At 45.1% G+C, this 44,321-nt stretch carries 37 protein-coding genes and 2 pseudogenes; 23 read left to right on the top strand and 16 right to left on the bottom strand.

The features are described 5' to 3' along the window. The 3 genes from H5073_RS13755 to H5073_RS13745 form a co-directional block, all read left to right on the top strand. A partial coding sequence (locus H5073_RS13755; RefSeq protein WP_182680137.1) for an MFS transporter occupies positions 1-1,051 on the top strand: 1,051 nt, incomplete at its 5' end. Between the two features lie 94 nt (positions 1,052-1,145). Then, a complete protein-coding gene (locus H5073_RS13750) occupies positions 1,146-3,653 on the top strand; it encodes a glycoside hydrolase family 15 protein (protein ID WP_182680136.1) in 2,508 nt (835 codons plus the stop codon). A 178-nt stretch (positions 3,654-3,831) separates the two neighbouring features. Then, on the top strand, positions 3,832-4,188 hold the full coding sequence (locus H5073_RS13745; protein WP_182680135.1) for a glutathione S-transferase N-terminal domain-containing protein: 357 nt from the start codon (positions 3,832-3,834) through the stop codon (positions 4,186-4,188). A gap of 64 nt (positions 4,189-4,252) precedes the next feature. Here the strand turns inward: H5073_RS13745 and H5073_RS13740 are convergent, their stop codons facing one another. From H5073_RS13740 to ppsA, 4 genes are all read right to left on the bottom strand, one after another. Beyond that, on the bottom strand, positions 4,253-4,663 hold the full coding sequence (locus H5073_RS13740; RefSeq protein WP_182680134.1) for a MarR family winged helix-turn-helix transcriptional regulator: 411 nt from the start codon (positions 4,661-4,663) through the stop codon (positions 4,253-4,255). A 63-nt stretch (positions 4,664-4,726) separates the two neighbouring features. Continuing rightward, positions 4,727-5,224, bottom strand: coding sequence for a DUF1285 domain-containing protein (locus H5073_RS13735; RefSeq protein WP_182680133.1), 498 nt, complete (start codon positions 5,222-5,224; stop codon positions 4,727-4,729). Beyond that, positions 5,224-8,277, bottom strand: coding sequence for an FAD-binding and (Fe-S)-binding domain-containing protein (locus tag H5073_RS13730; protein ID WP_182680132.1), 3,054 nt, complete (start codon positions 8,275-8,277; stop codon positions 5,224-5,226). Before H5073_RS13730 ends, H5073_RS13735 begins: the two co-directional genes overlap by 1 nt. A gap of 136 nt (positions 8,278-8,413) precedes the next feature. Beyond that, a complete protein-coding gene (gene ppsA, locus H5073_RS13725; protein WP_182680131.1) occupies positions 8,414-10,783 on the bottom strand; it encodes a phosphoenolpyruvate synthase in 2,370 nt (789 codons plus the stop codon). Between the two features lie 124 nt (positions 10,784-10,907). Between ppsA and H5073_RS13720 the strand changes: the two genes are divergently transcribed. Then, on the top strand, positions 10,908-11,720 hold the full coding sequence (locus H5073_RS13720; RefSeq protein WP_182680130.1) for a pyruvate, water dikinase regulatory protein: 813 nt from the start codon (positions 10,908-10,910) through the stop codon (positions 11,718-11,720). Positions 11,721-11,913: 193 nt separating this feature from the next. After that, positions 11,914-12,978: a 3-deoxy-7-phosphoheptulonate synthase gene (locus tag H5073_RS13715; RefSeq protein WP_182680129.1), complete on the top strand. Its 1,065-nt coding sequence runs from the start codon at positions 11,914-11,916 to the stop codon at positions 12,976-12,978. Between the two features lie 240 nt (positions 12,979-13,218). Here the strand turns inward: H5073_RS13715 and H5073_RS13710 are convergent, their stop codons facing one another. Both H5073_RS13710 and H5073_RS13705 read right to left on the bottom strand, forming a co-directional pair. After that, positions 13,219-13,818, bottom strand: a complete 600-nt coding sequence (locus H5073_RS13710) for a hypothetical protein (protein ID WP_182680128.1) — start codon at positions 13,816-13,818, stop codon at positions 13,219-13,221. 88 nt (positions 13,819-13,906) lie between these two features. Next, positions 13,907-14,281 carry a hypothetical protein gene (locus tag H5073_RS13705; RefSeq protein ID WP_182680127.1) on the bottom strand — a complete coding sequence of 125 codons (375 nt, stop codon included), beginning with the start codon at positions 14,279-14,281 and terminating at the stop codon, positions 13,907-13,909. Between the two features lie 73 nt (positions 14,282-14,354). Between H5073_RS13705 and H5073_RS13700 the strand changes: the two genes are divergently transcribed. After that, positions 14,355-15,074 (top strand): SIMPL domain-containing protein, encoded by a 720-nt coding sequence (locus H5073_RS13700; protein ID WP_182680126.1) that lies wholly within the window; start codon positions 14,355-14,357, stop codon positions 15,072-15,074. A gap of 23 nt (positions 15,075-15,097) precedes the next feature. Here H5073_RS13700 and H5073_RS13695 read toward each other — a convergent pair whose 3' ends face one another. Beyond that, positions 15,098-16,390: an HD domain-containing phosphohydrolase gene (locus H5073_RS13695; protein ID WP_182680125.1), complete on the bottom strand. Its 1,293-nt coding sequence runs from the start codon at positions 16,388-16,390 to the stop codon at positions 15,098-15,100. A gap of 169 nt (positions 16,391-16,559) precedes the next feature. Between H5073_RS13695 and H5073_RS13690 the strand changes: the two genes are divergently transcribed. The 9 genes from H5073_RS13690 to H5073_RS13650 all read left to right on the top strand — a co-directional run bounded on the left by H5073_RS13690 (position 16,560) and on the right by H5073_RS13650 (position 24,708). Then, positions 16,560-17,144: a histidine phosphatase family protein gene (locus H5073_RS13690; protein WP_182680124.1), complete on the top strand. Its 585-nt coding sequence runs from the start codon at positions 16,560-16,562 to the stop codon at positions 17,142-17,144. Positions 17,145-17,190: 46 nt separating this feature from the next. Further along, positions 17,191-17,517, top strand: a complete 327-nt coding sequence (locus tag H5073_RS13685) for a Rho-binding antiterminator (protein ID WP_182680123.1) — start codon at positions 17,191-17,193, stop codon at positions 17,515-17,517. A 290-nt stretch (positions 17,518-17,807) separates the two neighbouring features. Further along, positions 17,808-18,245, top strand: coding sequence for an acyl-CoA thioesterase (locus H5073_RS13680; RefSeq protein WP_182680122.1), 438 nt, complete (start codon positions 17,808-17,810; stop codon positions 18,243-18,245). A gap of 197 nt (positions 18,246-18,442) precedes the next feature. Next, on the top strand, positions 18,443-19,102 hold the full coding sequence (locus H5073_RS13675) for a response regulator transcription factor (protein WP_182680121.1): 660 nt from the start codon (positions 18,443-18,445) through the stop codon (positions 19,100-19,102). 14 nt (positions 19,103-19,116) lie between these two features. Beyond that, on the top strand, positions 19,117-19,743 hold the full coding sequence (locus H5073_RS13670; RefSeq protein ID WP_182680120.1) for a DUF938 domain-containing protein: 627 nt from the start codon (positions 19,117-19,119) through the stop codon (positions 19,741-19,743). A 5-nt stretch (positions 19,744-19,748) separates the two neighbouring features. Next, complete coding sequence (locus H5073_RS13665; protein ID WP_182680119.1) at positions 19,749-20,612, top strand: D-hexose-6-phosphate mutarotase; 864 nt, start codon at positions 19,749-19,751, stop codon at positions 20,610-20,612. Positions 20,613-20,647: 35 nt separating this feature from the next. Continuing rightward, a complete protein-coding gene (locus H5073_RS13660) occupies positions 20,648-24,163 on the top strand; it encodes a YdbH domain-containing protein (protein ID WP_182680118.1) in 3,516 nt (1,171 codons plus the stop codon). 9 nt (positions 24,164-24,172) lie between these two features. Beyond that, positions 24,173-24,373, top strand: coding sequence for a YnbE family lipoprotein (locus H5073_RS13655; RefSeq protein WP_182680117.1), 201 nt, complete (start codon positions 24,173-24,175; stop codon positions 24,371-24,373). A 14-nt stretch (positions 24,374-24,387) separates the two neighbouring features. After that, a complete protein-coding gene (locus tag H5073_RS13650) occupies positions 24,388-24,708 on the top strand; it encodes a YdbL family protein (RefSeq protein ID WP_182680116.1) in 321 nt (106 codons plus the stop codon). Positions 24,709-24,834: 126 nt separating this feature from the next. Here H5073_RS13650 and H5073_RS13645 read toward each other — a convergent pair whose 3' ends face one another. Beyond that, entirely contained in the window at positions 24,835-26,706 is a 1,872-nt protein-coding gene (locus H5073_RS13645) for a methyl-accepting chemotaxis protein (RefSeq protein WP_182680115.1), read from the bottom strand. Between the two features lie 1,323 nt (positions 26,707-28,029). Here H5073_RS13645 and H5073_RS13640 point away from each other — a divergent pair. After that, on the top strand, positions 28,030-29,799 hold the full coding sequence (locus H5073_RS13640; RefSeq protein ID WP_182680138.1) for a DEAD/DEAH box helicase: 1,770 nt from the start codon (positions 28,030-28,032) through the stop codon (positions 29,797-29,799). A gap of 262 nt (positions 29,800-30,061) precedes the next feature. Further along, on the top strand, positions 30,062-30,322 hold the full coding sequence (locus tag H5073_RS13635; protein WP_011496527.1) for a GrxA family glutaredoxin: 261 nt from the start codon (positions 30,062-30,064) through the stop codon (positions 30,320-30,322). A 129-nt stretch (positions 30,323-30,451) separates the two neighbouring features. Here H5073_RS13635 and H5073_RS13630 read toward each other — a convergent pair whose 3' ends face one another. Continuing rightward, a complete protein-coding gene (locus H5073_RS13630; protein ID WP_182680114.1) occupies positions 30,452-31,057 on the bottom strand; it encodes a peroxiredoxin in 606 nt (201 codons plus the stop codon). Between the two features lie 274 nt (positions 31,058-31,331). Between H5073_RS13630 and H5073_RS13625 the strand changes: the two genes are divergently transcribed. Then, the gene (locus H5073_RS13625; RefSeq protein ID WP_182680113.1) at positions 31,332-32,651 is read left to right on the top strand and encodes a Na+/H+ antiporter family protein; all 1,320 of its coding nucleotides are present in this window, start codon (positions 31,332-31,334) and stop codon (positions 32,649-32,651) included. A 162-nt stretch (positions 32,652-32,813) separates the two neighbouring features. Here the strand turns inward: H5073_RS13625 and upp are convergent, their stop codons facing one another. Further along, entirely contained in the window at positions 32,814-33,440 is a 627-nt protein-coding gene (gene upp / locus H5073_RS13620; protein WP_182680112.1) for a uracil phosphoribosyltransferase, read from the bottom strand. 240 nt (positions 33,441-33,680) lie between these two features. Here upp and purM point away from each other — a divergent pair, with 240 nt between their 5' ends. Both purM and purN read left to right on the top strand, forming a co-directional pair. Then, entirely contained in the window at positions 33,681-34,718 is a 1,038-nt protein-coding gene (gene purM / locus H5073_RS13615; RefSeq protein WP_182680111.1) for a phosphoribosylformylglycinamidine cyclo-ligase, read from the top strand. Continuing rightward, entirely contained in the window at positions 34,719-35,360 is a 642-nt protein-coding gene (gene purN, locus H5073_RS13610) for a phosphoribosylglycinamide formyltransferase (RefSeq protein ID WP_182680110.1), read from the top strand. It begins immediately after the preceding gene. Between the two features lie 89 nt (positions 35,361-35,449). Here purN and cysB read toward each other — a convergent pair whose 3' ends face one another. Then, positions 35,450-36,424, bottom strand: coding sequence for an HTH-type transcriptional regulator CysB (gene cysB / locus H5073_RS13605; RefSeq protein ID WP_182680109.1), 975 nt, complete (start codon positions 36,422-36,424; stop codon positions 35,450-35,452). Between the two features lie 372 nt (positions 36,425-36,796). On the opposite strand from cysB, the gene H5073_RS13600 reads away from it, so the two are divergent. Beyond that, positions 36,797-37,579 (top strand): hypothetical protein, encoded by a 783-nt coding sequence (locus H5073_RS13600; RefSeq protein WP_182680108.1) that lies wholly within the window; start codon positions 36,797-36,799, stop codon positions 37,577-37,579. Between the two features lie 171 nt (positions 37,580-37,750). Here H5073_RS13600 and H5073_RS13595 read toward each other — a convergent pair whose 3' ends face one another. The 3 genes from H5073_RS13595 to H5073_RS13585 all read right to left on the bottom strand — a co-directional run bounded on the left by H5073_RS13595 (position 37,751) and on the right by H5073_RS13585 (position 40,837). Further along, positions 37,751-38,236 (bottom strand): CreA family protein, encoded by a 486-nt coding sequence (locus tag H5073_RS13595; protein ID WP_182680107.1) that lies wholly within the window; start codon positions 38,234-38,236, stop codon positions 37,751-37,753. A gap of 85 nt (positions 38,237-38,321) precedes the next feature. Continuing rightward, the gene (gene yegD / locus H5073_RS13590) at positions 38,322-39,692 is read right to left on the bottom strand and encodes a molecular chaperone (protein ID WP_182680106.1); all 1,371 of its coding nucleotides are present in this window, start codon (positions 39,690-39,692) and stop codon (positions 38,322-38,324) included. 164 nt (positions 39,693-39,856) lie between these two features. After that, positions 39,857-40,837, bottom strand: a complete 981-nt coding sequence (locus H5073_RS13585; RefSeq protein WP_182680105.1) for a rhodanese-related sulfurtransferase — start codon at positions 40,835-40,837, stop codon at positions 39,857-39,859. A 253-nt stretch (positions 40,838-41,090) separates the two neighbouring features. Here H5073_RS13585 and H5073_RS13580 point away from each other — a divergent pair, with 253 nt between their 5' ends. Next, positions 41,091-41,819, top strand: coding sequence for a glutathione S-transferase (locus tag H5073_RS13580; RefSeq protein ID WP_182680104.1), 729 nt, complete (start codon positions 41,091-41,093; stop codon positions 41,817-41,819). A gap of 329 nt (positions 41,820-42,148) precedes the next feature. Here H5073_RS13580 and H5073_RS13575 read toward each other — a convergent pair whose 3' ends face one another. Beyond that, entirely contained in the window at positions 42,149-42,613 is a 465-nt protein-coding gene (locus tag H5073_RS13575; protein WP_182680103.1) for a TonB C-terminal domain-containing protein, read from the bottom strand. A 393-nt stretch (positions 42,614-43,006) separates the two neighbouring features. Here H5073_RS13575 and H5073_RS13570 point away from each other — a divergent pair. Further along, positions 43,007-43,766, top strand: a pseudogene (locus H5073_RS13570) (IS4 family transposase); the annotation flags it as partial. A gap of 252 nt (positions 43,767-44,018) precedes the next feature. Here H5073_RS13570 and H5073_RS13565 read toward each other — a convergent pair. Then, positions 44,019-44,321, bottom strand: a pseudogene (locus tag H5073_RS13565) (transposase); the annotation flags it as partial.

Here is a 44,321-nt window from a genome sequence, read left to right as displayed (position 1 = left end):
AGCCGGTGAAATCGCCGATTCAGTGCGTTACGCCTTCTATTTTGGCGCCGTGGTGCTGTTTATTGCTGTCAGTTGGACTGTGGTTAGCAGCAAAGAATACTCCCCCGCTGAGCTTGAAGCCTTCCACCAAGCCGAACAAGCCGTTAACCCAGCACTTGATAAAGTTAACCCAAGTCACATGGGTGAAGGCTTTGGCCGCAGAAGCGCGGCGCAGTATCAATTTGGCGCGCTCATTTTCGCCATAATTGGTGGGCTATTTACCGCTGCGGTTTACTTGTACCAGCTAGATAAGCAATTGTATATTTTGAGCATTGGGATCTTGGCCTTTGCGCCAATGCAATATTACTGCGCCTTTGCTCTTCAAAAGACTTCAGCGGCATCAAAGAACATAGCCGCTCATGGAAAAACCACCTTGCCCACTGGCATGCTGTTTAATGTTGTCGATGACATGTTTGCCATGCCAGAAGCCATGAAACAGCTGGCGCTGGTGCAGTTTTTTGCATGGTTTGCGCTGTTTGCCATGTGGATCTACACCACAGCGGCCGTCACCTCTTATCATTACGGCAGTGCTGATGTGCTATCTAAGCAGTTTAACGATGGTGCCGATTGGGTCGGGATTTTATTCGCCTCTTACAATGGTTTTGCCGCCCTTGCTGCTATCTGCATCCCCTTCCTCGCTAAGTGGCTGGGCGTCAGATTAACTCACACTGTGAATATGTTCTTAGGCGGTAGCGGGCTGATAAGTTTCTACTTTATCAGTGACCCAAGCCTATTATGGCTGCCTATGATAGGGGTGGGTTTTGCTTGGGCCTCTATTTTATCTGTGCCTTATGCACTCTTATCTGGCGCGCTGCCACCGCAAAAAATGGGCGTGTACATGGGGATATTTAACTTCTTTATCGTTATTCCTCAGCTGTTAGCCGCCAGCATCTTGGGCTTGTTGCTGAAAACCTTCTTTAACGGTGAGCCCATCTACGCTTTAGTGCTAGGCGGAGTATTTATGATGCTGTCAGGTATTGCAGTGCTGTTTGTCGAACAAGATAACTCATGATAAAAACACTTATACATCAGCCTCCTACATACAAGCTGATTAAAATAAAAATTTAGAATAAAAATAGTTCACGTCACAAAATTTGGGGAAAGTCATGACTGAGTTAACCATTACCACTAAAAAATGCCAACTTGCAGCGCTAATTACTACAGCGCTTATCAGCACAAGTATCGCCTTAAGCGGCTGCACACCGGATGCATCTTCAGCCTTAAGTGAAAACTCAGCCTTAAGTCAAACCTGGGCCCCAGGGGCGCCTGGCGCTGATCCCACTTGGGCCTTTGCGGGTAAAACCGGCATTGGCACTGCCTATGAGCCCTATGTAGACGGCAAATACCAAGCACAAGCCACAAATCCTGTCAGTAAAGTTTGGTTTTCTGTGGCCCAAGGCATTTTAACCGAAACCATGTATGGCCTTATTCACAATGCCCAGTTAAAAGAACTGCAGTTTGTGATGACAGGCAAAGGCTTTATCGATACCGAAAAAGACCACACAACAAGCCAGATTGAATATTTACACCAAGATGAGCAAGGCCGGCCGCAATCCCTTGCCTATAAAATAACCAACAAAGATATAGAAGGTAAATATCAGATAGAAAAACACATTTTCACTAATCCTGATAACGATAGCCTAATGATGAAGGTGATATTTACCGCCTTTGAAGCAGGCATTACCCCGCACCTTTATGTGAATCCTCATATCGACAACAGCGGCGCCAATGACAGCGCGACAATAGAAAATGGTGCCCTTATCGCCCAAACCCTAGCCGTTGACTCAACTGTGATGACAGTGAAAACCAGCACTGAGTTTGTTAGCGCAAGCGCAGGCTTTGTTGGGGTGTCTGATGGTTTAACAGATTTAATGGATAACGCTAAGCTTGATTGGCGCTACACCAATACTGGCAAGCAAGCGGGTAACGTGGCCCTAACGGCCCAGTATCCTGAGCTCACAATGAATACCCCGCTGGAATTTGATCTGGTGATTGGTTTTGGCGCCGATAAAGCCGCAAGCCTTGCTAGCGCAAACGCTAGTTTAGCCCAAGGCTCAGACGCTGTGCTCAGTGCCTATTTAGGCGATGACAGTCACCTTGGCTGGAAAGATTATTTAGCAAGCCTTACCCCACTCGATGCCATGAGTCGCAGCACTACAGATAATGGCAAACTCTTGTACGCCAGCGCATTAGTGCTTAAGGCCCAAGAAGATAAGACCCATGGTGGGGCACTTATTGCCTCGCTCTCAAATCCATGGGGTGACAGTGTTTCGGCTAAAGTTGGCAGCACAGGTTACAAGGCCGTGTGGCCGCGAGACTTTTACCAATGCGCCATGGCCTTTTTAGCTATGGGTGACAGCCAAACCCCAAAAGTGGCGTTCGAATACCTTAAAAAAGTCCAAGTAACCAAAGACACAAAAGGCTATAGCGGCACGCCGGGCTGGTTTTTGCAAAAAACTCATGTGGACGGTGAAATTGAATGGGTGGGTGTGCAGTTAGATCAAACCGCTATGCCCATCATGCTCGGCTGGAAACTCTGGCAGGCTGGGGTATTCACAGACGCCGAAATAAGCCATTGGTATCACAGCATGCTAAAACCTGCGGCAGATTTTTTGGTTAATGGCGGCAAGGTCAAACTTGACTGGAACGACACCCACATTAGCTCCCCTAGCACTCAGCAAGAGCGCTGGGAGGAGCAGCTTGGCTTTTCGCCATCAACCACTGCGGCGGTAATTTCAGGTCTGGTGGCAGCAAGTGATATTGGCGCCCTAGCCAAAGATGAACAGGCGCAGCAATACCTTGAATTTGCTAAAAAGCTTGAAGCGAAACTTGAAACTCAGATGGTGACCCATAAGGGTTTATTGGGGCAAAAGCCTGGGATTGATGCAAGTACCGACAATAGCCGCTCTGAAATAGACAAACCCGCACCTTATTATGTGCGGATAAGTCCTCAAGGTGATCCAAATACGGCAACCAAACTCTTAGATAACAATGGCAAGCCAGGTTTAGATCAAAGACTGATTTTGGATGCGGGGTTCTTAGAATTAGTCCGCTACGGCGTGCGTGATGCAAAGGACCCCATCATAGCCAATAGCCTTGCCTTAGTGGATTCTGAACATGAAGATAACTTAAGGCTTAAATATTTATTTAACGCTAAAGATGGCAGCACAGTGCCCGGCTATCGCCGCTATGGTAATGACGGTTATGGTGAAGACACCCAAACAGGCCTCAGCTACGCAGAAAACGGCAATACTGCAGAGCAGCGCGGCAGAGTCTGGCCTTTTTTCACTGGCGAGCGCGGCCATTACGAGCTGGCATTAGCGTTATCGGGCACCTTAGTTGATGGCAAACTGGATGCTCAGCGTAAACAGGCTTTGATTAACACTTATGTTCAAGGCATGGAAACCTTCGCCAATGAGGGCTTGATGCTACCCGAGCAAGTGTGGGATGGCGTAGGCAATAGCACACGTTATGGCTACCGTTTAGGCCAAGGGACTAACTCGGCAACCCCCCTTGCTTGGACTCACGCAGAATACGTGAAACTAGTGCGCTCCATGACAGATGAAGCCCTGTGGGATCATTATCCCAAAGTCAGCGCGGCCTTTAGCAAATAACCCCAACGCCTTCACTCGCATCGAAGACTAAGAGTGAGAGCCAGGACCTGCAGTGGTCATCGCCGCCAACATTTGAACCCAGAGGTTGGCGGCTTTATCTTTATAATACGATTAAATTCGGGTACAGTGCGCCCTAGAAATACATGACTCATTTAAGACAAGAAATAGAGGTAAAGCTATGTTTGTGATCCGCTGGATTTTAGGTCGTATCATTTTGTTATTAAATGCTATTTTTGCACCAACACCACGTAAACGCTCTGCTGATGAAATGGCGAAAATTAGCCAGCAAGTTCAAGGTCTAGCCCTGTATCAATATGCTGCTTGCCCTTTTTGCGTCAAAGTGCGCCGCGCGATGAGACGTCAAAACTTACCTATCCAAACTGTGGATGCCAAACAAGCTGAGCATAAGCAAGTGCTGGTCAATCATGGCGGTAAGTTGCAAGTGCCTTGTTTGCGTATTGAAAAAAATGGCCAAGTAGAGTGGCTTTATGAATCATCGAGCATCATCAACTACCTTAATGATGAATTTGCTTAACGCTCTCTTCATAAACAACAACGCCGCAATGATGCGGCGTTGTTGTTTAACTCAAGCACGAAGATTATGGGTTCATCTTATTCAATAGCGCCATCAACTGCTGTTGTTCCGCGGGACTTAACTGACTTAAGTGCCGTTCATCGACACGCATCGCCTCTTGGATCAAATCACTTTCTAGCGCTTTGCCTGCATCGGTAAGAAAAATTTGAAAGGCACGGCGATTATCTTCTTCCTGATGGCGGGTAATAAATCCCAGCACTTGCAGCTGATCCAAAAGCCTGGTCATAGTGTAATTGGCCACATCGCAATGCTTAGATAGCTCTGTCTGACTCAAGCCCTCTTCTTGCCACAAAGTAAACAGCACAGGCCACAACTTAGTATCCAGCTGATAGCGCTTTAAGCGGATATCAAGATCGTTTTGGATCCCATGGTTTAGGTGGGTTATAAGGTAAGTCAGACTTTCGTTGCGTTTCATTCCACCTCCAACACTCATCACTATAGCCTCTGCACTCGCCATCCCATGACGCTTACTGTATCCCTAACTTTCAAGGAGAATAAACTCATTGATATAGCGATAATAGCAGGCTCGGCCTAGACGCGCCGTTAAACCTCGCCCTAAGGCTAGATAAATGCCGTCATCATTAACCTCAATATCAGTATTAATGACTGAATACTCAACCCCTATACTGCTGATAAAATTTATATTGTTGTCACTGCTGCCAGCCAACAATTGATAATCCACCATCACCAAAGGTGTTGCTGCAACACTCACCCTTAATTTCTCAACCGGGGTAATTAGGTAGTGCTGCTCATCGATGCAGTACAAGATACTGGCGAACAGTTTGGCAAACTTTGCTGGCAAAGGGCTGGCTAAATACAGCCAATTTCCCTCAGCGTCGATATCAAACAACGGCGCCTTGGTGATGTCATCACACAAGGGCACATTTTCTGGTAAAAACTGCCTTAATGCCTGCTCCCCTTGGTTTGATATAAGGGGGGAATTATCAGGTGCATTAGCAGATTTTGGTCCAGTCATTACTGCCCCCTTGCCTGCTGAATTAGCTCAAGCAAAGCCTCAACAGGGTGCTTAGGCGCAAACTCAGCAAAGCGCTTTACTTGGCTGCGACAGGAAAACCCTGACACTAGCACTGTGGTCTTGTCGGTCACTTTCTCAAGACTTGGCTGCCAAGACATAGCAAACAATTGCTTGGAATTCTCTAAATTCACTTTTTCATGGCCATAGGTGCCAGCCATGCCGCAACAGCCCAAGGCCACTGACTCACAATTGGCGCCAAAATGTTTAAAAATAGTGCTCCACTCTTTGCCAGTATTAGGTTTAGCGGTGGATTCAGTGCAGTGGCTAAACCAAGTAAAATGCTTACTCGATGCCGGTAAACAGGGCACTTGCGCTATCGCTTCTATCAACCATTCATTGGCTAGTTTGACCTCAAAATGGCCTCGTTTTTGACCTAATATTTCAGCGTACTCATCACGGTAACATAGCACTAACGCAGGATCTAACCCCACCATAGGCATGCCTAACACGTGCAAATGGTTAAGAAAATCGGCACTGGACTGGGCCATTTTGGCAAATTTATCCAAAAAGCCTTTAATGTGCGCAGGCTTGCCATTCGGTTTAAAGGGCAGTAACACAGGCTTTAAGCCCATGGATTCAATAAGGCGAATAAAGTTATGCACTAATTTGGCATTATAAAAGCTGTTAAAAGGATCTTGCACCACCAGCACGTATTGACTGCGTGCATCCTCTGGGATGGCCTGCAGTGCTTCTAGATCATAACCTCGGCTGCTGTGGCCGTGAAGACGTTGTTTTAGGGTTGGTACAGATAATGCCGGTGAATCCACATAACCTAGGGTTTTCTCAATAGCCCATTGGCTTAATCTATGCTGAGACGCTAAGTTGATAAGCTTTGGCATGCTTGCCATTAACGGCAATACATCTTCAATCCCTGCCACTAAATAATCTTTGGTTGGGCGTAAATAGCGTTTGTAATAGATATCGAAAAACTGCGCCCTAAATTTTGGCACATCCACTTTAACTGGGCACTGGCTAGAACAAGACTTACAGGCTAAACAGCCTAGTAAAGATTCCATCACTTCATGGGAGTAATCGTATTCTTGCTGACTCTTGATGGTATTTTGCGCTCGCTGCAGCCAGCCTAGAGGCTTAGATTTGGCTAAGGCGTTAACATCTACACCTTCAGCTTCCAGCAGTCTTAGCCATTCGCGCATTAAGCTAGTGCGTCCTTTGGGGGAATGGATACGCTCACCTGTGACTTTAAACGAAGGGCACATGGGCGAGTAACTGCTGTAGTTAAAGCACAAGCCATTGCCGTTACAGTTCATCACATCGGGGAAGGCGTCACGCACTTGAATAGGGATTTGTCGGTCAAAGCTGCCGCGCTTGGCGCTGTCCACATTAAACATTAGTGGGCCAGCCTCTTTTGGCGCCACCAGCTTACCTGGATTTAAACGATTATGTGGGTCGAACAGGCCTTTAATTTGCTCAAGCACCCCATAAAGCTCGTCACCAAAGACCGCTGGGCCGTATTCACCGCGTACCCCTTTGCCGTGCTCGCCCCACATCAGGCCGCCGTATTTAAGGGTTAGCGCCGCCACTTGATCAGAAATCGTTTTTAGCAGTTTCTCATCATGTTCATCGCACATATCAAGGGCAGGACGCACGTGCAGCACGCCCGCATCCACATGACCAAACATGCCGTATTGCAATTGATACCCATCAAGCAGCGCCCGAAATTCCATGATAAAATCGGCTAAGTTCTCAGGCGGCACAGCAGTATCTTCAGCAAAGGCGATAGGTTTACGGCTGCCTTTAGTGGCGCCTAACAGCCCCACGGCTTTTTTACGCATAGCATAAATTTGCTCGATACTGGGCTTATCGGCGGTGATTTGAAACCCCACAATGCCGCAAGCTTCTGTTTCAAGCTGCTGCTTGAGCGCCTCTTCAAGGCTTGCCACTTTATCGGCAACCGTTTGCTCGTCACCGGCAAACTCCACCATATTAAGCCCTTCAATCACCTTGTTAGGCACGGCTTGAATGTGTTCACTTACCGAATGCCAAATAATGTCTTCGCGGGCAAGGTTGAGCACTTTTGAATCGACGGTTTCAACCACGGTTGCCTGGGCCGTTACCAAGGCCGGCGCATGACGCAGGGCCGACTCGAAAGAGTCGTATTTAATGTTCACCATCACCCGAGAGTTAGGCAGCGGCGTGAGTGAAACTTTGGCTTCGGTAATAAAGGCCAAGGTGCCTTCTGAGCCGGTTAAAATGCGCGATAAATCAAACTGAGTTAATGCATCATTCCACACATGCTTGAGATCGTAACCGGTTAAGAAACGGTTTAATTTGGGAAATTGGCGTTCAATCAACTCCCGCTTATCGCGGCACACTTTGGCAATAATATTGCTTATTTCAAGCCCAAGTGGATTGCTATTAGCATTGTTGTTATCAAGTTCTGCTAGGCTTACTGGCGCTGTGGTTAACACACTGCCATCGATTAACACGCTGATGAGCCCAAGCACATGATCAGAAGTCTTACCGTATACTAAGGAGCCTGCGCCTGAGGCGTCGGTATTGATCATCCCACCTAAAGTGGCGCGATTTGAGGTGGATAAATCTGGGCTAAAAAAGAAGCCGTGGGGGCGCAATGCATCGTTGAAGGCATCTTTGACCACCCCAGTTTGCACTCTTGCCCAACCTTCTTCGGCATTAATTTCTAACACTTTATTAAAATAGCGCGATAAATCAACAATTAAGCCATGGGTTAATGATTGGCCATTGGTGCCAGTACCGCCACCTCTGGGGCTGAAGGTGACGCCGCGGAAATCAGGTTTCGCAGCTAAAGTCAGTAGCAAGCTTAAATCGGCCTGATCTTTAGGGTAAATCACCCCTTGGGGCAAAAACTGATAAACAGAATTGTCGGTTGCCTGCACTAAACGTGCGCTGTAGCGCTTGTCTATGTCTCCTTCAAATTCACTTAATTCAAGCGCATCTAAAAAGGCTAAATAAACAGGTTCTAGTGTTTGTTGATGTGACAGCTGAGGCAACATAATCGATTTCTGTAAATGGTTGTAGTGCCAACATTATAAACAAAAAAAGCCACAATAGAGTGGCTTTTTTTAGCATGAAGGTTAACGGATGTAACACTGATCTCAGTTAACCCTCACTAAAAGAGAAAGACTCCCTTTATGCGTGCTCTTTAGCTAGGTATAACCAGGTATCGATCACTGTATCTGGGTTTAATGATACTGTGTCTATACCCTGCTCCACCAGCCATGCCGCGAAGTCGGCGTGATCCGATGGACCTTGGCCACAAATGCCCACATAGGCACCTTTGGCTTTAGCCGCTTTGATGGCCATGGCCAATAAGGCTTTAACCGCATCGTTACGTTCATCAAATAAATGACTGATGATGCCAGAATCTCTGTCAAGACCCAACGTCAGCTGAGTTAAATCGTTTGAGCCGATAGAGAAGCCATCGAAGTGCTCAAGGAACTGATCCGCAAGCAAGGCATTGGATGGCAATTCACACATCATGATGACCCGAAGACCATCTTTACCACGCTCTAAGCCTTCAACGTTAAGTAAGTCGATAACTTGCGCCGCTTCGCTCACGGTACGTACGAAGGGGATCATGATCTCAACGTTAGTTAAGCCCATCTTGTTACGTACCCGCTTGATGGCTTCACACTCTAAAGCAAAACAATCACGGAATGACTCAGAAATATAGCGACTAGCACCACGGAAACCCAGCATTGGGTTTTCTTCTTCTGGCTCATAACGATCACCGCCGACCAAATTTGCGTACTCGTTTGACTTAAAGTCAGACATACGTACGATCACTTTTTTCGGGTAGAAAGCCGAAGCGATAGTGGCAATACCTTCAACCAAACGGGCAATGTAGTACTCAACCGGTGAGTCATAACCTGCGATCATCTCGTTGATTTCAGTTTGTAGCGCCGCATCTTGCTGATTAAATTCAAGCAAGGCTTTAGGGTGAATGCCTATCATGCGGTTGATGATGAACTCTAAACGAGCAAGGCCTACGCCTTCGTTCGGCAGACGAGCAAAATCAAAGGCTCTGTCTGGGTTGCCGACGTTCATCATTATTTTCATCGGTAAATCGGGCAATGAATCAACACGATTGGTGACAATTTCAAACTCTTGCTTACCTGAGTAGATAAAGCCTGTGTCGCCTTCGGCGCAAGACACAGTGACAATATCACCTGTCTTGATGCGGTCAGTGACATCGCCACAACCGACAACCGCTGGCACACCTAATTCACGAGCGATAATCGCAGCATGGCAAGTGCGGCCGCCACGGTTTGTCACAATCGCGCTAGCGCGTTTCATGATAGGTTCCCAATCTGGATCTGTCATGTCGGTGACTAACACATCACCCGGCTCAATTTGATCCATATCAGCGATTGATGATAAGACTTTAGCCACACCAGTACCGATTTTATGACCGATAGCACGACCTTCGCACATCACTGTGCCCTTGGTCTTGAGGTGATAACGCTCAATTAACTGCACATCTTCACGACTACGCACAGTTTCAGGACGCGCCTGAACAATATAAAGCTTGCCATCGTTACCGTCTTTGGCCCATTCGATATCCATTGGACGACCGTAATGTTGCTCGATAACCATAGCTTGTTTAGCCAGCTCCATGACCTCAGCATCATTGATTGAGAACTGACGGCGCTGCTCACTTGGCACGTCTTCAATCTTCACTTGCTTGCCGTGAGTGGCATCATCTGAGTAAACCATCTGTATAAGCTTGCTGCCAATATTGCGGCGCACAACGGCGTCATGACCTTGGCTTAAAATGGGCTTGTGAACATAAAATTCATCAGGGTTAACTGCGCCCTGTACCACCATTTCACCTAAGCCAAATGATGAAGTGATAAACACCACATCATTGTTACCAGACTCAGTGTCCATGGTGAACATCACGCCCGATGAGGCTTTGTCTGAACGCACCATGCGCTGTACACCAGCCGATAATGCAACGCCGTGGTGCTCATAGCCTTGGTGGACACGATAAGAAATCGCGCGATCATTAAATAGAGAAGCATAAACGTGCTTGATGGCGACTAATACTGAGTCAAAGCCTTTGACGTTTAGGAAGGTTTCTTGCTGGCCTGCAAATGAGGCGTCTGGCATATCTTCTGCAGTGGCTGATGAGCGCACGGCGAATGAAGCTTCAGTGGTTTCGCCGGCCAATTTCTCGTAAGCTTGGCGAATCGCGGTTTCTAACTCGGGCTGAAACGGGGTCTCGATAACCCACTGTCTGATCTGTGCACCTACTTGAGCTAGGGCTTTGACATCGTCTACATCCAAATTGTTGAGTACGTCATAGATTTTCTGGTTAACACCGCTTTGTTCAAGGAACTCATTGAACGCATGAGATGTGGTCGCAAATCCGCCAGGTACTTGAACACCGGCATTTGCCAGGTTGCTGATCATCTCTCCAAGGGACGCATTCTTGCCGCCAACCTTGTCTACGTCACCCATGCCTAATTCTTGATACCAGAGTATGTATTGCTGCACAGTTCTCTCTCCGCAAGTTTATTTCAATGGCCCCTTCACACCAGGGCAGCGGCATTTTACACTCCCACTCAAGAAGCGTAAATGTATAATTTCATTTGTAATTTTATTACTACAAGAGGTCATAATGGCACCAAGAGTATTCTACATATCTGATGGCACAGCCATCACAGCAGAAGTGTTTGGACACGCGGTGTTATCGCAATTTCCAGTAGAGTTTGAAGCACTTACCATTCCATTTGTTGAAACATTAGCAAAAGCTGAAAAAGTAAAGCTGCAAATAAATGATTGTTTTATTACAACAGGTGAACGGCCGTTAGTGTTCCACTCCATCGTCAATCCAGAGATCCGCAATGTGATTTATTCAAGCGAAGGCATGGATTATGACTTTTTGAACACTTTTGTGGCCCCACTTGAACAACATTTAGGCATTCAGGCCTGCCCTGTGCTGCATCGAACTCACGGGAAAGGCAATCACAGCTATGAAGCCCGCATCGATGCGATAAATTTCTCCATGGAAAACGATGACGGTCAAACCATGAAACACATGGATAAAGCCGATATTATCCTGTTAGGGGTATCCCGCTGCGGTAAGACACCTTCGAGTCTGTACTTATCTATGCAGTTTGGCATTAAGGCCGCCAACTACCCTTTCACCGAAGATGACATGGATAATCTTAAACTACCAGATGCCCTAAAGCGCAATAAAAACAAACTATTTGGCTTAACTATAGATCCCAATCGCCTTCATGAAATCCGCCAGTCTCGGATGGAAAACAGCCGCTATTCTTCACTAAGACAATGCCGCTTAGAAGTCAAAGAAGTGGAGATGATGTACAAACGTGAGCGAATTCCTTTTGTGGATACCACCAACCATTCGGTGGAAGAAATCGCCACTAAAATCTTGGATGTGACCGGGTTAGCACGGCATATGTTCTAATATTGACACAATGAAAAAACCGTATTTGGCTCGATTGACCCTAACAAAAACATCATTCAATCGGGCCAAGCCAATGTTATTGAGGATATTTCAATACAAGCAATCGGTTTTTTGCCGTGTGCATTGAGGTCGAATTGGTTATAATCCCGAGCAATATTAAATCAAGAAGCATCATGCTAGCGCGGTATATTGAATGACAATTAAAACAGACGAACTTCGTACTTCCTTATTATGTAAAGTGATTTCACCAGCTCAGCTCGCTTCTGAATACCCTCTGACTCAAGATGCCGCCGATTATTTGGTGCAACAGCGCCGTGAGGTAGAAGCGATTATCGCAGGTGAAGATCAGCGTTTATTGGTGATCATTGGCCCTTGCTCCATTCACGACACTAAAGCCGCACTGGAATACGCTGAGCGTTTAGCTGAGCTGCATCACGAGCTTAAAGACGATTTGTGCATCTTAATGCGGGTGTATTTTGAAAAGCCGCGCACTATCGTTGGCTGGAAAGGCCTGATTTCAGATCCCGATCTTGATGGTAGCTTCAGCCCTAACAAAGGCCTGCGCATGGCCCGTGAACTACTCCAACAAATTACCGAATTAAAATTGCCGATTGCCACTGAGTTTTTAGATATGGTGAACGGTCAGTACATTGCCGACTTAATCACTTGGGGTGCTATTGGTGCTCGCACCACAGAAAGCCAAATTCATCGTGAGATGGCCTCAGCTTTATCTTGCCCAGTAGGCTTTAAAAATGGCACCGATGGTAACATCAATATCGCCGTTGATGCAGTGCGCGCCGCAGCGGCACCCCACATCTTCTACTCGCCAGATAAAGACGGTGCCATGGCCGTGTATCGCACTCACGGTAACCCTTTCGGTCATATTATACTTCGTGGCGGTAAGACCCCAAATTACAGCGCTGATGACATAGAAGCTGCCCGTACACAACTTGAAAAAGTCGGGGTAACCCAGCGCATGGTAGTGGATTTTAGTCACGGTAACAGTGAAAAACAGCACAAAAACCAGCTCAATGTGGCCGACAGCATCATGGCACAGTTACGCGCTGGCAGCACAGCCATTGCTGGCATTATGGCTGAAAGCTTTATGATTGAAGGCAATCAAAAAGTCATTGCTGGTGAGCCACTGGTCTACGGTCAAAGCATCACAGATGCCTGCCTGCACTGGAGCGACTCTGAAAAGTTACTGCGGGATTTAGCTCAAGCGGCTAAAGACCGTAAAGCATTGCTGAGCACATAAGCGAGCATAAGGCCCAATAGATGAGTGCTATGAATTAGCGTCTTATATTTAGCGCAATAAATCCATTAGCTTTTTGCTGACTCACAAAAAACGCCAACATAATGTGTTGGCGTTTTTGTTCATCCAAGGCGTTAACTAAAGGATTAGGGTAATCTTCATGGCTTAAGTTTATCGCTTATATTGGTAGCTTAGATTGATGGCTTAGTTTTTAAGCTAAATAATCGCTAAAATCTCTGCCTATCACTGCCTTTTTATAATCTTCTTTACGGCATCGGCCTTCGTCGATGTTGAGCCTAATCTACGCCATGCTTCATATTGTTCACCTTTGATCCAAGTGATCCCTATCTCTTCTTGCCAATGCACAAAATCGGCAGTTCGAAAGCGAGCATTAACACAGCTTCCTGCACCTATGCGCATGTGGCAAATACTGAAAATAAGGTATTCACCATCAAATACTAATGCCTCTGTCCCAGACTCTTTACAGCTTGATAATAATTGATAAGGAACCTTAAAAATAACCTCTGCTGCAGGAGCGCCATTGTGACTTGAGACCCGCGTAATGGCGCAATCAGCACCATAAAATTCATCCATGCCGACACGCGCGTCAGGCTCTTGCGTTGACCACCAAGGTGCGGGCTTTGTCACGAGTTCATCCTGCGAATCGTCACGGCACCCGAGCAGTTGTGTCATAAGCAAAAACAGCACGATCAGTCGCCATAAATATGGGCGATTAGCTACAGTGTTACCAAAGATGTTCATTTCACTCGACTCAGATTGAACAGCACTATAAAGCAGCTTAGCGTAAGTGCCAATGGCTAACAAATGAATATAGACCATCATATTCAATGCAATAGAACAGCTAGCCTTTAACCTTATCCCACACTGACACTTTGCGAGTCTGCATTATCTAGAACGCTTACTATTCTCGCTATTTTCTTAAACGATTCATGATGGCTTCCAGGGTATAGTCTTCATGGGTCAATGGTGGAATATCTTGTGCTGCACGGTTATGGAATGGTTTGGTTTCTACAGAGGGAATGGCGAATAGTTGATTAATAATCGGAGTGATTATCATGCTGAAAACACTAAATAATGCAATTGTTATCATGGCGTAAAAGGTGCTTGACTCCAGTAGATAGGACTGAATAAATACCCCATAATACGCCTCTGGACTGGCAGCTGAAATATTCGTTAAAAAAACCTTAATTTCAGTGATAAAACCGTAAGTTAATCCTGTCGCTAAAAAAGCTGACATCACAGTGGCAAGCAGTGAGCGTATTCGCTGTCTACTGAATATTTTCACATTAACATCCTTTTAAATGTTCTATTATCAACAATGCTTCAACATTCTACCACATGTATTAAGGAATAAGTCTTTGAGTATTAATAATAAATTTAGCAGCGCCATCTTGGGTGCTTTCTTGTTACTGGCGATGGCAGTATTAGGTTTGACCTTAAAGCAAGCCATTGTGGAATATAAATTACTCGACCGCAGTGTCACAGTAAAAGGTTTAGCTGAAAATGAATACCCTGCTGATATTGTCATCTGGCCTATCCAATTCACCGCAGCAAGTAACGACCTTGAAGCGCTTTACCAACAGCTGGACAAACAAAGCCTACAAGTGGTTGAGTTTCTAACACAAAATAAACTCAGCAGTGAAGAAATCAGCCTATCAACACCAACCATCACAGATAAACTCGCTCAGCAATACGGTGGTAATGAGCAATCTAGATTCCGCTATTCAGCCCTACAAACTGTGACTGTCTATTCGACAAACATCACCCTAGTACGGACTATGATGCCAAGGCTGTCTGAGCTTGGAAAGACCGGCATTGCCTTTTCTCAGGCGGATTATGATGCGCAAGTTGAGTATATTTTTAGCCGCCTCAATGAAGTGAAGCCGCAGATGATTGAAGCCTCCACTACGAGTGCACGAGTGATCGCTGAAAAATTTGCTAACGACTCTAAAAGCCAACTTGGAAAAATTAAGAAGGCCGCGCAGGGACAGTTTTCAATCAGTAATCGAGATAAAAACAATCCACACATAAAGCGCGTACGCGTTGTTTCAACGATAGAATATTACCTTGCAGATTAGTGATTTGACTCAGCGTTTGAGCATTAGTTAAGTGTTTTAGCTGTAAAATCTTTGCCCCTTGTCGATGCAAGCTCTGCATTGTATACGCCAAGGGGCTTAGCTGTTTCTTCCAATGATGCTTTAGATAAAATTTCAAACTCCTGATGGATTTGCATAAAACAGTCCACCAGCTCTGGATCAAAGTGTTTCCCCTGCCCCTCTTTTATCAATCTCAACGCTTCATCATGACTGAAGGGGCGCTTATAACAGCGCGGTGATGTCAGCGCATCATACACATCCACTAAAGCGACGATCCTTGCAGAAAGCGGGATAGCTTCCCCCGTAAGACCTCTTGGGTAACCGCTGCCATCCCATTTCTCGTGATGCCCGCCAGCTATGTCTCTGCCCATTTGGATAAAAGCGCACTCAGGAGCATAGTTCAGTAACCCCTGCAACACGGTTTCGCCGATCACTGGGTGCGCCTGTATTTGCCTAAACTCATCCCCAGTTAATGAACCTGGCTTTAATAAGATACTGTCGGCAATGCCCACCTTGCCTATGTCATGCAAGATGGCCGACAGATTAATTTGATTAATAAATGCTTCAGTTAACTCCGCCGGCACATTGTCTGCCAACAACCGCTGCCTAGCCAGCATGCTGGCATATTGCTGCATGCGTAATAGGTGAGCACCTGTCTCGTTATCTCGATACTCTGCAAGTTTTGCCAGCCCCATAACGGTGGCCTGACGTGAAGCTAATGTGGACTGTAATGAATGGGTTAACTTCCCCAGTAAAAACGATGCTGATTGAGTTACCATGGCATTGGTAACCACAAAATTGATTACCACTACATACCAAATTAAGGTACTAAACCCTTCAATATTTGGCCAACTAAGCAGATTATAATGGTAGGCCAATCCCATAAAAAATAAGCTGACGCCATTGATCCCTTGAGCCCATAAGCCTGCTTTTTCACCTAAAAGAATGCTGCTCAGCGGCGCGAAGGCAAAAAGCCAAAAAAATCCCGCCCCCGATGGACCAATAGCCAATAGAAACCCTAGCCCAATGACAAAAGCTAATACACTCCCAATGATAAAGCGCTTAAGATCAGGCATGCTAGGGTGAAACAAAATCAGTAACAGTACCCCGTACACTAAGGTATCGAACACTGCCATAGGCCAAATTCCCTGGACTATGCACAAGTAAACACTGGTGAAATAAACGGGCACACACAAAATCGCCAACACGCTAAATAAACGCTGAAAAACCAACTTACGCCACTGTGGCAAAGCATCGTCTATTTCGTATTGGTGAATATGCTTGTTCTCTAAGGCCATGGGATCCCTTTACGTATCCAGTGTAACGCTAAATCCGAATTGAGCTTAAGTATTATGGCAGTGGGCTGATAACGCAAAGTGAGATACTAAATGAGTGATTAATTCATTGATTACTTATAGGGTTTTTGTCATTATTTCAACAAATATTAATACTCATAAGTAGTCACCTATGGCACATAGCCACAGTATTCCTAAAGGCTTTATTCTCCAGATTGTCCTAAGTATGACCGCCTTATTGATAAGCAGTTTGCTTATAGTGGCCTCAGCCAACAGCGCGCCCAAAATTGAGGCTCAAGTAAGCGAAGTCGCACACACTTCAGAATTGGTGATTTTTATTGTGCGTCACGGCGAGAAAGCCAAGGGCGACAATCCCAGTTTGACCCAGCAAGGTCAGCAGAGGGCGCAGCTGTTAGCCACTATGCTCGCCAGCAACAAACTCGATGGCATTTACAGCACCGACTATAACCGCACCCAAGAAACCGCTGCGCCCACCGCCCTTGCTCAACAGCAAGCAGTGCAAAGTTACGATCCCAGCCAACTCAAACAGTTTAGCGATTCACTTAAAGTTAAAACAGGCCGTTTTCTGGTTGTTGGCCATAGCAACACCACCACGGCGTTAGTGAGCTTACTTGGCGGCGAGCCACAAGGTGATATCGATGATAGCAGTGAATTTAACCGACTCTATATACTCACAATCACGCCCGCTAAAAACGGGGCAGCAGTCACCAGCGTGCTATTGAAGTATGGAGAATAATACCAGTCACATTCATTATGTGATGGGTATAACATAGGAATGATTGATGAAAAAACCTGATGACACAGTCAAACTAAATTGGACGGCTGATGCAAAATTGCCGTCATCAGGACGTCACATTCGCTGTGCAGACTATGACTATATTGAGATCATGTGTTTACACCGCTACCGAGTGACAGTGACGATGAAAGACTTAAGCCAATATCACGCCCAATTTCACACCACCAGTATCATAGAGTTTGAAGGCATAAAGCGTGAGACTATTCTGGGCGTTGATATCAATCAGGCACCATTACAACTGATGCTCAATGAGATCTTATCCATTACAGTCCTTGATGACAACGCCCAATTTTCCAAATTACAATTTGATTAGCGGCGGCTTTGACTCAACACTGCTTTTACTCGCTATGCCTTATCGCAGTAAAGGTGCAGCAAAAATCAAACAAAAGTTAAACATAAAAACCCCAGCCTAACACTATCCACACATAAGATTTAACCTGCTGTTTTATATCTTTTTATTGCAAACTTCTTTACTATAGCGCTCCGCTATTTTAGGCCTAGCCTACTAGCTCACATACGTCATCACGCTGGGTTTACCATTCAACACTTTTTGTTACTCAGCACTTTGTTATGCCGCACTTTTTCTCAGTAATTAGGTCAATCATGCCATTAACTCAAACAAGCGCCCCCTTCCCTGAAGCCATCGCCACCCGGATTGAAAAGTCTGAAGCGCGGGTAATTAAGGCGGTATTTCCCTCCAATACCAATCATCACAACACCCTGTTTGGTGGCGAAGCCTTAGCTTGGATGGATGAAACAGCCTTTATTGCTGCTACACGTTTTTGCCGCAAAACCTTAGTAACCGTTAGCTCAGACAGAATTGACTTCAAAAAAGCCATTCCAGCGGGTAGCCTTGCGGAATTAGTCGCACGCGTTATCCACGTGGGGAAAACCTCCCTAAAAGTTGAAGTGAATATTTTTGTTGAAGACATGTACCGCGATCACCGCGAGCACGCTATTCGCGGCGTATTTACCTTTGTCGCTGTGGATGACGAGCGTAATCCGACACAAGTGTGGACCCCTGAAATATCAATGAGCTAGTACCACTAAGCGCGAGCACTGCGTTCTAGTCGTAACGACTAAATCCAAGTCCCAGCGCGAGCCCTAAGTTTCAGCCTCATAACAATAAAAGAGATAGCCGATTAAATCTTGGCTATCTCTATAAATCCATAGAATTTATAGTGCCATTTCTGCTACATTGGTTTTACCTTCACGCGACACAGTAAAATAATAAAGCCATGAAGCTAGAAAAACTCACTATGGTGATTGCTGATGACCATCCACTGTTTAGAAATGCCCTGCGCCAAGCCCTTGGGCAAAGCTTCAACACAGTAGATTGGCATGAAGCCGACAGTGCCAGCGCCCTTGAATCCATACTCGAAAAACATGCCGAGCAGTGCGATTTAATTTTATTGGATCTGCAAATGCCTGGCTCCCATGGCTACTCAACTCTTATTCATCTGAGAAGCCATTACCCGCATATTCCGGTTATCGTGATTTCAGCCCATGAAGATGCTAACACCATCAGCCGCGCTATCCATTACGGCAGTAGTGGTTTTATCCCCAAATCAGCGTCACTAGACACCTTGTCCCAAGCCCTTAACAGCGTGCTGCAGGGAGATATTTGGCTACCAGATGGCTTTGTGGCGAAAGAAATAGAACAAGATGAAAACGCCCAAATTGCCAATAAATTATCTGATCTGACTCCCCAGCAATACAAGGTGCTGAATATGTTTGCCGAAGGCTTATTAAATAAGCAAATAGCCTATGACTTTGGCGTATCAGAGGCCACCATAAAAGCCCATGCGACGGCCATCTTTAGAAAGCTTGGCGTTCGCAATCGCACCCAAGCGGTTATCGCTCTGAAAGAGCTTGAGATGGATAAGACTGGGTTATAAAACAAGAGATCACAATGACAGAAGCTGATTTACCCTTCTCACAGGCCTGTGAAAATAATAAAGCCCCTATTCTTGAGGCCCTTAAACACATCCTTCCCATTAGCCAAGCTGATGCACCAGCGCTAAAGCTATTAGAAGTGGGCAGCGGCACTGGGCAACATTGTGTGCATTTTGCCAAACATTTACCCCAGGTTCTGTGGCAGCCCAGTGAGCAAGCCATCTATCTTGACAGCTTAAACCTGCGAATTTCACGCTGTAATGATGCAAACCTTAAGCAAGCCATAGCACTGGATCTCAGCCAAACATGGCCAAGCAGTTGTTGCCAACAGCAAGCGATTTTTAGCGCTAACACCTTGCACATTATTAGCCAGACCTTAGTTGAGCGCTTTATTAAAGACGCATCTCATGCACTAGCCGCAAGCGGGCAGTTTATTGTCTACGGTCCCTTCAATTATGCAGGTCAATTTACCAGTCCAAGCAATCAAGAATTTGATGCCTGGCTAAAGCAGCGAGACAGCTTAAGCGGTATTCGCGACATTGAATGGCTTATCCAATTGGCTGAGTCACACGCACTCACACTTATCGACGACATTTCCATGCCAGCCAATAATCGGCTGCTTCATTTTCAGAAAAAGGCTTAATCAAGATGGCAAGCGTAAGCACCAAAACTCACCGCAATGGACTTAAGTATTTAGCCATTGATACCCCACAGTGTCAGGCACGTATTTTCTTTCAAGGGGCGCAAATCACAGAGTTCACTCCCAAAGGTGCGAAGCCACTGCTGTGGGTCTCTGCGGCGGATAATTACCAACCCGGCAATGGGGTGCGCGGCGGTATTCCTATCTGCTGGCCGTGGTTTGGTCAACATCAAGGCGCAACGACGGAAGCAAAGTGGCCACAGCATGGGTTTGCTCGTACCCGTATTTGGTCGTTAAACCAAGTGCAAGTAACTGATGAGTCAGTGCAAGTTCAATTTGATTTGCCATTACTCGCGCAAGATAAGCCTTTTTGGCCATATCACAGCCAAGTTTCTGTGCTGTTTACCTTAACGGACAGCCTAACGGTTAGCCTTATTAACACCAACCTTGGTGATGAAGCCTATGAGCTGACCCAAGCACTGCACACTTATTTCCCCACCCCTGACATTCACCGCACTCACGTTAGCGGCTTTAATGGCGCGAAATACATAGAGTTTGCCGAAGGCCCCTTTGAGCAACCTGAAGATAAGGTGCATTTTAATAAGGAAACCGACCGCGTTTATACTCAGCTTTCTCCCCAACAATTTATCCACACCCCAGCAGGGATCATCAGCGTTACTCGAGAGCAAAGCAGTAGCGCAGTGCTATGGAACCCTTGGATAGATAAATCCACTCGTTTAAGCCGATTTAACCCTGATGATTATTTGCAGATGTTGTGCTTGGAAGCGGCGAACGTATTAGAAGATAGGGTGATACTGCAAGCTGGCGAAAGTCATACCCTAAGCACAGTGATAAATTGGGTAAAAGAATGATAAGTTGGATAAAAGACTGATAAACAGGGCCAAGTATGAGCAAGGATAACGCCCAAACGCCTGCCGCTTTAACGCCAGCTGCGCCTCGGCGCACTGGGATGCTTATCTTACTGGCGTTAACTCTGTTATTTGGGGTCGGGATCTTAGTGCTTATTCAAAATGCTAATCCTGTGAGCCAATTTTTAATCAAGCAATTTGCAGCCCGTTATGATATTGAAATACTTGAGTTGGAAGATGATAACTCCAGTATAGATACGATTAATTTGGCTCGCCTTAGGCTCAATTATCAAGGTAGCCAGCTTAAGGTTAATCATCTCAAACTTGAGTTTGTCGATGCTTTAGCGATCATCAAGCGGCAGCAATTTCTAAGCTCAGATCTAAAACGCATCAGCCTAGGGGATGCCACACTGAGCCTCAGCCGAGCAGTAGTAGAGCAAATCTTGATTGGCAGCGAGCAAACTCAAGAACATTTAGCTCTCGAAGATGCCTTAAGCCTTGAGCAAATCAACCAGTGGCAACAAACGCTGCGGCAAGCGAAAACCCATCACCTCACCACCCAGTTGCCAGAAATTAACTTAGGCAAGATCAACATTGCGTTACCAGACTTCAGCTCAGCTTCAGCACAGGTGCAAACTCAACAACCTCTGCAAGCAGGAGAAAAACCCGTGATCCTCAGCCTGTCTGCGCTGAAATTGATCCACCAAGATAAACTGAGCTCTGAGCCAAGTACCGAGCTCAGCACAGCGCTATGGTTTAACCAACGGCCTATAATTACGCTTAAGGCGCAGGGAAACCCCAAGGATTTACTCGCCTCATGGCAGCTAGACACTGAATTGTCGCTTCGTTCAGCCCATCAGGGCTTGATTGACATGGCGGCTTATTTGGATAACAGCCGCGCAGCATTAGCACTTGAGCCGTCACAAATTCAAAGCCAGATTAATCGCATGATTGCCGCCGTTGGTAAAGTCACCGCAAAAGGGCTCGATATTGATGGCCGCTGGCTGACCCATAGCGAACTTTCGCTGCAAGAATTACGCTTCACTAGCCAACAGACACTCTCAGAACTCACCCTTAAGCTAAGCTCTAAGGAAATTCACCCAGCCCCAAGCACCATAGACGTCAACATTGCTACGGCTTTGCCGCTTGTTGTAGATGTAGCGCTCAATACCCAATCCCTTAGCGCCAAGGTTTCACCGCTGCAGCTCTCGCTATCCTTAAATGCCGCACAGCGGCAATTAATGGCTGCGACTTTCTCAGAGCTAAGCCTGGAGCAACACTTAACAAGCACCTTGGAGCCTTGGCTGGCTAAGCTCAGTGCTCAGCTAAACACAGAGCTAGAAACTAAAGTTGGCACTCCACTTAAGGTAAATGATGCAAATACCCAAGTCACGGCTCCCATAAGCCAGATTGAACTTGTGCTTGGCACTGCCGAGCTGCAACTGCCAACGACGACGTTATTATCTATGCTAAATGGTGCGCCGAATACTTACACCTTAAGGGATAACATCACCTTAACCTCGCCAAGCGCCATGCTAAATGTGACCTTAATGGCGCCCATGGCAATAACGCCAACACAGGCACATAAACAGCCACCAAGTCAAACTCACCATCAACAACAAATTCAATTAAGCCAATATCAGTTTGAGTACTTCCCGCTTACCCAAAATAGTATTCAACAGTTTGATTTTAAATGGAAATTATCACAGTCAAGCCCAGTTGTTTTTATGCCAGCACCCTTAGCGAGCGTCAGCGCCGAACAGGGTAACCTGCTTCTAGAAGGCCAAGTTCAGCTTGAGCATTGTTTTGCAGCTACAGTTGCTAATCTTGTAACCATTCCTGCAACCAATAACGCTCAAACCACCAATCCCGCCACCCAGTTAAGCCTCACAATAGCGCCAAGTAGCCAGCTTACTCTTGATGGTATTAATGCAACCCTGGGTGACTCGCATTTACAGGTGGCTCAGCTACAACTTACCCCATTGCAGCTGATTAATGATATTCAAACAAAGGCAATGCAAAAAAAGGCTATTCAGGCACAGATAAGCCTCAATGCCGCTGATAAACCGAGTGCCCAGCATAAATTAAATAGTCAAAGCCAGCTTTTTGACCAGACCAAGCTCACCCTAGCCGACATGAGTTTGCAGCTTAAACAGCCCCAGCTCACCTTACGCCAACCCAGCAAAGGGATTGAGTCTATAGCCAAAGCCGCAAATCTTAAGCTCAACCTTAAAGGCACGAGCCCGCTAGACACCTCGTTGGACACAGCAATAAGCAGTCAATTAGCGTGGCAGTTTGCAACGTTAGATGTACGCAGAAAAAACCTCAACCTAGGTGAAAAAAACACAGCCGCCTTATTAGTGCTTGATAGCTTGTCACTTGAACAACACCTTACACTCAATAAAGGCGTACTGAGCAGTCAGGATGAATGGCTATTGGAAACCATCCCTATGCACAGCCAGCATTGGTTGCAAGCCCCTTGGTTAAAATGGCCGCCACTTAATGGTACTGCCGCCAATAGCACAATCACCAACAAAACCACCTTTGCCAACACCAGCCTTGCCGGTCAGTGGCAGTTTGAGCTGGACTTAGCACAAGCCTTAAGCGTTGCAGCCAAGACCCAAACCTTGCCCGAAAACAGCTTCATTCAAGGTAAGGGGAAATTCAACGGCAGTTATTTACTCCAAGCGGTGAACGATGCTAAAGAGCCGTCTCAGCGTTTCGAATTTAGGTTTGAGCCAGAATTTGAGCATTTAAGCGGCGACTATCTAGATTATAATTTCAGTGACGCAAGCATTTCTGCCAAATGTCAGCTCGATTGGCAACAAATTCAAGGGGCGAAATACAGCAAAAGTCAGCTAAATTGCCCCGATACTAAGCTCAGCGCCACTGAAGCCAATCTTGGCCTGCGCTTAAATCAACTTAAGCTACAAAGCGATATCCAGCTCACCCAAGATGACAGTAAAACGGCCGATAATTGGCTGCAATTAGTCACAGGGCTTAGCCACACTGAGGTCAACTTGACTGCCAGTGGTGACATTCTTGATGGCCACTTTCTTATCCCTGAATTCTCCTTAAGAATTCAAGACAGCTCCAAAGGACATATCTTACTGCAGGGCTTGAGTCTAGAAGCTTTGCTCGCCGCTCAGCCTCAGGTGGGCGTGACTGCTAGCGGCATTTTTGATGGCGTATTGCCTGCTCAATTTACCGGTGGCAAACTGTACATAAGTGGTGGCCAATTAGCCGCCCGCGCCCCCGGTGGGCGAATACAAGTATCGGGAAACCCCGCCATTGATGAATTAACCCAGATGCAACCTCATTTGTCTTTAGTATTTACCGCTCTTGAAGATCTTAACTATCATCAACTGTCCAGTAGCTTCGACATGACAGGAAATGGCGATGCCAACTTGAATGTACAAGTAAAAGGGAATAGCGTGGGGATTGAACGTCCCATTCATTTGAACTACTCTCATCAAGAGAATTTATTGCAATTATATCGTAGCCTGAGGTTACCGACTCAGCTGCAAGATACTATTGAGCAATCAATAAAATAAGGAAAAATAGTGAATAAACCTCAAACCCTAGTGTTAGGCCTCTGTGCCCTCGGCCTAATAACCTTGGTCAGCGCTTGCTCGCCAACGGTTAAGATTGAGCCACCAGACAAGCCTATAGTGATCAACTTGAATGTTAAAATTGAACATGAAATTAAGATAAAAATCGATAAAGAGCTCGACACGCTCATCAACAACGAATCATTGTTTTAATAGAAGGGATTGCTATGAAATCTGCGTTTACCTGTTTTGCCCTAGGCTTATTATTGTCATTTCAAGCTATGGCGCTGACCTTGCAAGAGGCCAAAACACAAGGGCTCGTCGGCGAACAACTCAATGGCTACTTAGGATTAGTGCAAACCACAGATGAAGCCAAAGCCATTATGGCCGACGTGAATGCCAAACGTAAGGCGCATTACGAGCACATCGCCCGCAAAAACAATATCGCCACTGATGCAGTCGCTAAATTAGCCGCGCAAAAAGCCATTGAAGCAGCCGATGCTGGGCACTGGCTTCAAGGCAGCAATGGCGTCTGGTTTAAAAAGTAGTCTTTAAATGGGCTGAAACTGAGTCAATAAGCTGAACTAACCTCGCACCTCAAGCATTAAAGTAATAGAAAGACCAGCTATTAGCTGGCCTTTGATAACTTGAAACACTTTTTAGCTTAACCCAAGTTACAAAATAAAAGTGGCGACCTTGTTGCTCAAGTCTGTGGCGCGGTCTTTAAGCATTTTAGCTTGGCTTAAATGGGTCATCGCTGATGAGGTTATCTCATCAGTGACATCTTTTATCGCTACAGTATTTTGCGTTATCTCGTTCGTTACCTGTGTTTGCTCTTCGGCTGCGGTGGCTATTTGTCCCGCCATATCAGAAATAACGTTAATCGCTTGGGTGATCTCTTCTAATGCCTTCGCTGCCGCATTAACATCATTAACACTGTTACTCGCCAGCCCCTTACTGCTGTCCATCAAGCTAACCGCTTGTTTAGTGGTATTTTGTAAGGTTTCTATTGTGGTATAAATCTCTGCAGTTGAATCTTGAGTTCGGCGCGATAACACTCGCACTTCATCTGCTACTACAGCAAAACCACGGCCTTGCTCACCAGCTCGAGCCGCCTCGATAGCAGCATTTAACGCCAACAAGTTAGTCTGCTCTGCAATGCCTTGAATCGTAGTTAAAATGCCAGAGATCGCTTGTGCGTGTAAGCTTAATTCACTGATTACATTGGTTGTTTCATCAATCTCCGATGCTAGTGAATTAATAGTGTTGCGGGTTTTATCAACCAAGCCTTTGCCTTGAATACTGCTTTTGGCTGATTGCTGGGCCGCGGCGGCTGTGCTTTCTGCATTGGCGGCAATTTCATAGGTGGCGCTGGACATTTCGGTGACCGCTGTTGCAACCATGGTCACTTCCTGTTGCTGGCGTTGTAATTCATCGACGCTAGCTTGGTTGGTAACTAAGCTTTGCTCTGCATCTGAATCCAATTCGATAGCCAGCTGACGAATGTGACTAATGAGTTGATGTTGACTGCCGACAAAGCGATTGAAACTGTCGGCTAGCACGCCCACTTCATCTTGGCTGTCGACTGTGATGCGTTGGGTTAAATCGCCATTGCCGTCGGCAATGCGTGACAAGGCCTGAGACACTCGGCTCAAAGGGGCAAGTAACAGGCTTAATAACCAAGAAATAGCTAATACACTGACAATTAAGGCCAAGGTAGCTAAGCCTAATTGAGTTAGCATTAAACTAGCCAGTGGTGCCTCTAAGGTTTGCTTGTCGAGAACAAAAACCAACTGCCAATCTGTGTTGGGGATATCTACGCCCCATAAGAGTTTATCTCTACCTTCAGCGTCAAAATAAGCTGGCGTGAATTGGCCTGTTTGACGACTCGATTGCGCCAGCTGATTGTTTAGCTGAGCGTCAATGTCTGTGATTTTACCCATCAATTTGCTTGAATCTTTATAAGCAATCACAGTGCCGTCTTTATGCATCATGATGGCATGGCCGTTAGCTGGCAATGACATGCTGTTGATGCTATCAACTAGACTGGCAATAGATACATCACCACCGACCACACCGCTGCGGGTGGGTTGAGCTATGGTGACGACAAGTACATTAAAGGCCACATCTAAATAAGGTTTAGTAATAATGGCCTCGCGTGCTTGTTGTGATTGATGGTACCAAGGGCGAGATCTAGGATCGTAGCCCGTACGGTCAATGCTGGGATCAGAGTCGACCATTACCCCGTTGCTGTTACCGAAATAGGTCAGCTGAAAATCGCCGGAAATTTGTGCCTGCTGCAAGGCGTTGAGTGTATCGCCTTCAACTTTAGTCGCGACAGAGGTGATTACACGCTGACGGTCTGCTAACCATCCTTCAATTCGCATTGCTTGCTGCTCACCAGATTGGTTTACCTGATCGACGCTACTTTGGAGTAATAATTCTTTTTGAGTGGAATAGCTTTGCCAAGATAATAGTGCAATAACAACCGCAAGGGCGAGGACGACCGATAACAATATCTTTTTCTTCAGTGAATATGAATTCATATTGATTTCCAATACTGCAATTTAATTAAATTGAAAGACAGGTATAAAAACAGCCGTTTCCCAGCTGAATTTAACCTACGAATGGAGATAAAATAGCATCTCTACTTGGTGACTATTTTTACATAAAAAGGAAAATAAAGGAATTTAAATCAGCAACTTAGGCATCACCACCATATTTAACCTATTAGATACATAAGTAACATTTACCACACTATATTTATAATTAAATATTACGTAAATGTAGGCTTTGGTCGCGATATAAAGGTCATTTGTAGCCAAAGTGTTCACAATCATGTATCAGGTTAACTTTGCCACCCTGGTTTTTTAATTAACAGTTACACCCTAGCGAAAAATTCGGTTAGCTAATCAGCTTACATAAACTCATGCCATAATAACCCTGTAGCAATAACGTCCCGTAAGCTTGCTTAGACACCTGCAAAAAGTGGATTATGTTATTGTTTAATAAGTTAGGTTATAACTTACAAGGAAGATATGTGGGCAAGGCATTTCAAAGTTACTTATGGAAGCGGTGTTAAATCATGAGAGTACAAAAAGTGTAAGACGCTTTACGCTCGCCACATCCAATGCCCATGGTTTATATCGTCAGTTTGGTTTTTCTTTATTAAACAAACCTGATACTTTTATGGAAGTTTATAAGCCAAATATGTATCAAGCGGCTTTATAGCAAATTAATCGTGACAGCCAAATTAATCGAATCAAATTAACCGTGACAGCCATTGTTAAATTTCGCCATTGTTAAATTTCGAGTTGCACTTTTGAATCAACAGGTTACGATTCAGACTAAAAAGGTGAACCATGGTGATTTGCGAGCCGACCGTCCATCCCATGAACGGGATGTTCGAGCCTTCATGGACGAGTTTACGGCGTGTCGACGAGACTTTTTATAAAAAATGGGTCATGGAAAGCCTGTAAGCAGAAATTTCAGTGACAGGTTTTTAGAGTCCTCAGAGATGGCTCTTGATATCACATGACTTAAGCGTGTTTTTGATACTTTTTATGTAGAAAAAAGGCAGTGGTGAGCCTATGTGGAAGCTGATGAGATAATGCACATTTACTTTGATGTAACTCGCCGTTCTTCAAAGGTAAGATTTTGAGCCGCTCATTTGCAAAACACATCTATCCCTTATGTTCACTGTGATAAACTTGCGCCATGACACCTATGCCATTGACCCGCCTATCTCTCTATAGGTGCTATCCGAGACCCTATCCGAGACAACGCCCATGACCCAATCCAGTACTGAATCTGAGACTCTCCCCATGCCTCAAGCTACAACTGAAAATGCGGTTGATGCGGCTCCTAGTATGGCGGCGGCAACAAGCCTTATTGCGCTGCGTGATTACCAGCAAGATGCAGTAGATGCGACCATTAATCACTTTAAACGCAGCAAGGATTCTGCAGTATTAGTACTGCCCACGGGGGCGGGTAAGAGTATTGTTATCGCTGAACTTGCCCGTATCGCCAAAGGCAATGTGTTAGTGCTAACCCATGTTAAGGAATTAGTGGAGCAAAATGCGCAAAAGGTTGGCTTACTCACTGAGGCTGCAAGCATTTACTCTGCGGGGTTAAAGCAAAAAAAGGCCCAAGGCAAAACTGTGGTAGCCAGCATTCAATCTGCCGCCAGAGCCGCTCAGCGCTTTAGCCAAGGGTTTTCCTTGGTTATTATCGATGAATGTCACAGAGTCAGCACAGAAAAAACCAGCCAGTATCAACAATTATTAAGCCAGCTCATCAAGCAAAATCCAAAACTTAAACTACTCGGTCTCACCGCCACACCCTACCGTCTGGGTAGCGGTTATGTGTATCGCCATCACTATCATGGCAAGGTGGGCAACACAGACAACCCCGTGTTTGAAAAATGCATCTTCGATTTACCCATGCGCCCACTTATCAAGCAAGGCTACCTCACCGAGCCCAAAATCTTCGACGGCCTAAGCGCGCAGTACGATTTTAATGCCTTAAGCCCAAGTGACACTGGGGAATACCCGCAAGCTGAAGTCGATGCCCTGCTTGAGCACCAAGGCCGCGCCACTAAAGCGATTATCAGGCAAGTGAAGCAACTCGCCGAGCTAAGGCGCGGGGTATTAATTTTTGCAGCAACGGTGCGTCACGCGCAAGAAATCATGACTTATTTGGATGACAGCGCCGCCCTTATCACCGCCACCACTCCCCATGTTGAGCGAGATGACATCATCAGCCGCTTTAAAGCCGAATCCCTTCGGTATATCGTCAATGTGGCAGTACTCACCACAGGCTTTGATGCACCCCACGTGGACTTAATTGCAATTTTACGCCCCACCGCCTCCATCAGTTTGTTTCAGCAGATGATAGGTCGCGGTCTAAGGCTTGCGAGCAATAAAACCGACTGTTTAGTGATAGATTATGCCGCCAATGGCTATGACTTATATTACCCCGAAGTCGGCCAAGCCAAGCCCAATAGCCGCGCAGTGCCGGTGCAAGTGCACTGCCCGGTGTGCAATTTTGCCAATACTTTTTGGGGCTTAGTGGATAATGACGGCGATCTAGTGGAGCATTACGGCCGCCGTTGCCAAGGCTTGGTCGATTCTGAGCGGCAAAGCTGCACAATGAACATAAAAGAAGTGCAATGCGATTTTCGCTTTCGCGCTAAATCATGCCCAGATTGTGGCAGCGATAATGACATCGCCGCGCGGATTTGCTTGCAGTGCGACAGCACACTTATTGACCCTGACAAACGCCTTAAACAAGTGCTTAATGCTCAGCATCATCATTTGTTTAAATGCCAAGATATGCTATTAAAAAATGAGGATAATAAGCTTGTGGTGCAGTATCTTGATATCGAGGGTAATGATTTTAAGCAGCAGTTTTACTTTGATACCCCAGGGCAGCGGCGGGCTTTTTTTGCGGTGTTTGTTTTGAGCCACACTCGCACCCCGGGAATGGCCCACCCTAAGTATCACAAGGTTGAAGATGTGCTCAAGGATCACGACCGTTTTCGCAAACCTGACATGCTATTACTGAAGAAAAATAAAAAGTTTTGGCAATTGCAGGAAGCTTTTTTCGATTACCACGGTCGTTATCAATTGACCTATTAATTTTGTTTGATGTTAGTAGCGCTGACTTTAGATTTTTGGCTTTACATTTTGTCTTGTTTTGTCGCCTTTAGTGGTTCAAGGTTTAGCAAAATGGTGGCTTTTGTGAGGGATTAACTTCAGGATTGAAAAAACCTATTAAGCTAATTCAGTATTCCCGTTATTCATTTATGAATGGCTGTGATATAAATGGTTCCATAATCTAAACGCCTGCTTTAACAGATTAATTTAGGTATTACTTTTATTTACTATTTTAGGAGTCACCATGTTTGTTGTTATTTTTGGTCGTCCAGGCTGCCCTTATTGTGTTCGTGCTGTTGAGCTTGCAGAAAAGCTGACCGAGCAACGTGAAGATTTCAAATTTAAGTATGTTGATATCCACGCAGAAGGCATTTCAAAAGCAGATTTATCTAAGTCTGTAGGCAAAACGGTTGAAACTGTACCGCAGATTTTTGTTGATGAAGTGCCCGTCGGCGGTTGCACTGAATTTGAACAATATGTGCGTGAAAACAAATTACTGAGCTAATACTCAAGCTAAGCTAGTGTTACTGAATCAATGTCAGTAAGCACAGTTAGCCAATGTATTTTGAAAAACAAAAAGCTGCCTAGGCAGCTTTTTTTATTCACTCAATAACTAAACTTATAAACTCTAGGCTTATAGCTTGTCTGAGTTATCTCTTAGGTACGATGCTACACCTTCAGTGCTAGCTGTCATGCCTTTTTCGCCTTTTGACCAGCCTGCTGGACAGACTTCACCGTGCTCTTCGTGGAATTGAAGTGCATCGATCATACGCAGCATTTCATCAACGTTACGACCTAGTGGTAAATCGTTAACCACTTGGTGACGTACTTGACCTTCTTTGTCTACAAGGAAAGAACCACGGAAAGCCACGCCAGCTTCTGGATGCTCAACATCGTAAGCTTTACAGATTTCGTGCTTAACATCAGCAACTAAGGTGTACTTAACTTGGCCAATACCACCCTTGTCTACTGGGGTGTTACGCCATGCATTGTGAGTGAACTGTGAGTCAATAGACACACCAATCACTTCTACGCCACGTGACGTGAATTCAGCCATACGGTGATCAAATGCGATCAACTCTGATGGACACACGAAAGTGAAATCTAAAGGATAGAAAAATATTACTGCTGGCTTACCTTTGATTGCTGTTGATAGGTTAAAGCTATCAACAATTTCACCATTACCAAGTACTGCTGCAGCTGTAAAATCAGGGGCTGGACGGCCTACTAATACGCTCATTTTTATCTCCATCTATGGATTGAACAAAATTTCAAATCAGTTAACTATTATACTCAAACGCGCTCAATATGCGAGGAGGATCACAAACACTCTTGGTTAAATTTTCACTTAGGTTTCATTTAGCTAGAGCATAGTGCACAAAAACAGCAATTAGCCGCTAATGACTCTTTTTCACCTTAAGAATAACTCCACATTGCTGGACAAACTTAACCCTTACAGTCGAAAATAGCCCTCTACGAGGTTAAGCCTCTTTTATGACATAAAGAATATTGATATGAATGCGGTTGTGATTGCAGTGAGCCTGATGCTCATCTTAAGTTTAATACGAGTCAACGTGGTTATCGCGTTAACGGTGAGCGCCCTAGTGGCAGGTTTTGTTGGCGGCTTGCCCTTGGCTGAAACTATTTCTGCCTTTAATGATGGCCTTGGAGGCGGTGCTCAAATCGCCCTAAGTTACGCCTTGCTCGGCGCCTTTGCTGCAGCCTTAAGTCATTCAGGCTTAACTCACCTTATTTCTAAGGCCATTATCAGCAAGCTAGGTAAAGAGCCCAACAGCAGCAACACCTTAGTGGTGCGTGCTTTGCTTATTACGGCCATTTTACTCATGGCGATAGCCTCACAAAACATTTTGCCTATTCATATCGCCTTTATTCCGATTTTAATCCCGCCGCTATTGCATGTAATGAGCAAGCTCAAACTCGACAGACGTTTAGTCGCCTGTGTGCTGACCTTTGGTTTAGTCACCACCTACATGATTTTGCCTATCGGGTTTGGCGGTATTTTCTTAAACGACATTCTGCTCGCCAACTTAACCAGTAATGGCCTTGAGGCTGTAAAAGGGCAAGTACCACAGGCCATGTTGCTGCCGGCGTTAGGCATGATATTAGGCTTATTGGTTGCAGTATTTATTAGCTACCGCAAACCTAGGCAATACCAAGCCATAGAGCAAGCCCCCGAAGTGGATGTGAAGCAGCTTAACCGCCGCACTATTGTGGTGTCTCTTAGCGCTATCGTGCTGACGTTAATGGTACAGCTTTATACCGATTCGATGATTTTTGGCGCCTTAGCAGGCTTTGTGGTATTTCGCTTCTCTGGGATTATTAAAGCCGACATCAGCCAAAACTTGTTTAATCAAGGGGTACATATGATGGCCAACATTGGCTTTATTATGATTGCTGCCGCAGGTTTTGCCGCCGTAGTTAAAGCCACAGGAGAAGTGAGCACTTTAGTGAGTTCATTAGGGGATTTGATTGGAGATAACAAAGCGTTAGCTGCACTACTTATGCTAGTGGTGGGCTTATTGATCACTATGGGCATAGGCTCATCCTTCTCAACTATCCCCATTATTGCCACCATTTATGTGCCGCTAGCCTTAAGCTTTGGCTTTTCTGTCACCGCGACCATTGCCCTTGTGGGTACAGCTGCAGCCCTTGGAGATGCGGGCTCTCCGGCATCGGATTCTACCTTAGGGCCAACGGCGGGCCTTAATGTGGACGGTCAGCACGATCATATTCGTGACAGCGTGATCCCGACGTTTATTCACTACAATATTCCGCTAATAATCTTTGGCTGGATAGCCGCTATGGTGTTGTGATCGGGCTTAATAAACTTCGTAATATCAAAGATTAATAATCAGCAAGCATAAAAAATGGGCATCTAAATAGATAGATGCCCATTTTTTCTCAATAATCCGAGCGAATCACTGACGTTGATTAGGTTTCGACTTGGTTATTATTAGTTTTTCAGTAAGTTTCGGTTATTTAGTACCGAAAATTTTATCACCCGCATCACCAAGGCCAGGTAAAATATAGCCTTGCTCATTTAAACATCTATCAATTGATGCGGTATAAAGCTCGATATCTGGGTGGGCTTTCTCAAGGGCGGCAATGCCTTCTGGCGCAGCCACTAACACTAACGCCTTGATTGAAGTACAGCCTTTGCTTTTCAGTAAATCTATAGTAGCGATCATAGAGCCGCCGGTTGCCAACATAGGGTCAACCACTAAAGCGATACGCTCTTCTACATTGCTAACGATTTTTTCAAAATACGGCACTGGCTCTAAGGTTTCTTCATCGCGGTAAATACCCACAACAGAAATTCTAGCGCTAGGAATATGCTCAAGCACGCCGTCCATCATGCCAAGACCTGCACGTAAAATAGGCACTACCGTGACTTTCTTACCCTTAATTTGATCTATTTCAACGGGACCATTCCAGCCTTCAATAGTCACTTTCTCTGTTTCAAAATCTGAAGTGGCTTCATAGGTTAACAAACTGCCGACTTCTGTGGCCAATTCACGAAAACGTTTGGTGCTGATATCAGCCTCGCGCATTAAGCCTACTTTATGACGGATCAACGGGTGCTTTACTTCAACGACTTTCATTTTTTAGTCTCCTACTTTTCGATACAATCGGACAAATTGGGCAAATGTTAGTTTATTTATCCCCTGTATAAAACATAAAGTTTCATAAATGCTGTAAATAGTGATCTAACTCAATAAATTTATTCATTTTTTTAGTTTACAAAAAAAAATCAAAATAAATCAATCCTTTCGACCACAGAGGCAAACTGATAGAATGCCGCCGCATAAAATCCAATAACGATGTACCCGAGAGGATCCACCGTGAGCACTCCTACCCCACTAAGTTACAAAGACGCCGGCGTTGATATCGATGCAGGTAACGCACTGGTCAATAATATTAAATCTGCCGTAAAACGCACTCATAGACCCGAAGTCATGGGCAACCTAGGGGGCTTTGGCGCCCTTTGCGAATTACCGACTAAATATAAGCACCCTGTGCTGGTATCAGGTACCGATGGCGTAGGCACTAAGCTAAGGCTAGCCATAGATTATAAGAAGCACGACACAGTAGGTATCGATTTGGTTGCTATGTGTGTGAACGACCTTATCGTTCAAGGCGCTGAGCCGTTATTCTTCTTAGATTACTACGCCACTGGCAAACTCGATGTCGATACCGCAACCTCTGTGGTTAACGGCATTGGCGAAGGCTGCTTTCAGTCGGGTTGTGCATTAATCGGCGGTGAAACTGCTGAAATGCCTGGCATGTATGAAGGTGAAGATTACGATTTAGCTGGATTCTGTGTGGGTGTGGTTGAAAAAGCTGACATTATCGATGGCACTAAAGTCAGTGCCGGCGATGCGCTTATTGCTCTGGCTTCAAGCGGCCCACACTCAAACGGTTATTCACTTATCCGTAAAGTATTGGAAGTCTCTAACGCCGACCCTCAGCAAGATTTAAACGGCAAGCCATTGATTGAGCACTTGCTTGAGCCAACCAAGATTTACGTAAAATCAGTGCTTAAGTTAATCGAGGAATCTGAAGTTCACGCCATGGCGCACATCACAGGCGGCGGTTTTTGGGAAAATATCCCCCGGGTATTACCGGCCAATGCCAAAGCGGTTATTAATGGCGCTTCTTGGCAGTGGCCAGTGGTATTTGACTGGCTTAAGACTAATGGCAACATTAGCCAACATGAAATGTATCGCACCTTCAACTGCGGCGTGGGGATGATTATCGCCCTTCCAGCTGATAGCGTTGATGCAGCATTAAGCTTACTGAGCGCCGCAGGCGAGCAAGCTTGGTTAATCGGCAGCATTGCCAGCCGTGATGGCGAAGAAGAGCAAGTGGAGATAGTGTAAATGAGTGTTTGTCGTGTTTTGGTGTTAATTTCAGGCAATGGCAGCAATCTACAAGCTGTATTAGATGCCTGTGATGACAATTTACAAGCAGAAGTAGTTGGCGTTATCAGCAATAAGCCGCAAGCTTATGGTTTAGTGCGCGCTCATCAAGCTGAAATTGACGCCAGCTGTGTGATTGCTCGTAAGGGTGAAACCCGCGCCGAATACGACGAACGCCTACAGCAAAAAATCGATGAGTATCAACCGGATCTTATCGTGCTAGCCGGCTTTATGCGCATCTTAACGGATACGCTAGTGAGCCGTTATTTAGGCAAGATGATTAATATTCATCCGTCATTATTGCCTAAGTATCCTGGGCTTGACACTCATAACCGAGCCCTTGAAGCGAAGGATAAAGAACACGGTGCCTCGGTTCATTTCGTGATCCCTGAGCTTGATGCTGGCCCTGTTATCCTACAAGCCAAAGTGCCTGTTTATAAAGGCGATGATGCTGAGCAATTAGCTCTTCGTGTGCATGAGCAAGAGCATGCCATTTATCCTTTAGTGGTGAAATGGTTCAGTCATGGCCGCTTGGAGATGAAAGACAATAAAGCCTACCTTGATGGCCAAGATGTCGGCCCCCATGGTTACGCGCCGGATTAAATTAGCTGAAAATGTTCCATAAAAAATCTCGCCATCTGGCGAGATTTTTTATATCTAGGATTGAGTCAATCCAAGTTAGATTAGCTCAATTAGCGCACAGGCAATTCCATGTTTAAAAACATTTCATCAATCAACTGCTGATCCCGAAGTGCCACCGCTTTTTCTACCACATCTCGAGTTAAGTGCGGCGCGAAATGAAACATAAAATCATACATGTAGCTACGAAGAAAACTACCACGCCTAAAGCCAATTTTGGTGGTGCTATGGGCAAATAGATGACTGGCATCAATGGCAACTAAATCTTTATCAATCACAGGATCAATGGCCATAGAAGCAATCACACCGACTCCTAATCCTAGGCGAACATAGGTTTTTAACACATCGGCGCTAGTTGCACTAAATACAACTCTTGGGGCAAGGCTTGCTCGCTTAAAGGATCTCTCAATTTCTGATGCTTTATCAAAACCAAACACATAAGTGACCAGCGGGTAACGGGCCAGATCTTCGATACTGATTTTATTCGCCCCTGCCAGCGGATGATCTTTGGTGACCACCACAGAGCGATTCCAGTGATAACAAGGCAGCATAATTAAATCTGTATATAAATGCATCGCTTCGGTGGCAATAGCAAAATCCGCTTCACCGCGCGCCGCTTGTTCACTTATTTGTGATGGCGTGCCTTGATGCATATGCAAGTTAACTTTAGGATAGCGCTGAATAAAATGCTGAATAACCGTTGGCAGCGCGTAACGTGCTTGGGTATCCGTGGTGGCAATATTAAGCTCACCTTGGTTTGGTTTGGTGTGTTCTTCTGAGACTTTTTTGATGCTCTCAACTTTACCAAGAATATCATTAGCGATGTCGATAACTTGCTGACCTGCCGGTGTCACGTGAGTCAAATGCTTACCACTACGACCAAAGATCTGTATGCCTAATTCATCTTCCAACATACGAACTTGCTTGCTGATCCCAGGCTGTGAAGTATAAAGATTTTCAGCCGTTGCCGACACATTGAGATTATGTTTAACTACCTCAGCTATGTATCTGAGTTGTTGCAGTTTCATGGGGAGATCCTTGGCTGGCACTAAAGGCGCGTTTCTTGATTAACAAACCCTGATGGTACGGTTTGAATATACGAACGCTCACCTTCAACTATAATTATTCGTTATAGTACATAGAGAAAATTAATGCAAATAGGAATAACGAACTCGGTGATATTTTTCACCTAATTGCACACAAAGGCGGCTTATGTCCATAAAAGTGACTTAAGTTAAGGATTTATCACCAAAAGAACTTACTTTTCAACGACAGTAGTAATAAGTTACGCTAAGATATAGGCTAACGAATCTTGCTTGTTAGCCTTCATCGCAATTCAGTGATTTACTGGCACTATTTACCACTGCGATTCATTAAGTCGATTATAGAATGGAAACAATATGACCTTTACTTTGGTATTGCTCCTTATCGGTGCTCTCTTATTACTTATCATAGGCATTAGCCTTATCCAACAACAAAAAGAGCGTGCCGAAGCCGAGCGTCGTACAGAAATAGCTCGCCAACGCGCCATTATTGATGAAACTGAATCTGTACTTTCAAATACTGGCATGGTGCCCTGCTCCAGCCACATCATTTTAGTCTTGTACAAACGTATTAATGATGCACTTGAAATTTCGATTCAACAAACAACGGGTCAAGTTCAAGGCGAATACCAAAGACGTCTAGGCGATGTGCAAACTCAAATTAACGCACTCACGGCTAACGCAGGTCCAGTGCCACCGATTGAAAATTTCAGACTGCCAGATAACGACAAGCAAGTCTTAGCTTTAGTTAAAACCCTCAAAATGCTCAAAGCGATTCTGCGCGCCGAGCACAACAAGGGTAAAGTGCCTCCTAATATTTTTGCTGAAGAAGAAAAGCGTATCGACAGTTTACAACTGCGTATTAACGTAGACTCTATGCTATCTCGAGCCCGCTCTGCAGCGACGATGAAGCAATATGGTTCATCCAAGCAAATGGTCACTAAAGCACTAGCAACCTTACATGCAATCAAGGCGTTAACACCCAATGATCCTTTTATTGCACGTAAAGTTGATGAAGCTAAGCAGCTGCTTGATGAAATAATGGGCGCACAGACAAGTTCACAGCCTAATGTGCAGACTAAACCTAAAGGTGAAGAAGACGATTTAGATATGTTGTTCCAGCCGAAGAAGAAATGGTAATTTGGCTGCACATGTTAAGCCGTGATCAATTAAAACTGATAACACCGCCTTGATAAAGAAACCTAGCATAGTTGCTAGGTTTTTTGTTTTTAATGCTTTGAAATGAACCGTTCTCACATGCAAGACCGTATCCAATCGCGACCTAAACAAGCCAGACTTTATCTAGGCAGCCTAGTCTTTGGTCGTCATTGGGTTAGGGTTAAATGCTTCGGTACCGTATAAAGGCACAGTAGACAAGGCATGCTTATGGCTACCGTTGGTTTCTTTGGTTGAATAAGACAAATACAATAAGGTTTGGTTTTTTGTATCAAATATTCGCCTTACTTTAAGGCTTTTAAACAGAATGCTTAATGACTCTTTAAACACCACCTCACCGTCTTTATCTAAATTGATATTTGCCAGCTGCGCCGCAGTAATGGGCCCAGTTTGACGGCAACTGATACTCATATCTGACGGATCGGCAAAGTCTAAGTTCGCTTGGATGCGGCTAATATGACACGTTACCCCTGGTATTTTAGGGTCGTGCTTAGCATCTATGATCACATCCTTAGTGGTGAATAGCCCTAAGCTCACCTGACCTACATCGTCAGAACAAGCCGTTAATCCGATAACGCCTAGCCCAAGTCCTAATGCCAAAGGCAATAATTGCTGTTTCATCCAAGCTCCTATGCTTAATCTATTAGTAGATAACTGCTGTTAGAATAAATCCCGTTAATATGGCTGCTGCAATAGCGCGCGTTTATCAAAAGGCTTGCTGGGTCCAGCGAGTTAACCCCGCCGTCACAGAGCCAAAGTGATCGCCAACAACTATGTTAGCCTCAGGATACACACTGGCAATCTTAGCGTAAATAGCAGGACTGCGAGCCGTGCCGCCAGTGACGTACACGGTATCAGGGCTAACCGCGGCTTTCGCTACCGCTATTTGCATCAAGGCTTCAATTTTGGCTAATGGTTCAGTGATAAACTCACTAAATTGCCCTTGAGTTAAACCAACAGATAAACCTGTTGCGATAAAGTCGAGCTGACATTGAGTTTGGTTAGCATCAGACAATGCCACTTTGGCCGTTTCCGCTTGGCGTACCAACTTATAGCTCAATTGCTCTTGCTGCACTTTTTTAAGCCTGATGACTAATTCAGGCGCCTCGGCGTCTTTAATCATGCTATCAAGCAGTTTTCGCGCCCCAAGGCTTGCAAACTCACGCTGAGCACTAATGTCATTGACCGCTACCGCTTGCCAAAAAGGCGCGCTAGGCATAGGTTTTCCTGTCTTCAGCAAGCTGTCTAACCCTAAGCTTGGCATAAAGCCTTTCATGGCTAAGGCAATATCAAGATCGTTCCCGCCAACGCGCTGACCACTGTGACCCAAGCAATCTTGCTCCCGCTGTTTATTGGCAATATAACTTGGCCCCATACGCACCACAGAGCAATCCGTAGTACCGCCGCCCACATCCACCACTAGCACAGTGCTGTTATGCTCAAGACTTGCTTCAAAATCCATCCCAGCGGCGACAGGTTCAAACAAAAACGCCACTTGGGTAAAGCCTGCGCGCATCGCAGCTTGCGTGAGGATAGCCTCGGCTTGCTGATTACTTTTCTCACCGCCAGTACTTTGAAAGTTCACCGGACGGCCAATTACCGCATGGGTCGCAGGTGCTAAACCATTGTCTGCAAGGTAGTTGTCCGTAATGCCTTTAACGTGCAGCATCATTAAAGTCACTATGTCTTCAAACAGTGCCACTTGCTCTTCACGTAGACCGTTAGCCCCTAAAAATGATTTAGGTGAGCGCACATAAAAACCGTCTTCGGGCATTTCAAGGTAGGCGTCTATGGCGGCTTGACCGACAAAAACTGTCTGCTCATCTGCATTTAAATCAAGCTCATGGCGCACCTGAACCGCGCGGCTCAGCTGGCTACTTCTGAGCTTAGCGTAATCGCTTTTTTTATCCTGGCTAATGCCTTGGTACACCGCCTGAGCGATAAGCTCACGGTCTAGAGCGTACAAGGTCGATGGTAAATACTGGCTGTTAGCAGATAATGGAATTTGGCTAATTTTGCCTTCCTGCATTATGCCAACAGCGCAATTAGCACTGCCATAATCAAAACCTATCCACATATTTCTGTCCTTTCTTTTTTCCTTTAAAAGGAAAAGGCGCCGCTTCATCAAAGCAACGGCGCCTTCGGGTAAGTAAGCCTACTCATTCTGCTTAATTAATCTTGACCAATTTAAGTCAAGCCAGTTTGATAGGCTTATGTTTTAAGTCGTTATTAACTTAGAGGTTATTGCTGCTCATTCTGAGCTTTACGTAAGCTGTCTTTTTTCTCACGGCGAGTCGCAATCACTTGTTTGACATCACTGCCGATGTGGGCTTCACCGCGCTGTCTGGCAAGCTGCACCTGACGTTCACGCTCGATAAAGCGTTGACGCTGTTCCTGTGGGATTTTGTCGATACAATGGGGGCAACTTACGCCTTGAACGAAGGAAGGCAATAATTTATCTTGCTCGGTAATCGGCATGCGACACGCATTACATTGATCATATACGCCTTTCTCTAAGTTGTGATTCACCGACACTCGATTATCAAACACGAAGCACTCGCCTTCCCACATACTTTCTTCCTGTTTAACTTCTTCAAGATACTTAAGAATACCGCCTTCTAAGTGGTATACCTCATCGAAACCTTGCTCTTTCAAATAAGCGGTCGACTTTTCACAGCGAATGCCACCCGTGCAGAACATGGCCACTTTCTTGTGCTTAGCAGGATCAAGGTTTTGCTTCACGTATTCAGGGAATTCACGGAAGGTTTCTGTCACTGGGTTCACCGCATGCTTGAAGGTGCCAATTTGCACTTCATAATCGTTGCGGGTATCCACTAAGATAACATCAGGATCTGAAATCAATGCGTTCCAGTCTTTAGGCTTAACATAGGTGCCTACCACTTTACGGGGGTCAATGCCTTCAACGCCCATGGTAACAATTTCTTTCTTCAGTTTGACTTTAGTGCGGTAAAACGGCATTTCAGTATCAAAAGACACCTTAGTAACTATGTTAGTTAAGCCTTCTTGGGTATCAAACCAGGCGAGTAAACCGTCGATTGCCGCTTGTGTACCCGCTACCGTGCCATTGATCCCTTCTTGGGCTAATAGCAAGGTGCCGCGAATATCTGAGGCTTCCATTACCGCTAATAATGGTGCTCTTAATGCTTGGTAATGAGGTAAAGTGACAAACTTATATAAAGCGCAAACAACAACCTGTGACATTTTGACTCTCCGCTAGCTGGAACTTCATTTCCAGTGCATAGTAATAATATGATTTAGCTTGTTTTGATGATGGACTTAGTCTGAATATAGCTGACTGTGAACCTCATCAAAAAAAGGCGCGGAATTATAGCGCAATCACAGTAAAATAAATACTCTCAGTTTTTAGCTGCTATTTAGGTGCTAGCTATTTAGGTGCTAATAGCTAACACCCATAATCGGCACACCATTTCGCGATTTAGGCAGTAATACTTTGATGAATAAATCATTTCTACCACTGGACAATCACTTTCAGCCCATTTTATACAGTTTCAGACGCTGCCCTTATGCCATGCGCGCTAGAATGGCATTACAATTATCCAGCATTCAAGTGGAGACCCGCGAAATTGAGCTTAAAAATAAGCCGCCAGCCATGGTCGCGCTGTCGCCAAAAGCCACAGTGCCAGTATTACAACTTGGGGAAAATAGCGTACTCGATGAGAGCCTAGACATAATGCTACTGGCTTTAAGTCATCCTATTGAGCCCTTATTATCGAGTGGCTGCGAGGCGGCATCGGCTTCGAGTGAGATAATCGGCCCATTAGATTATCAACATCTGATAGCAAGGGTGCAAAATTTAGCCCAGCGAAATGAAGATTTAGCCTTAATTGCCCAGAATGATAATCAGTTCAAGCCTTGGCTCGACAAATACAAATACGCCGAGCGCTTTCCTGAGCAAACAGAAGCATTTTACCGCCAACAAGGTGAGATTTTTATTGCCGAGCTTGAGACGCGACTCACGCAACATGCCTTGTTAAGCGGCAGCCAGTTAAGCCTCAACGACATTGCGATATTTCCTTTTATTCGCCAATTCGCCCATGTGAACAAGGTCTGGTTTGAACAAAGCCCCTACCCCAAGGTCAATGCTTGGTTAACCGCACTCATAGACTCGCCACTCTTTACCAGCATCATGGTAAAGCGCCCCGTGTGGCAATGGGTGCAATAGCGAAATAAATAGCGCTATTCAGTCATTAGCCATTCGGTACAGGTTTACCATGGCACTCACTCACCGACACGCAGCAAGTCCGTCCATGGATGCTCGAACATCCCGTCCATGGGATAGACGCTCGTCTCGCAAACACCCATGGAAAATCTAGGTATATACCGGCGTGGACATCTGGCTATGGAAGGCAATAAACTGTCAATATCTTCGTTAACAATGCTTGTACAACGAAGTTTGAGCTGCTAAACCAAGAACACTTTTATGACGAAAATGGAATTGAAGGCTATCGAAGCTATTAATCAACTACGAAGAACGTTTGGACACCCTCCCAATTAATCTGACACGGAATGATGAACACCTTTACCTTTTTTATTTGCTATTGGCAAAAATGTAATTTTAAATTTTTTAACTCTTTCCAAGCTGTTTTCTGATAACTGTGAGAGGTCAAATGGAGCTGATTTATATATTGATATCATCGCAGTTTTCTCTAATGTAGCGTTTCCCGTGCTTTTAGTTATTTCAGTATCTGAAATAGCACCAACACTATCAATTGAAATATTCACCGTAACGCTATGCCCATAGCTTTCCTTCTCAAAATATGTAAAATTTTGAATAGTCCTATATACATTTTTCACCCATTCGCTCACCTCTAAATCCATTTTAGTTGGTTTTTCATTCGCAATGGATTTCGTTTTTTTAGCTACTTCCCTTTGGGGAGAAGAACTATTCTCAACTTGATATTCACTAGCAATACAGTCAAAGAAAAACAAAATAATTAGTATTGAAAAATAGCGCATAATCTCTCACATGTTAATTCTAGTTGTGGAGTGTTACTGGCAAACCACCAACGAAAATCTAACTTGAAAACATTGAGCTGTAAATATAAAACAAGAAACTTATCACCCAAACACTCAAACAATATCTTAGGTAGCTTACCGCGTTCCATTTGTTTGAGTTATTTTTTACAGATGAAAGAGCTACTGGTAAAAACCATTTAAAAAAGACAATGGCTTGCTATCATCGGATTCACTGCCCGTTCTCTTTTCTTAAGCGATTAATAATGGCTGCAATAGTGTAGTCTTCATGAGCTAGGGAATCCCCTGATAATTGCTTTTATTTTCAATTTAGTAGACACGCATGGTGCTATCTGATCTAATCAATTTCGCCAAAAACCTACTAGATCTAACACCATGCGTGATATCCATATCTTACACGATTTAATCAAAAAACAATGCCCTCAAATACACCAAAAACGACTTAATTCTCTGATGGTTGCCACTGAGTCACTCCTCGATGGTAATCAACTATCACTTACTCAGCTTGGTCGTAATATTACGGGCTCCGTGGCGGCTAAACACAACATTAAACGTATTGACAGACTCTTAGGTAACCATCACTTAGCTCAAGATAAAATGACTGTATATCAGTGGCATGCTCGCTATCTTTGTGGCGCAAACCCTATGCCTATTATCTTGGTCGATTGGTCTGATGTTCGCGAACAGTTGCGAATAATGACGCTGCGCGCATCCATCAGCGTTCAAGGTCGCTCTGTGACTCTGTACGAACGGACTTTCTTGTTTGAGGCTCATGTTTTGAGATAGCAACGCACCTCGCAGCCATAATGCTTTTCTCGCTGAACTTGCCAACGTTTTACCTCAAGGTTGTTGTCCTCTGATTGTCACCGATGCAGGCTATCGCAATACCTGGTTTAGGGAAGTTGAGCGCTATGGCTGGTTCTGGCTTGGCAGAGTGCGAGGCGATGTAAGCTTTATGCAGCTTGGGCAAACCACTTGGCATTCAAATAAATCACTCTACCCAAAAGCAAACTCAACCGCTAAATACATAGGTAATGTCCAGCTTGCACGTAAATCACCGCTAAGCTGCCATTTACATCTATTTAAGGCTAAGTCTAAATTACGTAAAGACAAGCGCTCTTCAAAAGCGGGCAAAACCTTACCAGAGGGTGTCATGGTAATAAATCTGGCCAGCCATTATAAAACAATAACATAATGCACTTTCGACATGCGCTCAAGCGAGATTGTGAAGGTTTGTTGCTATAAAGCCGATATTGCAGGCGTTTATGGAAGCGGATTGGCTAAACCGACGTTTTTCCTTCAAAAACAGTGATTTTTAGCCACAATAGCCCAACTCATTAATGACTAAGGTGGTTTGACTTTGAATTGTGAAAAAAGGCGTTTAAACCTAGCTGGCTTTTAAGTGCTGACAGCAACTGACGAAGTGTCGTCGCCGTTTTTCTAGATGCTCACAATAGCGGGTAAGTTCTTGAAGTGTGCCCACAGGGCCGTGAAAGAGTTTGCCAAATTCAGTGGTGAGTTTGAGCCAGTTATCCTGTGGAATGTTCAATCGAGTGAGTAACTTCGCGCTGTTAGCACTGATTGAACCGCGCTTGTCATTGCGAATAATACGCCCTGTATCATCGACCAACTCCAGATAATCCTGCACCGAAAACGCAATCCCTTTAGGTTGGTTTTTTCGCTCGTTGCC

The organism is Shewanella sp. SR44-3 (assembly GCF_014163735.1).
GTDB lineage: Bacteria > Pseudomonadota > Gammaproteobacteria > Enterobacterales > Shewanellaceae > Shewanella.
The sequence above is the reverse complement of the archived record's forward strand: the minus strand, read 5'-3'. Positions and strand labels throughout refer to the sequence as shown.

Coding starts and splice junctions, on each gene's coding strand:
- yegD (WP_182680106.1), bottom strand. CDS start 39,692: ATGTGGATAGGTTTTGATTATGGCAGTGCTAATTGCGCTGTTGGCATA.
- H5073_RS13675 (WP_182680121.1), top strand. CDS start 18,443: ATGAAGCTAGAAAAACTCACTATGGTGATTGCTGATGACCATCCACTG.
- H5073_RS13600 (WP_182680108.1), top strand. CDS start 36,797: ATGACCTTTACTTTGGTATTGCTCCTTATCGGTGCTCTCTTATTACTT.
- H5073_RS13745 (WP_182680135.1), top strand. CDS start 3,832: ATGTTTGTGATCCGCTGGATTTTAGGTCGTATCATTTTGTTATTAAAT.
- H5073_RS13650 (WP_182680116.1), top strand. CDS start 24,388: ATGAAATCTGCGTTTACCTGTTTTGCCCTAGGCTTATTATTGTCATTT.
- upp (WP_182680112.1), bottom strand. CDS start 33,440: ATGAAAGTCGTTGAAGTAAAGCACCCGTTGATCCGTCATAAAGTAGGC.
- H5073_RS13735 (WP_182680133.1), bottom strand. CDS start 5,224: ATGACTGGACCAAAATCTGCTAATGCACCTGATAATTCCCCCCTTATA.
- H5073_RS13595 (WP_182680107.1), bottom strand. CDS start 38,236: ATGAAACAGCAATTATTGCCTTTGGCATTAGGACTTGGGCTAGGCGTT.
- H5073_RS13575 (WP_182680103.1), bottom strand. CDS start 42,613: ATGCGCTATTTTTCAATACTAATTATTTTGTTTTTCTTTGACTGTATT.
- H5073_RS13585 (WP_182680105.1), bottom strand. CDS start 40,837: ATGTCACAGGTTGTTGTTTGCGCTTTATATAAGTTTGTCACTTTACCT.
- H5073_RS13625 (WP_182680113.1), top strand. CDS start 31,332: ATGAATGCGGTTGTGATTGCAGTGAGCCTGATGCTCATCTTAAGTTTA.
- H5073_RS13660 (WP_182680118.1), top strand. CDS start 20,648: ATGAGCAAGGATAACGCCCAAACGCCTGCCGCTTTAACGCCAGCTGCG.
- H5073_RS13685 (WP_182680123.1), top strand. CDS start 17,191: ATGAAAAAACCTGATGACACAGTCAAACTAAATTGGACGGCTGATGCA.
- H5073_RS13710 (WP_182680128.1), bottom strand. CDS start 13,818: ATGATGGTCTATATTCATTTGTTAGCCATTGGCACTTACGCTAAGCTG.
- H5073_RS13750 (WP_182680136.1), top strand. CDS start 1,146: ATGACTGAGTTAACCATTACCACTAAAAAATGCCAACTTGCAGCGCTA.
- cysB (WP_182680109.1), bottom strand. CDS start 36,424: ATGAAACTGCAACAACTCAGATACATAGCTGAGGTAGTTAAACATAAT.
- H5073_RS13695 (WP_182680125.1), bottom strand. CDS start 16,390: ATGGCCTTAGAGAACAAGCATATTCACCAATACGAAATAGACGATGCT.
- H5073_RS13635 (WP_011496527.1), top strand. CDS start 30,062: ATGTTTGTTGTTATTTTTGGTCGTCCAGGCTGCCCTTATTGTGTTCGT.
- H5073_RS13580 (WP_182680104.1), top strand. CDS start 41,091: ATGAATAAATCATTTCTACCACTGGACAATCACTTTCAGCCCATTTTA.
- H5073_RS13680 (WP_182680122.1), top strand. CDS start 17,808: ATGCCATTAACTCAAACAAGCGCCCCCTTCCCTGAAGCCATCGCCACC.
- H5073_RS13670 (WP_182680120.1), top strand. CDS start 19,117: ATGACAGAAGCTGATTTACCCTTCTCACAGGCCTGTGAAAATAATAAA.
- H5073_RS13740 (WP_182680134.1), bottom strand. CDS start 4,663: ATGAAACGCAACGAAAGTCTGACTTACCTTATAACCCACCTAAACCAT.
- H5073_RS13665 (WP_182680119.1), top strand. CDS start 19,749: ATGGCAAGCGTAAGCACCAAAACTCACCGCAATGGACTTAAGTATTTA.
- H5073_RS13690 (WP_182680124.1), top strand. CDS start 16,560: ATGGCACATAGCCACAGTATTCCTAAAGGCTTTATTCTCCAGATTGTC.
- H5073_RS13640 (WP_182680138.1), top strand. CDS start 28,030: ATGGCGGCGGCAACAAGCCTTATTGCGCTGCGTGATTACCAGCAAGAT.
- H5073_RS13720 (WP_182680130.1), top strand. CDS start 10,908: ATGGCACCAAGAGTATTCTACATATCTGATGGCACAGCCATCACAGCA.
- H5073_RS13730 (WP_182680132.1), bottom strand. CDS start 8,277: ATGTTGCCTCAGCTGTCACATCAACAAACACTAGAACCTGTTTATTTA.
- H5073_RS13630 (WP_182680114.1), bottom strand. CDS start 31,057: ATGAGCGTATTAGTAGGCCGTCCAGCCCCTGATTTTACAGCTGCAGCA.
- H5073_RS13645 (WP_182680115.1), bottom strand. CDS start 26,706: ATGAATTCATATTCACTGAAGAAAAAGATATTGTTATCGGTCGTCCTC.
- H5073_RS13715 (WP_182680129.1), top strand. CDS start 11,914: ATGACAATTAAAACAGACGAACTTCGTACTTCCTTATTATGTAAAGTG.
- purN (WP_182680110.1), top strand. CDS start 34,719: ATGAGTGTTTGTCGTGTTTTGGTGTTAATTTCAGGCAATGGCAGCAAT.